This is a genomic window from Pseudomonas sp. NFACC14, assembly GCF_900106885.1.
Lineage (GTDB): Bacteria > Pseudomonadota > Gammaproteobacteria > Pseudomonadales > Pseudomonadaceae > Aquipseudomonas > Aquipseudomonas fluorescens_AA.
Genome location: NZ_FNOA01000010.1, coordinates 170,221 through 227,891 on the forward strand (window position 1 = coordinate 170,221; position 57,671 = coordinate 227,891).

Here is a 57,671-nt window from a genome sequence, read left to right on the forward strand (position 1 = left end):
CCACCGTCGGCGGCTTCGACGTCGACCTGTTCCAGGAATTCTTCCAGGGCTTCGTCAACCACGCCAACGTGACCCTGCACATCGACAACCTGCGCGGGCACAACACCCACCACCAGATCGAAACCGTGTTCAAGGCTTTCGGCCGCGCGCTGCGCATGGCCGTGGAGCTCGATGACCGCATGGCCGGCCAGATGCCTTCCACCAAGGGCGTCCTGTAATGCAGACGGTCGCGGTTATCGACTACGGCATGGGCAACCTGCACTCGGTGGCCAAGGCCCTCGAGCACGTGGGCGCCGGCAAGGTGCTGATCACCAGCGATGCCGACGTGATTCGCGAAGCCGACCGGGTGGTGTTCCCCGGCGTCGGCGCGATTCGTGATTGCATGGCCGAGATTCGTCGCCTGGGCTTCGACAAACTTGTGCACGAAGTCAGCCAGGATCGCCCGTTCCTCGGCATCTGCGTGGGCATGCAGGCCTTGCTCGACCGCAGCGAAGAGAACGACGGTGTCGATTGCATCTCGCTGTTCCCGGGCCAGGTGAAGTTCTTTGGCAAGGACCTGCACGAAGACGGCGAGCACTTGAAGGTCCCGCACATGGGCTGGAACGAAGTGAAGCAGACGGTGGATCACCCGCTGTGGCACAACATCCCGGACCTGGCGCGCTTCTATTTCGTGCACAGCTACTACATCGCCGCCGGCAATGCACGGCAGGTGGTGGGCAGCGGTCACTATGGCGTCGATTTCGCCGCAGTCCTGGCCGATGGTTCGCGCTTCGCCGTGCAGTTCCACCCGGAGAAGAGCCATACCCATGGCCTGCAATTGCTGCAGAACTTCGCGGCGTGGGACGGGCGCTGGTAATGGCCCGCAAGAAACCGCCGATCCTCACCCTCACGCCCGAGCAGGAGAGTGAGGCCAACCGCAAGATCCAGCGGTTCATGGAGGAGCGTTTCGAACTGGACCTGGGTTCGTTCGAAGCGGCGGAAATTCTTGACCTGTTTACCCGCGAAATTGCGCCGCACTATTACAACAGGGCGATTTTCGATGTGCAGACGCACCTTAAAGAAAGGTTCGACAGCATTGAAAGCGACTTGTGGGCGCTCGAGAAAAATTGATTTTCGAGCCAAGCTGAATATTCGTATTTGAAGGTTTGCCAGATGCTGATTATCCCCGCTATCGATCTCAAGGACGGCGCTTGCGTACGTCTGCGTCAGGGCCGCATGGAAGACTCCACGGTGTTTTCCGATGACCCGGTGAGCATGGCCGCCAAGTGGGTGGAGGGCGGCTGCCGCCGCCTGCATCTGGTCGACCTCAATGGCGCCTTCGAAGGGCAGCCGGTCAATGGCGAGGTGGTCACGGCCATTGCCAAGCGCTATCCGAACCTGCCGATCCAGATCGGCGGCGGCATTCGCTCGCTGGAAACCATCGAGCACTACGTCAAGGCCGGCGTGAGCTACGTGATCATCGGCACCAAGGCGGTGAAGGAGCCTGGGTTCGTTGCCGAAGCGTGCCGCGCGTTCCCGGGCAAGGTCATCGTTGGCCTCGACGCCAAGGACGGTTTTGTCGCCACCGACGGTTGGGCTGAAGTCAGCACCGTGCAGGTGATCGACCTGGCCAAGCGTTTCGAAGCCGACGGCGTGTCTGCCATCGTCTACACCGACATCGCCAAAGACGGCATGATGCAGGGCTGCAATGTCCCGTTCACCGCCGCCCTGGCTGCCGCCACCAAGATTCCGGTGATCGCCTCCGGTGGCATCCACAACCTGGGTGACATCAAGGCACTGCTCGACGCCAAGGCGCCGGGCATCATCGGTGCGATCACCGGTCGCGCGATCTACGAAGGCACCCTGGACGTCGCCGAGGCCCAGGCCTTCTGCGACTCCTACAAAGGCTGAGGACTCACCATGGCGCTGGCCAAACGCATCATCCCTTGCCTGGACGTGGACAACGGCCGGGTGGTCAAGGGTGTGAAGTTCGAGAACATCCGTGACGCCGGCGACCCGGTGGAAATCGCCCGTCGCTACGACGAACAGGGTGCGGACGAGATCACCTTCCTCGACATCACGGCCAGCGTCGACGGCCGCGATACCACCCTGCACACCGTCGAGCGCATGGCCAGCCAGGTGTTCATCCCGCTGACCGTGGGCGGTGGCGTGCGCACCGTGCAGGACATCCGCAACCTGCTCAATGCCGGAGCGGACAAAGTGTCGATCAACACTGCGGCGGTGTTCAACCCGGAGTTCGTCGGCGAAGCGGCCCAGCACTTCGGCTCGCAGTGCATTGTCGTGGCCATCGATGCCAAGAAGGTCTCCGGCCCGGGCGAAACCCCGCGTTGGGAAATCTTCACCCACGGCGGTCGCAAGCCCACGGGCCTGGACGCCGTCGAGTGGGCGAAGAAGATGGAAGGCCTTGGCGCCGGTGAAATCCTGCTGACCAGCATGGACCAGGACGGCATGAAAAACGGTTTCGACCTGGGCGTCACCCGCGCCATCAGCGATGCCCTGGGCATTCCGGTGATCGCGTCCGGCGGCGTTGGCAACCTGCAACACCTGGCCGACGGCATCCTGGAAGGCCATGCCAGTGCGGTGCTGGCGGCGAGCATTTTCCACTTTGGCGAATACACCGTGCCGGAAGCCAAGGCCTATATGGCTCATCGCGGGATCTGCATTCGCTGACCGCTGGACACCATGGCGGGCCCAAGGCACTCTTGGGCACACCATGGATTGCGGTAGCCCGACATGCTCAAACGCCTCGTTCTTGCCTTTGCCGGTGCCACGTTGCTGCTCGCAGGTACTGTCCGCGCCGCTGATACATCGCTGGTGTTGCTGACGGAAAACTTCCCCCCGTACAACATGGCCAAGAACGGCAAGAACTTCGCCCAGGACGAGAATATCCATGGCATCGCCGTGGACATCGTCCGCGAAATATTCAAGCGCGCCGATATCTCCTACAGCTTGACGCTACGTTTCCCTTGGGAGCGCATCTACAAACTCGCCCTGGAAAATCCGGGTTACGGTGTGTTTGTCATGGCGCGGTTGCCGGAGCGTGAGAAGCTTTTCAAATGGGTCGGCCCCATCGGTCCTGACGACTGGATCATGCTCGCCAAGGCCGACAGCAAGATCGCGCTCGACTCGCTGGAGCAGGCGCGCCAATACAAGATCGGTGCCTACAAGGGCGACGCAATCGCCGAGACGCTGGCCAAGCAGGGACTCAAGCCGATTGTCGTGTTGCGCGATCAGGACAACGCCAGGAAACTGGTCAACGGCCAGATCGACCTGTGGGCCACCGGGGACCCGGCCGGGCGTTACCTGGCGCGCCAGGAAGGGGTGACCGATCTCAAGACCGTGCTGCGCTTCAACAGTGCCGAGCTGTACCTGGCCTTGAACAAGGACGTGCCCGACGACGTGGTCGCCCGGCTCCAGGCTGCCTTGGATGAGCTGCGCAAGGAAGGGGCGGTGGACGCCATCATGGCGCGGTATCTCTGACCGCGAAAGCGGTGGGTCAGCTTGCGGAGATATTGAATGTGCGGCCCTCATCGCGAGCAAGCTCGCTCCCACAGGATATCTGCTGTGGACGCCAATCTTGTGCCCGATGCAAAACCGCTGTGGGAGCGAGCTTGCTCGCGATAGCGGTGGGTCAGCTTGCCGGGATATTGAATGTGCCGCCGTCATCGCGAGCAAGCTCGCTCCCACAGGGGATCTGCTGTGAGCGCCAATCTTGTGCCCGATGCAGAACCGATGTGGGAGCGAGCCTGCTCGCGATGGCGGCGACGCGGTCGTCGCCTACCGATAAACCCCATCCTTCCCATGCCCAGCCATCGCCCGATTGCTGCGCAGGCTGATCATCGACTTGATGTCGATCCATTCGATGCCCTGGGCCTTGAGCTTGGGTAGCTCGCGCTCGAGTACCGCCAGGGTCTGCGGATAGGGATGGCCGATCATCACGGCCGAGCCTTGTCGGCGGGCCAGGTCGATGGCGGTTTGCAGCTGTTGGGCGATGGCGGTTTCGGTGCGCTCGTCGTCCAGGAACACATCCCGCGACACACTGGCGAGGCCGATCTTTTGCGCTTCGGCTGCGGCGACGGTCTGGGCGCTGGTGCGGCTGTCGACGAAAAACTTGTGGCGTTGCTGCAAGCTCGCCATCAACCACGCCATGGCCTCGGGCTGGGCGGTCATGCGGCTGCCCATGTGGTTGTTGATCCCGCTGGTGTAGGGCACGGCGGCGAACGCGGCGTCGAGGCGCTTGCCCAGTTCCTCGATGGACAGGTCCGGATGCCAGGCGAACGGCCCGGTGGCCGGGTCCATGGGCATGTGCAGCATGACCAGCTTGCCGGCGCGATGGGCTTCGCGGGCGAATTCGGCGGCGTGGGGTGTGTCGGGCATGATCGCGGCGGTGACCGGCCCGGGGAGGGCCAGAACCCGACGGTCCCGAGGCAGGTTTTGCCCCAGGTCGTCGATGATCAGGCTCAGGTACGCCTTGTGCGGCGAAGAGGGCGTGGCGGGCGCCGCGTTAACGGCCCCCGCCAGCAGGCATAGCAGGACGAAGGTGAAACGCAGGCCCATCTCAGCGGCCGGACGTGATGTTCAACCCTTTGAGCAAGCTCAAGGCCTGGGCCAACTGATAGTCGTCATCCTGGGGCATTGGCTTGGCCTTGGCGCCGGAACCGGTCGGTTTGTCGGCGCCGCCGTTGCCGTTGCCCAAGTGCCCTTGCAGGTCGGCTTCCTTGAAGTACTCGCTGTCCTGCTCGTTGGTGATCTTGGCCTTGCGCACTTCGATGTCCGGGACAATGCCCTGGGCCTGGATGGAGCGGCCGTTGGGCGTGAAGTACAGCGCGGTGGTGATCTTCAGGGCACGATCGTTGTTCAATGGCAACACGGTCTGTACCGACCCCTTGCCGAAACTGGTGGTGCCCATGACCACACCGCGCTTCTGGTCCTGCAGGGCGCCGGCGACGATTTCCGAAGCCGAAGCGCTGCCGCCGTTGATCAGCACCACCAGTGGCACGGCTTCGCTCAAGTCGTTGCCAGTGGCCGAGAAGCGCAACTCGGAATTGGCGATGCGGCCCTTGGTGTAGACGATCAGGCCCTTGGTGATGAAGTGATCCACCACTTCCACGGCCGATTGCAGCACGCCGCCGGGGTTGTTGCGCAGGTCCAGGACCAGGCCGTTGAGTTTCTTGCCGTTGTCCTTGCGCATCTTGGCCAGGGCCTTGGCGACTTCTTCGCCGGTCTTGACCTGGAACTGGGTGATGCGGATGTAGCCGTAGCCCGACTCCAGCAACTGGCTTTTCACGCTCTTGACCTGGATGACCGCCCGCGTGAGGGTCACGTCGAACGGTGTGCCACCGTCGCGTACCAGGGTCAGGGTGATCTTCTGGCCGATCTTGCCGCGCATCTTGTCCACGGCTTCGGTCATGCTCTGGCCGCGGGTCGGCTGGCCGTTGATCTTGACGATGAAGTCACCGGCCTGGATGCCGGCCTTGGAAGCAGGTGTGTCGTCGATTGGCGAGACCACCTTGACGAAGCCGTCTTCGCTGCCGACCTCGATGCCCAGGCCGCCAAACTCGCCGCTGGTGCTTTCCTGCAGCTCGGCGAAATCTTCCGGGCCCAGGTATGCCGAGTGCGGGTCAAGGTTGCTGAGCATGCCCTTGATGGCGTTCTCCAGCAGCATCTTGTCATCCACCGGTTCCACGTAGGCGGCCTTGATCCGGTCCATGACCTCGGCAAAGGTGCGCAGTTCGTCCAGCGGCAGCGGCGCCTTGGTGGTTGCGGCCGTGGCGGCGGGGGCCGAAGGGGCCGGTTCGGCGGCAAAAGCCAGGGGTGCACCGATCACGAGGGCGATCGTCAGGGCCAGCGAGGTAAGGCGGGACAAATGCAGCATGTCGAACGAACTCCTTAATAGGATGGGCGCGCTTATCCTTGCGCACGACACCATTGGGCCGGGTCACTGGGGCGACCCTGCTGACGAATAGCGAAATACAGTGCTGGCGTATCCTGCCCGCCACTGTTACCGACCGTGGAGATGGACTCTCCGGCCTTGACCACGTCGCCCGCCGACTTGAGCAGCGTCTGGTTGTGGCCATACAGGCTCAAGTAACCGTTGCCGTGATCGAGGATCACCAGCAGGCCGGCGCCGCGCAACCAGTCGGCGAATACCACGCGCCCGCCATGCACGGCATGTACCTGGCTGCCGGCCGAGGCGCTGATCATCACCCCGTCCCACTTGGTGCGGGTGTCGTCGCCGCGGGTTTCACCGAAGCGCGCAAGCAATCGACCATTGACCGGCCAAGGAAGTTTGCCTCGGGCTGAAGCAAAAGCGCCGCCAAAGGTTTCGCCGTCACTGGAAACCAGTGCGCCGGGGGTGGATTTTGCCGGTTTGCGCGGTGCTTCGCCGGCGTCTGCGTCGGCCTGGGCTTCACGCAAACGCTTTTTTTCGGCTTCCTGCTGGGCGATCAGCGCTTTCTGGCGCGCTTCTTCCGCCTCTCGGGCCTGGCGGGCCAGGGTCTCTTCGATGGTTTTCAACACATTGGCCAGTTCGGCCTGGTCCTGCTCGCGGGCCTTGAGCTTGCTGTCGCGGGCCTTCACGTCGTCATTGAGCTTGGCCAGGGCCACCTGGCGTTCCTTGCGAACCTTCTCGAGTTCTTCGCGCTGGGTGTCGAGGCTGCTTTTCTGCACCAGCAACTGGGCCTGCTGCAGCTCGATGTCTTTTTCGACATTGGCCAGCTGGCGCAAGGTTTCATTGAAACTCTTGAGTTGTTCCAGGCGGGCCTGGCTCAGGTAATCGTAATACGTGAGGGTCCGGGCGAATTTCTCGGGGTTCTGCTGGTTGAGCAGCAGCTTGAGGTATTCCTGGCGGCCGTTCTGGTAGGCGGCCCGGGCCTGGATGGCGATCAGCTTTTGCTGTTCAGTGCGCGCGCTCTGGAGTTTTTTTTTCTCTCCATCGAGCCGCTGCAGCTCGGATTCGCTTTTCTTCAGTTCCTTTTGCAGGGCGTCGACCTGCTTCTCCAGCTTGCCCATCTCGGTTTCAGTGCCGCGCAGGTCTTTCTGCACGCTGGATTTTTCTTCCTGCAACTTGCCCAGCAGCTTTTTCAGCTCGGCAATGTCCTGGCGCGTGGCTTCCAACTGCTGTTGGGTTTGCGCGCGCTCGTCGGCAAAGGCCGGTTGGAGCAAGCAGGTCAGAACGAGGGCTATCAGGACGCGAAGCATAGAGGCGGGTGACACCAGGGAAAGGGACGGCCTAGTATGCCCGCCCCACGCTGCAAAAAAAACGCCCATTTGGGGCTGTGTGATAACTGGCCCGAAAAACACCAAGAACCCATGTGGGAGCGAGCTTGCTCGCGATGGCGGTGCATCAGTCAACATCAAGGTTGGCTGATCCGGCGCTATCGCGAGCAAGCTCGCTCCCACAGGGTTTGCGGAATCAGACCAGGATCGAAGTACCGGTCATTTCCGCCGGCTTTTCCATGCCCAGCAGCATCAGCATGGTCGGCGCCACGTCAGCCAGCACGCCACCCTCGCGGACCTTGAAGTCCCGCTTGCCGACATAGATGAACGGCACCGGCTCGGTGGTGTGGGCGGTGTGGGCCTGGCCGGTGGATTCGTCGGACATCTGCTCGACGTTGCCGTGGTCGGCCGTGATCAGTGCTTCGCCGCCGACCTTTTCCAGGGCCTCGACGATGCGGCCAACGCAGGTGTCCAGGCATTCCACGGCCTTGACCGCCGCCTCGAATATGCCGCTGTGGCCCACCATGTCGCCGTTGGCGTAGTTGACCACGATCACGTCGTAACGCTGGTTTTCAATGGCGTCGACGATACGGTCGGTCACTTCCGGTGCGCTCATCTCCGGTTGCAGGTCGTAGGTGGCGACTTTCGGCGAAGGGATCAGGATGCGTTCTTCGCCCGGGAAGGGCTCTTCACGGCCGCCGGAGAAAAAGAACGTCACGTGGGCGTACTTTTCGGTCTCGGCGATGCGCAGTTGGGTCTTGCCGTTTTTCGCCAGGTAGTCGCCCAGCACGTTTTCCAGGCTGCCGGCGGCGAAGGCCGAAGGCGCGGGAATGCTGGCGGCGTATTGGGTCAGCATCACGAAACCGGCCAGTTTTGGCTGGCGGGCACGCTCGAATTCCTTGAAATCGTCTTCGACGAACACGCGGGTCAGCTCGCGGGCGCGGTCGGCACGGAAGTTCATGAACACCACGGCATCGCCGTCTTCGACTTTCACCGGTTCGCCAATGGTGGTGGCCTTGACGAATTCATCGCTTTCGCCGCGCTCGTAGGCGGCTTGCAGGCCTTCCTGGGCGGTGGCGGCATTGAATTGGGCCTTGCCGTCGACGATCAGGTTGTAGGCCTGGGCCACGCGATCCCAACGGTTGTCACGGTCCATGGCGAAGTAGCGGCCGACGAGGCTGGCGATGCGCCCCTTGCCGAGGGCCTGGAACGTTGCGTCCAGCAGCTCGATCGACGAGGTGGCGCTTTTCGGCGGGGTGTCGCGGCCATCGAGGAACGCGTGCAGGTAGATCTTCTCGGCGCCGCGCTTGGCAGCCAGCTCGGCCATGGCGACCAGGTGGTCCTGGTGGCTGTGCACGCCACCGTCGGACAGCAGGCCCATGAAGTGCACGGCCTTGCCGGCGGCCACGGCCTTATCCACGGCGGCGCAGATGGTCGGGTTTTCGAAGAAGTCGCCGTCGCGGATCGATTTGGTCACGCGGGTGAAGTCCTGATACACCACGCGGCCTGCGCCGAGGTTCATGTGGCCGACTTCGGAGTTGCCCATCTGCCCGTCCGGCAGGCCGACGTCCATGCCGCTGCCGGAGATCAGGCCGTTGGGCACGGTGGCCCACAGGCGGTCCAGCACAGGCTTGTTGGCCGAATACACGGCGTTGGATTCGTGGCTGTCACTGTGACCGAAGCCGTCGAGAATCATCAGGACCAAAGGTTTAGGCGTGGTAGTCATGGAATCCACTCGTGGCGGGTTAAAAGAAGACGATGGAAAAGGGACGGGCAGTTTAAAGGTAAGTTCCGGCGGCGTCACCGCCGGGCGGGGTTTGGCCGGCCTTGCGTGCTGTGTATACTGGCCGACATTTTAACGCCCTGGAACCTCCTTCGATGGTTGCTCACCTGATTCAATTTGCCACTAACCACTACATTCTCGTCGGTATCTTCGTCGTGCTGCTGGCGTTGCTGGTTGCCCACACGATGCAGGGCGGCGGTCGCAGCCTGAGCACTGGCGAGCTGACCGCACTGGTCAACAAGGATGCCGGCGTGGTGGTGGACATCCGCCCGAGCAAGGATTACGCCGCCGGTCACATTGTCGGGGCGGTGAACATTCCCCAGGACAAACTGATGGCGCGGATCGGCGAGCTGGAAAAACACAAGGCCAAGACGCTGATCCTGGTGGACGCCCAAGGCCAGCACGCCGGCACCCACGCCCGCGAACTGATGAAGTCCGGTTTCACCGCCGCCAAGCTGTCCGGCGGCGTTGCCAGCTGGAAAGCCGACAATCTGCCCCTGGTGAAGTGAAATGCCCCACGTTGTTGTCTATTCCAGCGATTACTGCCCCTATTGCTCCAGAGCCAAGTTCCTGCTCCAGAACAAAGGCGTGGCCTTCGAAGAGATCAAGGTCGACGGCAAGCCGCAACTGCGCGCCGAAATGACCCAGAAGGCCGGGCGTTCGTCCGTGCCGCAGATCTGGATCGGCAGCACCCACGTGGGCGGTTGCGACGATCTGTATGCCCTGGAGCGCGCTGGCAAGCTCGACGCGCTGCTCGAGGCCTGAATTTCCCACTAAAGAACCTGAAAGTAAGAAGGATCTGCGATGACTGACCAACAGAACACAGCTGCCAGCGAAGAAGAAGCCGCACCGCAATTCTCCTTGCAGCGCATTTATGTACGTGACCTGTCCTTCGAGGCCCCGAAAAGCCCGGCGATCTTTCGCCAGCAGTGGGAGCCGAGCGTAGGCCTGGACCTGAACACCCGTCAGAAAGCCCTGGAAGATGACTTCCACGAAGTGGTGCTGACCCTGTCGGTCACCGTCAAGAACGGTGACGAAGTGGCGTTCATCGCTGAAGTGCAACAGGCCGGGATCTTCCTGATCAAGAACCTGGATGCCCCTTCGATGAGCCACACCTTGGGCGCGTTCTGCCCGAACATCCTGTTCCCTTACGCCCGGGAAACCCTGGACAGCCTGGTGACCCGCGGCTCGTTCCCGGCCCTGATGCTGGCGCCGGTGAACTTCGATGCCCTGTATGCGCAAGAACTGCAGCGCATGCAACAAGAAGGCGGCGCGACCGTTCAGTAAGCGTCGACCGTCGGGCATAGCGTCCGACAGCCAGGCACAAAACCTGTGGGAGCCGAGCCCTGTGGGAGCCGAGCTTGCTCGCGATGAACGATGACGCGGTTTGCAGTTGAACCGTGTCGACTTCATCGCGAGCAAGCTCGGCTCCCACAGGCTCGCTCCCACAGGTGTTTCTGGCTGACAGGAAGGGCTCAGGCGAAGCCGTTCTGCCGCCACGCCTCATAAACCGCCACCGCCACGGTATTGGACAGGTTCAGGCTGCGGCAGCCTTCGCGCATTGGCAGGCGCAGGCGCTGTTCGGCGGGCAGGGCGTCCAGTACGTCGGCCGGCAGGCCACGGCTTTCCGGGCCGAACAGGAACGCATCACCGGCGACGAAGCTGGCGTCATGGAACGGCCGCGAACCCTTGGTGGTAAAGGCGAACAGACGCGGATGCCCGAGGCTTTCCAGACAACTGGCGAGGTCGGCGTGACGCTGCAAGGTGGCATACTCGTGGTAGTCGAGGCCGGCGCGGCGCAGGCGCTTGTCGTCCATGTCGAAGCCCAGCGGTTCGATCAAATGCAGGTGGCAGCCGCTGTTGGCGCACAGCCTGATGACGTTGCCGGTATTCGGCGGAATTTCCGGTTGAAAAAGGATGACGTGAAACATGCACGGCTCCGCAGATAAAGATGAGCGGCATTCTACGCCGCAAACCGACCGACGTTCGAAGCTAATGCCTCGGGTGATGGGCTCTTTGGCGATTGTCGGCATGATGGTCGGGCTGATGATCGGGCGCTTGACCACGCCCGACCCGAGCGCCTTGCAACAGATCGAGGTGACAGACGGAACGCTGGTGGCCTGGTTCAACAACGAACCCAAGCTCCATGGAGAAATTGTCGACGGCTCAGTGGCGCTGCTGTTCCAGGCAGAAGGCCGGCCGCAGAAGGGCCAGCTCAAGCTCAACGGCAAGGATGTGAACTGGCGGGTGCGTTCGAGTGACGAGGGGTTGTTGCTGACGTTGGTGGCGGCGCGTCCATTGCGAGGGGAGTGGACCGGCAGCGAGGTGGATGATCGCTGGCGGCTGGAGGTCCGTCTCCAGGAGCAATAAAAGAGGGAATCCCCGGCCTGCCTGTACCAAGGTCCCCAAAACGGGAGGGCTCGCGGTTGGCGCACAGCCCTGGTGTAAAGAAGGGAAACCTTGACCTGCCTGTATCAAGGCCCCCAAAACAGTGGGCTCGTTGAGCCCGGTATAAAAGGGGGAATCCCCGGCCTGCCTGTACCAAGGTCCCCGAAACTGGGTAGTGATCTAGCTATTGCAGGGGGCGTGCCAGTTTTAAATTATTTGTCACAAAAATGCTTCCTTTGACGCAAAAGCCCCGTATTCCGGGGCTTTTGCTTTTGTTTGTGCGGTTTTTTTCGAGCTGGGCCGATTGGCTTTGGCGGGTGGTGCATGTGCAATTGCGGTTCGCAGTGCATTGATGCGGTGCATGAAGCTTTTAAAAGCATCGCGAGCAAGCCCGCTCCCACAGGATGGACTGCCCCCCAAAAAGTTGGACACCAATATGACTTTTGGGGGCCGTCCAGGAATTGCATTTCCCTTGTGGGAGCGAGCTTGCTCGCGATTGGGCCTTTAAATTCAGCGAAGGGCTAAAGACCGATCAGCCCTCATCCCCGTCATCATCATCCCCACCATCGACCTTCATCCCCAATTCCTTGATCTTGCGGGTCAAGGTATTGCGGCCCCAGCCCAGCAGCACGGCGGCGTCGCGGCGGCGGCCGGCGGTGTGTTTGAGGGCGGTTTCGATCATGATCCGCTCGAAGGCCGGTACCGCGCTGTCCAACAGGCTCGACTGACCGCGAGCCAGGGCCTGGTCGGCCCACTGGCGCAGGGCTTGCTCCCAGTTGGTCACGGGGGCCGAATCCTGCGGCAGGCTCAGCAGTTCCGGCGGCAGGTCGCTGATGTGCACTTCGCGACCTGAAGCCATCACCGTGATCCAGCGGCAGGTGTTCTCCAACTGGCGGACGTTGCCCGGCCACGGCAGGTTCTTGAGGTATTCCTCGGTTTCGCTCTTGAGCAGCTTGGGCTCGACCGCCAGTTCCTGGGCCGCGCGGCTGAGGAAGTGCCGGGCCAGGGTCGGGATGTCTTCGCGACGATCCGCCAGGCGCGGGATATGAATGCGGATGACGTTCAGGCGGTGGAACAAGTCCTCACGGAATTTGCCGGCGTGAACCAGGGTTTCCAGGTTCTGGTGGGTCGCGGCGATGATGCGCACGTCCACCTTGACCGGTGTATGGCCGCCGACCCGATAGAACTCGCCATCGGCCAGCACGCGCAGCAAGCGGGTCTGGGTGTCGGCCGGCATGTCGCCGATTTCATCGAGGAACAACGTGCCGCCGTCGGCTTGCTCGAAGCGCCCGCGCCGCAGGTTGGCCGCGCCGGTGAAGGCGCCTTTTTCGTGGCCGAACAGCTCGGACTCCATCAAGTCCTTGGGAATGGCCGCCATGTTCAGCGCGATGAACGGCGACGCCGCCCGTGGGCTGTGACGGTGCAGGGCGTGGGCCACCAGTTCCTTGCCGGTGCCCGACTCGCCGTTGATCAGCACAGTGATGTTGGAGTGGCTCAAGCGCCCGATGGCGCGAAACACTTCCTGCATCGCCGGCGCTTCGCCGATGATTTCCGGGGTGCGGGCCAGGGCCGGCACCTCTTCCATTCCCTGTTGTTCCTGGGCGTGCTGGTTGGCGCGCTTGACCAGCGATACGGCTTCGTCGACGTCAAATGGCTTGGGCAGGTATTCAAAAGCGCCGCCCTGGTAGGACGCCACGGCGCTGTCCAGGTCGGAATGGGCGGTCATGATGATCACCGGCAGCCGCGGATGCTGTTCGCGAATCCGCGCCAACAGGTCCAGGCCGCTGGCGCCGGGCATGCGGATGTCGGAGATGATGACGTCCGGTTGCTGACGCGCCAGGCGACTCATCACCCCATCGGCGCTGTCGAAGCTCTGGGTGGTCATGCCTTCCTGTTGCAAGGCTTTTTCCAGGACCCAACGGATAGAACGGTCGTCATCGACGATCCACACGGTTTCACTACGGCTCATGTCGATGTGGCTCCTTGTTCCAGTGGCAGGAAGATCGAGAAAGTGGTGTGGCCGGGGTGGCTTTCACATTCGATCAAGCCCTGATGCTGACTGATGATGTTCTGGGTAATGGCCAGGCCCAGCCCGGTACCGTCCGGACGGCCGCTGACCATGGGGAAAAAGATGGTTTCCTGCAGTTCGGCAGGGATGCCCGGACCGTTGTCGATGATTTCGATCTTGGTCACCAGGCGATGGCGCACGTGGCCGATGGTGAACTGGCGCATGGCGCGGGTGCGCAGGCTGATGCGACCCAGGCGCAGTTCGTTCTGGCTGCTGATGGCCTGCATCGCGTTGCGCACGATGTTCAGTACCGCCTGGATCATCTGCTCGCGGTCGATCAAGACGTCGGGAATGCTCGGGTCATAGTCGCGCACCAAAGTGATGCAGCCCTGGCTTTCCGCTTCAACCAGGCTGCTGACGCGCTCCAGTACCTCATGAACGTTGCACATCGCCAGGGATGGCAGCTTGTTCGAGCCGAGCATGCGGTCCACCAGGTTCCGCAGGCGGTCGGCTTCCTCGATGATGACGTTGGTGTAGTCCTTGAGGCTTTCTTCCGGCAGTTCGCGGGCGAGCAACTGTGCCGCGCCACGTATTCCGCCGAGAGGGTTCTTGATCTCGTGGGCCAGGCCGCGTACCAGCATCTTGCTGGTTTCCTGCTTGGACAACTGCGCCTCCTCCTTGGTGATGCGCAGCAAGCGATCACGCGGGTGGACTTCCAGCAGCAGCAAGGTGGCGCCGTTGTTCAGGATCGGTGTGACCGCATAATCCACGGTCAGGGTCTGGCCGGTCAGGGCGGTGAGCATCGCCTCGCGCTTGGTGAACGGGTGAGCCTGCTCCACCGCTTGGCGCAGGGAATTGAGCGCTTCGGCGGATTCGGTGAACAACTCGCTGATGAACTGCCCGTGGCTGCGCTGGCCGCTGACGGCCAGGAGCATCTCCGCCGCCGGGTTCATGTACTCCAGACGCAGTTCGGCGTCCAGCAGGATGGTCGCGGTGGTGAGGTTGTCGAGCAGCAAGCGGTGTAGTGCGTCGCTAATGGTCATCAGGACCTCTTTTGGAGCGTAGCAACTCGGGACCGGTCCCAAATTGCGCGCGCGATTAATGCGCTGTCACAAGGAAAATGCAAAAACCAAACCAAGGCTCCGAAAAGAAGCGTTTAGAGCCTCAAAAGGGTGTTTTACGCTCGCTTGCGTGGCGTTCTGCCAGCTTTTTCGGGTACTTTCGAACCAAAATGGGTTTTTGGGCTGGGTGGCGTGCAAGCTATTGCACCAATATAGTGCGATGGCCTGCGTGGTGTTAGAAGAACGGCAAGATGCTGCTTTTTTCTTCTTCGGGTTTTTCGGCGCGAGGGCACTCGGGGCGTTGACCGTAATCGGCCGCGGCACAGGGCTTGATGCGGCGCTTCTGCGCCAGGGATATGCGCTGCATGTGGAAGGGCTGGTTGGCGGTGCGTTCGACGATACGGTCCTGTTCGTCGAGGATTTCGACCGCCAGGTGATGGGTGCCTCGATCGATGTCGCTCAAGGCGAATACCGGGCTCGGCCCCGGCGCGCCCGTTGGCTTGCCGTCGAGCAGCAGGCGGTAGCGATGGCCTTTTTTCAGGCCCGGTTCGCTGGTGACACTGACGATCAATTCGCCTGCGGTGCTGCGTATCGTCGCGTCCGGCTCGGGAATCAACAGCCTGAGCATTTCGTAATGAAACAAGGGTTCGGGCCGGGCTTCGGTCGCGGGCGCCGGGGCTGTACCCGTGGGCGGCGCTGGCATCCGGTTGCCGGGTGGCAGTTGGACTTTCTTTGCGTTGCCGGGGCGCGGCTGATCGGTGAACACGCGATTGCCCTGGGCATCGATGTAGGTGTAGACCTGCGCCACGCCGGGCATCGCCGCCAGCGCCAGGCCCAGCGCGAGCAGCCAGCGGATCATGGCTGGTGTACCCGTTGGACGGTGAAGGTGACGGTTTCGCTTTGCTGCACGAGGTTGTCGCCGTCGATGACTTGAACCGCCAGGCTGTGCTCGCCCCGGTCGATATTCACCAATTGCAGGCGCGGCACGTTGCTCGGCTGGCCGTAGGGCTGGCCGTCCAGCAGCAGCCGGAACAGATGCGGGCTGCGTAGGCGCGGTTGAGCGTGTACGCCAACGGTGAAGGTGCCGTTGTTGGCGCGCAGGGCTTCTTCGGTGGGAATGTCGGTCAGTTCCAGGGTTTCGTAGGCATCGCGCGGCTTTTCGCTGTTGGCGGGAGGCGTCGGTGTGCCCGGGCTGGCCGGAGACTGGCGTTCGATGCTGTTGAGCGGCGGCAACTCCACCGTCTGGGCCGGGACGCCTTGGGGCGGCTGGTTGCTGTAGGCGGTATTGCCCTCGGCGTCGGTGTACTTGTAGATCTGCGCGGCAGCGGGCAGTGCCAGCAGCGACAACAGGATGATTGAAAAAACGCGCCCCATAAAATCGACCGAAAACTGAAAGTGTTGAGTTGCAGCATAGGTCAGGGGGGAGGGTTGGCCCAAGTTGTTGTGTGTTGGGCCATGACCTGTCCTGTGGGAGCGAGCTTGCTCGCGATGGCGGAGTGTCAGGCACTGAGGTGTTGAATGTGCCGGCCTCATCGCGAGCAAGCTCGCTCCCACAGGGGAAGGAGGGCTTAAGCTTTTGGGGAGATACACAGCTCCCCGGTCGCTCGGATCAGGGCGAGCCGGTGCACCGGATGCTGTTTGTCGTGGTGGGTGGCACGGGCCAGCCATTGCGGACACTGCGGATCGGTGCGGTAGGGGGCGAAGTCGGCCAGTTGTTGCAGCAGGCGTTTTTGCAGGCGGTCGAGCTGCGGGCGGATCTGCCCCACCAGGTCCGGGCGCGGGAGGTCCGGGGCCTTGCCGTCCAGGGCCCAGTCGGACAAGTTGATGTACTGCACCATTTTGTTGGCTTCTATCTGGGCGGCAAAAAACGCTTCCACGGTTTCGCCGCTCAGTTTGTAGGCCGGTGCCTGGGCGACGGCGGCGGCGATGACTTCACGCTCGCGCTGACGGTCCTCTACGGGTTTGCCACTGTCCCATTTACTCAGCGCCACTTGATCGGCGATGGCCAGGCGTTCGCCAATGGCGTTAAGCAGCGGGGTCAGGGCCTCGGGGGCGGGAGTCGAGGCGGCGTCGGCGGTGGAGGCCAGCAGCGCGGCAGACAGGGCAAGGCAGAGCTTGAAGCGCAAAGTCATGGGCAGTCTCGTCTTCTAGGGGGAGCGACGGGGCATCATGCACGTAACCGGCGCCCATAAAAAAGGCCTCCCGAAGGAGGCCTCTCTTTGTTTCACGCCGTACGTGACGGCGCTACCGGATCAGCAGCTGTAGTACAGCTCATATTCCAGTGGGTGTACGAAGGTGCGAACCTTGATTTCTTCTTCGCTTTTCAGCGCGATGTAAGCGTCGATGAAGTCATCGCTGAATACGCCGCCTTTGGTCAGGAACGCACGGCCCTTGTCCAGTTCTTCCAGGGCTTCTTTCAGGCTGCCACATACCTGTGGGATTTCCTTGGCCTCTTCAGGCGGCAGGTCATACAGGTTTTTGTCAGCGGCATCGCCAGGGTGGATCTTGTTCTGGATACCGTCCAGGCCGGCCATCATCAGTGCAGCGAAGGCCAGGTACGGGTTGGCAGCCGGATCCGGGAAGCGTGCTTCGATACGGCGGGCTTTAGGGCTGTTCACGTAAGGAATACGGATCGAGGCGGAACGGTTGCGAGCCGAGTAGGCCAGCATGACCGGGGCTTCGAAGCCTGGTACCAGACGCTTGTAGGAGTTGGTCGACGGGTTGGTGAAGCCGTTCAGGGCCTTACCGTGCTTGATGATACCGCCGATGAAGTACAGGGCAGTGTCCGACAGACCGGCATAGCCTTCGCCTGCGAAGGTGTTCTTGCCGTCCTTGGAGATCGACATGTGAACGTGCATGCCCGAACCGTTGTCGCCGTACAGAGGCTTCGGCATGAAGGTCGCGGTGCGGCCGTAGGCGTCAGCAACGTTGTGTACGCAGTACTTGAGGGTCTGTACTTCGTCAGCCTTCTTGACCAGCGTGTTGAATTTCACGCCGATTTCGTTCTGGCCGGCAGTCGCCACTTCGTGGTGGTGAACTTCGACGGTCTGGCCCATTTCTTCCAGTGCGTTGCACATGGAGGTACGGATTTCGTGGTCGAAGTCGAACGGTGGAACCGGGAAGTAACCGCCTTTGATGCCTGGACGGTGGCCTTTGTTGCCGCCTTCCACGTCCTGGTCGGACATCCACGAACCTTGTTCGGAGAAGATCTTGAACATGGAGCCGGAGATGTCGGACTTGAACTTGACCGAGTCGAAGATGAAGAACTCAGGCTCAGGACCGAAGAAAGCGGTGTCGCCGATACCGGTGGACTTCAGGTATTCCTCGGCGCGGTGGGCGATGGCGCGTGGGTCGCGGTCATAGCCTTGCATGGTCGAAGGTTCGATGATGTCGCAGACCAGGATCAGGGTCGGCTCTTCGGTGAACGGGTCCAGGACGGCGGTTTCGTCGTCCGGCATCAGGATCATGTCGGAGGCTTCGATGCCTTTCCAGCCAGAGATGGAGGAGCCGTCGAACATTTTCCCGATTTCAAAGAATTCGTCGTCCAGCGCATCACGGGCCGGCATGGTCACGTGATGTTGAGTACCTTTGGTGTCAGTGAAGCGCAGATCAATCCACTTGACGTCATGATCTTTGATGAGTTGAACCGACTTCGACATATGTCCTCCGGGTGGCTTCGGGCGGGTAGTGGAGTGCCCTTAGATATGGGTGATGCCGGCGCGAATACTCTGCCAAGGCAACCTGCCTCACAAGGGAGCAAATTGCATGCCAGTGCCCCAGCATGGGTTTTTTGCACCAAATCCACGCTTTTAAAGGCGTAAATCAAAGATTGTCAGACAATAACGCACTGCAATGTGGCGCCGCCAATCGATAATGACCTGTTTTGGTGCGTCCAAAACCATCTGCACATTAACTGGTTAAACCTTGAGCAATTTCCGCTATAATCCGCGCCCCCCTTTTTCGGCTGGCCGTTCGCGCGCTGTTTTCATGAAACTAATCGTAAAAGTCTTCCCCGAGATCACCATCAAGAGCCGCCCGGTACGGATGCGTTTCATCCGCCAGTTGGCCAAGAACATCCGTGCCGTGCTCCGAGACCTGGATCCGGCCGTGGTGGTGAATGGCGTGTGGGACAACCTCGAACTGGAAACCCGTGTCAGCGAACCCAAGCTTCTGAAGGAAATGACCGAGCGCCTGAGTTGCATGCCAGGCATCGCGCATTTTTTGCAAGTCGATGAATACCCGCTGGGGGATTTCGACGACATCCTTGCCAAATGCATGCTTCATTATGGTGACGCACTGGCCGGCAAGATCTTTTCGGTGCGTTGCAAGCGCGCCGGCAAGCACGCGTTCAGCTCGATGGATGTGGAGAAGTTCGTCGGCAGCCAGTTGCGCCGGCAATGCGGCGCGGCCGGTATTTCGTTGAAAGACCCGGAAATCGAAGTGCGCATCGAAATTCGCGACCAGCGGCTGTTCGTGATCCACAGCCAGCACAACAGCATCGGCGGTTATCCGCTGGGTTCGCTGGAGCAGACCCTGGTGCTGATGTCCGGTGGCTTCGACTCCACGGTGGCCGCCTACCAGATCATGCGTCGCGGGTTGATGAGCCATTTCTGCTTCTTCAACCTCGGCGGGCGAGCCCATGAACTGGGCGTGATGGAGGTGGCGCACTTCATCTGGAAGAAGTACGGCAGCTCCCAACGCGTGTTATTTGTGAGTGTGCCGTTCGAGGAAGTCCTGGGCGAGATTCTCGGCAAAGTCGATAACAGTCATATGGGCGTCATTTTGAAGCGTATGATGTTGCGCGCCGCTTCACGAATTGCCGACCGCCTGCAGATCGATGCGCTGGTGACCGGCGAGGCGATTTCCCAGGTGTCGAGCCAGACGTTGCCGAACCTGTCGGTGATCGACTGCGTGACCGAGAAGCTGGTCTTGCGTCCACTGATCGCCAGCCACAAGCAGGACATCATCGACCAGGCCAACGAAATCGGCACCGCCGAGTTTGCCCGGCACATGCCGGAATACTGCGGCGTCATCTCGGTCAATCCGAAGACGGCGGCCAAGCGCGGGCGGGTGGAGCACGAAGAGAAAGAATTCGACATGGCGGTGCTCGAGCGAGCGCTCGAAAACGCCAGGCTGGTGCCGATCGATCGCGTCATCGACGAATTGGGCCAGGACATCAAGGTTGAAGAAGTCGGCGAAGCGCTGGCCGGTCAGATCATCATCGACATCCGCCACCCGGATGACGCTGAAGACGACCCGCTGAGTGTCGCCGGCATCGAGGTAAAAACGATGCCGTTCTATGCCGTGAACGCGCGTTTCAAGGAACTGGACCCTACTCGCCAGTACCTGCTGTATTGCGACAAAGGCGTGATGAGTCGCCTGCATGCCCACCATTTGCTCAGTGAGGGGCATGCCAATGTGCGCGTTTATCGACCGAGCTAAGTGCCCGGGGCTGTTTGCCTGTGGCCTGCGTCACCGGCCCCCCGACGCCGCCGACAGGCTGTAACGGCTTTGTCGGACTCAACGTAAATCGCTGCCACGACCTGTCAGCACACCGAATCCTCTGATCGAGATACACAAGTGATCGAAAATCTACGCAACATCGCCATCATCGCCCACGTTGACCATGGTAAGACCACCCTGGTAGACAAACTCTTGCGTCAATCCGGCACCCTGGAGCGCAACGAGCTCAACGACGAGCGCGTGATGGACTCCAACGACCAGGAAAAAGAGCGCGGTATTACCATCCTGGCGAAAAACACCGCCATCAACTGGAACGGCTACCACATCAACATCGTGGACACCCCGGGCCACGCCGACTTCGGTGGTGAAGTAGAGCGCGTGATGTCGATGGTCGACTCCGTGCTGCTGCTGGTTGACGCCCAGGACGGCCCTATGCCGCAAACCCGTTTCGTGACCAAGAAGGCCTTCGAAGCCGGCCTGCGTCCGATCGTGGTCATCAACAAGGTCGACCGTCCAGGCGCGCGTCCGGACTGGGTTCTGGACCAGATCTTCGACCTGTTCGACAACCTGGGTGCCACCGAAGAACAGCTGGACTTCAAAGTCGTCTATGCCTCGGCCCTGAACGGCATTGCCGGTCTGGACCACACCGCCATGGCTGAAGACATGACCCCGCTGTACCAGTCGATCGTCGACGACGTACCGGCGCCGAAAGTCGACCGTGACGGTCCGTTCCAGATGCAGATCTCGGCACTGGACTACAACAGCTTCCTGGGTGTGATCGGCGTTGGCCGTATCGCCCGTGGTCGCATCAAGCCGAACACCCCGGTGGTCGCCATCGACGCCGACGGCAAGAAGCGCAACGGTCGTATCCTCAAGCTGATGGGTCACCACGGCTTGCACCGCATCGACGTTGAAGAAGCTGCGGCCGGCGACATCGTCTGCATCAGCGGCTTCGAGCAACTGTTCATCTCCGACACCCTGTGCGACCCACTGAACGTCGAAGCGATGAAACCGTTGACCGTCGACGAGCCAACCGTTTCCATGACCTTCCAGGTCAACGACTCGCCATTCTGCGGTAAAGAAGGCAAGTTCGTGACCAGCCGTAACATCAAGGAGCGCCTGGACAAAGAGCTGCTCTACAACGTTGCCCTGCGCGTTGAAGAAGGCGACTCGGCCGACAAGTTCAAAGTGTCCGGCCGTGGTGAGCTGCACCTCTCGGTACTGATCGAAACCATGCGTCGCGAAGGCTTCGAAATGGGCGTGGGTCGTCCTGAAGTGATCATCCGCATGGTTGATGGCGTCAAGCACGAACCGTACGAAAACGTGACCATCGACCTGCCGGAAGAATCCCAGGGCGCGATCATGGAGCAAATGGGCCTGCGTAAAGGCGACCTGACCAACATGGTTCCGGATGGCAAGGGCCGTGTGCGCCTTGAGTACAACATCCCGGCCCGTGGCCTGATCGGTTTCCGTAACGAGTTCCTGACCCTGACCTCCGGTGGCGGCATCCTGACCTCGATCTTCGATCGTTACGACGTGATGAAGTCCGGCGACATGTCCGGCCGTCAGAACGGCGTGCTGGTATCGGTTGCGACCGGCAAGGCCTTGACCTACTCGCTGGAAACCTTGCAAGCGCGCGGCAAGCTGTTCGTCGAGCACGGCCAGGATATCTACGAAGGTCAAATCGTCGGCCTGAACAGCCGCGACAACGACCTGGGCGTGAACCCGACCAAAGGCAAGAAGCTCGACAACATGCGTGCTTCGGGCAAGGACGAAACCATCGCCCTGGTTCCGCCGGTCAAGTTCACCCTGGAGCAAGCGCTGGAGTTCGTGCAGGAAGACGAACTGTGCGAAGTGACGCCGAAGTCGATTCGCCTGCGTAAGAAAATCCTTGGCGAAAGCGAGCGTACCCGCGCTGCCAAGAAAAGCGGTAACTGAGTTTCGACTTAGTTAGCGGCTGAAAAAAACGCCCCTGATTGTGAGATCAGGGGCGTTTTTTTATGCCTGGGATTTGTGTGGTGCTTGTCAGGGCCCCTTCGCGAGCAAGCTCGCTCCCACAGTGGATTTGCAGTGGGTACAGATGTTGTGTCCGACATCAATTTCCCTGTGGGAGCGAGCTTGCTCGCGATGGCGTCGGCTCAGGCACCGCTGAACCAGCTACCGATCAGAATTTGTCCAACGTCCGCGAATTCCGCTCGCGCTCCACTTCCTTGGGCTTGTAGGCACAATACCCTGGTCGCGGCCCAATTCGCGGATGGTTGCGGCAGGTGTCCGGGCGCTTCTCGTAAATGGTGCACAACCGGCTCTTGCGGTCCAGATAAAGGCAATCGTTGTTGCTCATGCGCTGGAGTGTGAAAATTTCCGACTTCTGGTTGTAGCGCTCGACGATCCCTTCCTTTTGCAGGCGCTTGGCGATGTTCTTCGGCGGATCGCCCAGTTCGAACTCATCGACGATGCCGATACGGATCAGGTCCTTGATCTTGGCTTCCACCGGCAGTGTGCAGCAGCTCGACACGCAGGAACCGCACATCGGGGCGGAGTACTTGGCCCAGGTATCGAGTCGGTCGATCTCCGCGGCGGCGATCAGGTTGGGCTTCATCATCACGGTTTACCAGCATGCATCAGGGCGCGCGATCATACCGGGACTGGTGAAATTTTGAACGACCATCCGCCAGTTTTTTTTCATTCGGGACAAACCGCTCCCGGACCGGCACGGCCCCTGCATTCATTCGCTTATCCGGCAATTCTCTGACGACGATTCTCCGTCACAGGGAAAAACCACCGAACCAGAGCCTGTGCCGTCTGTCAGACCGACTAGGCTCAGACAATTCCATGCTCGTTCGAGGTCTCATCAATGACTCAAGAACCACTTGTTCGCGAAGCTGAAGTCGCTGCATTTCGCGACGCCGTGTTGACCAAACTCACTTACGCCGTCGGCAAGGACCCGGATCATGCGTTTGATCACGATTGGTTCGAAGCCATTGCCCTGGCCGCCCGCGACCACATGGTCGAACACTGGATGGATCACACGCGGCAGATCTACCGCAAGGGCCAGAAGCGCGTCTATTACCTCTCCCTGGAATTCCTCATCGGTCGCTTGCTCTACGACAGCCTGAGCAATCTCGGCCTGCTGGACACCGCGCGCGAGGCCCTGACCGAGCTGGGCGTGGACCTGGAGCGCATCCGCCTGCTCGAACCCGATGCGGCGCTGGGCAACGGTGGCCTTGGTCGCTTGGCGGCGTGTTTCATGGAAAGCATGTCCACACTGGGCATCGCCGGCCATGGCTACGGCATTCGTTATGAGCACGGCCTGTTCCGCCAGGCGATTGTCGATGGCTGGCAGCAGGAGCAGACCGAGCATTGGCTGGATTTCGGCAACCCGTGGGAGTTCGAGCGGCCGGAGGTGGTCTACCCGATCGGCTTTGGCGGCAGCGTCGAGACCGTCACCGACGACACCGGCAAGACCCGGCAAGTCTGGTCCCCGGCCGAAACCGTGCGGGCCATTGCCTATGACACCCCGGTGGTGGGTTGGCGTGGTGCCAGCGTCAACACCCTGCGCCTGTGGCGCGCCCGGGCCGTGGAAGACCTGCACCTGGAACGCTTCAACGCCGGCGACCACTTGGGCGCGGTGGCGGAAGTGGCCCGGGCCGAAAGTATTTCCCGCGTGCTCTACCCGGCCGACAGCACCGAAGCCGGCCAGGAACTGCGCCTGCGCCAGGAATATTTCTTTGTCGCCGCCTCGTTGCAGGACTTGCTGCGCCGCCATCGCAACATGCACACCTCGGTGCTGACCCTGGGCGATCACGCGGCGATCCAGCTCAACGACACGCACCCGTCCATCGCCGTGGCCGAGCTGATGCGGCAACTGGTGGATGTCTATGACGTGGCCTGGGATGCGGCCTGGCAGATCACCCAGGACACGCTGTCCTACACCAACCACACGCTGCTGCCCGAAGCCCTGGAGACCTGGCCGGTGGGGCTGATGGAACGCATGTTGCCCCGGCACATGCAGATCATCTACCTGATCAACGCCCAGCACATCGATTCGCTGCGGGCCAAAGGCGTGCACGATTTCGATGTGCTGCGCTCGGTTTCGCTGATCGAAGAGGACAACGGCCGCCGGGTGCGCATGGGTAACCTGGCGTTCCTCGGTTCCCACAGTGTCAACGGCGTGTCCGGGTTGCACACCCAACTGATGCGCAGCACGGTGTTCTCCGAGCTGCACAAGCTCTATCCGGATCGGATCAACAACAAGACCAACGGCATCACCTTCCGCCGCTGGTTGTTCCAGGCCAACGCCGAATTGACCTCGATGATGGTGGACGCCCTCGGCCCGAGCGTGCTCGACAACCCCGAGGAGCGCCTGATCGAGCTGGAACCGTTTGCCGACAAGGCGGCGTTTCGCAAGCAGTTCGCCGAGCAGCGCCTGCACAGCAAGAAAGCCCTGGCTTACCTGATCCACGAACGACTGGGCATTGCCGTGAACCCGGCGGCGATGTTCGACGTGCAGGTCAAGCGGATCCACGAATACAAGCGCCAGTTGCTCAACCTGATGCACACCGTGGCGTTGTACCAGGCGATTCGCGCCGAGCCGGAAGTGGACTGGGTGCCACGGGTGAAGATTTTCGCCGGCAAGGCCGCCGCCAGTTACCACCAGGCCAAGCTGATCATCAAGCTGACCAACGACATCGCCCGAGTGGTGAACAACGACCCGACCGTGCGTGGCTTGCTCAAAGTGGTGTTCCTGCCCAATTACAACGTCAGCCTGGCCGAAAGCATCATCCCCGCGGCGGACCTGTCGGAGCAGATTTCCACCGCCGGCTTCGAAGCGTCGGGCACCAGCAACATGAAGTTCGGCCTCAACGGCGCGCTGACCATCGGTACCATGGACGGCGCCAATGTCGAGATGCATGAGCGCGTCGGTGGCGAGCACATGTTCATTTTTGGCCTGACGGCTGAACAAGTGGAAGCGCGCAAGCAAAACGGTGAGTTCAGCGCTGCGCCGGACATCGCCGCCTCCCATCGCCTGAACGATGTATTGCAGGCGATTCGCGGCGGGGTGTTCTCGCCGGATGATCCGATGCGCTACGCCGGGCTTGTCGACTCGCTGGTGGACTACGACCGCTTCCTGGTCTGTGCTGATTTCGACTCGTACTGGAACGCCCAGGCCCGGGTCGAAGAGCGTTGGCACGACGATAAGCAATGGTGGCGTTCGGCGGTGCTCAACACCGCGCGCATGGGCTGGTTCTCCTCGGACCGGACCATCCGTGAATACGCCACCGACATCTGGAAAGCCCTGGAGTAGCATTTGCTGCAAGAAATGTGAGCGAAGCCCAACGGCGGTTGGGCTTCGTCGATATACTAGGCGCCAGTTTCGCCGGGCGGTGTGGCCGGACTCAGCAATTGGCAGCGCCAACATTCCAATGTGGGAGCGAGCTTGCTCGCGACAGCGGTTTATCAGTCAGCCTTAAGGTGTCTGTCATGCCGCTATCGCGAGCAAGCTCGCTCCCACAGGGTTTGGGGGGCACTAGACTGATCCAGGCATCGCATCGCCCCGGTCATGCCCGCAACGGGCCGCTTAGGGATATCAACCATGCAATGGATCTTGACGTTGTTGGGCCTGGCACTCGGCTGGGTGGTGGACGAGTCGTTCGCCGATGCGCTGATAGGCGCACTGGTGGGGCTTGGCATCGCCCAGGCGTTTCGATTGGGGCGCCTGGGTGTCCAGGCGGCCAAGCAACAGATCTTGTTGCAAGAGGCCCAGCAGAGCTTGCTCACGTTGGAGGGCCGCCTGGCGGTACTCGAACGCGGCAAGGTGGCCGAACCGAGTGATCCGGCCCCCGCGCCCGAGGTTGTCGTGCCCCAGGCCGCGAAGCCCGCAACGCGCACCGAACCGGAGCTCGTCTGGGAGTTGCCGTCAGATCTCGAACCCGCGCCCGCGATGGCCACCCAGGCCAGCCAGCCGTTGCCCGATGACATTTGGAAACCCGCGCCAGAGACGTCCAGTCGGCGTGCCGAGCGCGATTTTGCCCCTCTGCCCCTGGAGCCGATGGTGGCGGAGCCGGCGGCCCCACGTGGTCCGAATCTGTTCGACCGCGCCATTATCGGTGCGCGCAACTGGCTGTTCGGCGGCAATACCGTGCTGCGGGTCGGTGTGGTGCTGTTGTTCCTCGGCCTGGCGTTCCTGCTGCGCTATGCCACCGAAGGCATGGTGGTGCCGATCGAGTTGCGTTACGCCGGCGTCGCGGCCAGTGCGCTGGGCCTGTTGGGCCTGGGCTGGTGGTTGCGCCAGCGCAACAACAGTTATGCGCTGATGCTCCAGGGCACCGGGATCGCCGTGTTGTACCTGACGGTGTTCGCCGCCATGCGCCTGCATCCGTTGCTCGATTCCAAGGCGGCCCTGGGCTTGCTGGTGGCGGTGACGGTGTTCTCGGCGATCCTGGCGGTGACCCAGAATGCCCTGGGCCTGGCCGCGGCGGCGGCCCTGGGCGGGTTTGCCGCACCGATCCTGACCTCTACCGGCAGCGGCAACCATGTCGCGCTGTTCAGCTATTTCATCCTGCTCAATGCCGGCATCCTCGCGATAGCCTGGTTCAAGGCCTGGCGCCTGCTCAACCTGATCGGTTTTGTCGGCACCTTCGGCATCGGTTTCGCCTGGGGCCTGCGTTCCTACACGCCAGAGCTGCTCTGGAGCACCGAACCGTTCCTGATTCTGTTCTTCCTCATCTACCTGGCGATCGGCTTGCTGTTCACCCGCCGCAAGCTGCTGGAAATGAGCGATGTGCCCGAAGATGGTAGCCGCGACGCGTTGTTGCGCTGGTCGGCGCGCAAGGGCGATTACGTCGACGGCAGCATGCTGTTCGGCCCGCCGTTGGTGGGCTTCGGCCTGCAGTTTGCGTTGGTGCAGCACCTGGAGTTCGCCGCTGCCTTCAGCGCCCTGGCCCTGGGCATGATCTACATGGGCCTGGCGCGGCTATTGATGGGCGGCCGCGCCCTGCTGTTGGCGGAAACCTGCCTGGCCCTGGGGGTGATTTTTGCCAGCCTGGCAATCCCCTTGGGGCTCGACGCCCGTTGGACTGCGGCGGCCTGGGCCGTGGAAGGCGCGGGGATCTTCTGGCTGGGCCTGCGCCAGCAACGACCTTTCGCACGCGTCTTTGCTTTGTTGCTGCAATTGGGTTCGGCGCTGGCCTTCCTCAGCGAATTGCGATCTGGCGAAGGCAGCCTGCTCGACGGCTCACCGTTGGGGGCGTTGATGCTCGGCGGCGCTTTGCTGTTCACGTTCTACCAACTGCGCAAGGCAGCCCCCGAACACACTGCGGCTTGGGAGCGCCAAGGCCTGCCGGTGCTGGCGGTGCTGGGCTTGAGCTTCCTCTATCTGCTGGCACCGTTGTTCTTCTTCACCCACGGCACGGCCATCGCCTGGGCCCTGGCCGGATTGGCGACGTTGTTTGTCGGCCTGCGCCTGCAATCGCGCAGCTTCCTGTTCACGGCGTTCGCGGTGCAATTGCTCGGCGGCGCACTGTTCCTGTTGCGCCTGCAAGGCGCCGAGGGCGATTCGGCGGCAGTGTTCAGTGCGGGCTGGAGCGGTTTGCTCAGTGCTTCTCTGATCGGTCTGGCGTTGATCGGTGGCATGTTGCTGGCGGCGCGCGACGACATGGTGCGCAACGATGTCCGGTTGCTGCGCGGCTTGTCGGTGGTGCTGCTGGCGGGGCTGGTGCTGATCAACCTCGCGGTGCTGTTCGTCCTGCCCTGGCAAACGGCGAGCGGGGTGTGGGCGGCCAGTGGCCTGTTGATCATCTGGCTGAGCCTGTACCTGAAACAACGCGTGAGCTTTGTCTTCGGCCTGCTGTTGCAACTGCTGGGCGGTGCGGCATTCCTGACGGCGGGGCCGGCGCTGTTGGGGCCGCTCAATGCCGAGGTTCTGCGGCCCCTGGCCCATAGCGGCTTCTGGACGCCGCTGGTCCTGGGGCTGGCGGCGCTGGTGGGCGCATGGCGCCTGCAGCGGGCGCACGCGGCGCAGGAGCTGGACGCCTTGAGCTTGCAGCGCCTGTCCGAGCTGTTGCTGATCTGGGGCGCGGGTTGGTGGGCGCTGGCGTGGGTCAGCGAAGTGCTGCGCTTTGCCCCGGCGAACCTGCAAGGCAGCTTGCTGTTGTTGGTTGCGGCCATCAGCGTGGCGGTGTGGAGCGTTTTGTCGCTGCGGTTGAAATGGCCGGCGCTGGGGCTGCTCTGCACCCTGTTGATCCCGGCGGCGGGCTGCGTATTGGTGGCGACGGGGCACAGCCACTATCACCCGGTCGCGAATTTCGGCTGGCTGGCCTGGCTGGCGGTATTTGCCGTGCATTTCCTCTCGCTCAAGCGCCTGGCGCCGATGCTGCCGGCCCGGGCATGCAGCACGGCCCACGTACTCGGTTGCTGGTTGCTGATGGCGGTGTTGATGCTGGAGTTGCGTTACGGCCTGCTGTTGCTGTCCGAGCAGTACAACGCCTGGCGCTGGTTGGCCTGGGCGATCCTGCCAGGGCTTTATCTGGTGCTGATGGCCACGCCGCGTACCTTGCCATGGCCGGTTTCGGCACAACCGCGGGAATATCGTGTTTATGCGGCGGCACCCATGGCGCTGTTGATGCTCGGTTGGTTCTGGCTGACCAACACCTTCAGTGATGGCAACTCAGAGCCACTGCCTTATGTGCCGGTGCTCAATCCCTTGGAGCTGGGCCTGCTGTTCGCCTTGTTCGGTATCTATGTGTGGGCTCGCAACGCCGTGGAGCAATCGACGAGCCGCTGGAATCGCGTCGGGCACATCGCCCAGTCGATCGCCGAAGTGTCGCTGTTCGCGTTCTTTACCGCCCTGGTGATGCGCACGGCCCATCAGTGGATGGGGGTGCCCTACGAGCTGGACGCGCTGCTCGAGTCGATGTTCGTGCAGGCCGGGTTGTCCATTGTCTGGACCTTGATCGCCCTGGGCCTGATGATCGGAGGGCATCTGCGTCATCGCCGTGAAGTGTGGCTGATCGGTGCGGCGTTGATCGCCGTGGTCGTGGCCAAGCTGTTCTTTGTCGAATTGAGTAACCGTGGCGGTCTGGCGCGGATCGTGTCGTTTATCGGCGTGGGTGTATTGCTATTGGTGGTGGGCTACTTCGCGCCGCTGCCGCCCAAGCGCCCGGAGACGGTCGCCCAGGATGAGCCGCCTATGCCTGTCAGTGAGGGAGTGTCATCTTGAGTCGCAAGTTGAATCGGATCGGGCTGGGCGTGGTCGGATTGTGGGTGGCGTTGTCGGCTACGGCCCAGGAGCAACCGGCGGATTTCGCCCATCAAGTGCCGTTGGCCCTGAGCGGCGAAGGGCCGTGGTATCGCCTGCCGTTGCCACTGGACGTGCAGTTGCAGGCGCGGCAGACCGACCTGAGCGACCTGCGTGTCTTCAACGCCGCCGGCCAGCCCCAGGCCTACGCCTTGGTGCGCGAGTCGGCCCAGAGCCGGGAAAACCGCACCCTCACCGACGTGAAGTGGTTCCCGCTGTACAACGCCGCCGATGATCACGAGCGCGCGCCCAGCGTACGTGTGCAGTCGAACGCCAATGGCACATTGGTGGAAGTCCAGCCATCGAGTCGGCTCGAAGCGGGGGAGGAGGAGCTGCGCGGTTGGTTGCTGGATGCCAGCGCGATCAAGGCACCGTTGCAGCAGTTGATCCTCGACTGGACCAGCGAGCGCGACGGCTTCCAACGGTTCACCATCGAAGCCAGTGACGACTTGCAGCACTGGCAATCCTGGGGTGAAGGCCAGGTGGCGCGCTTGACCTTTGCCGATGAGCGGGTCGAGCAGCATGAAGTGAACCTGCCGGGGCAACCGGCGCGCTATCTGCGGTTGCTGTGGGATTCGCCGTCCTCCGCGCCGGTGCTGACCTCGGCCCAGCTGCACAGCGCCAGCCGCGAAAGCCTGCCGTTGCCGCTGGTCTGGTCGCAACCGTTGGCCGGCAGCACGACGAAGGCCGGTGAGTACACCTGGCAGTTGCCCATGGGGCTGAACATCGAGCAAGTGCAGGTCGAACTGAGCCAGGCCAACAGCCTGGCGCCGGTGACCCTGGCCGGTCGCCGTGAAAGCAGCCATCCGTGGCAGCCAATGGGCAGTGGCTTGCTCTATCGCCTGACCCAGAACGGCCAGGATGTGCTGCAAAACCAATTGCAACTGTCCGGCCAGACCGTGCAGCAATTGAAACTGACCGTGGACGAGCGTGGCGGCGGCCTGGGAGCCGAAGCCCCGGCCCTGCGCTTTGCCGTGCGCCCGACCCAGGTGGTGTTCCTGGCGCGGGGCGAAGGGCCCTACAGCCTGGCGTTGGGCAGCGCGACAGTCAAAGCGGCCAACTTGCCATTGAGCACGCTGGTGCCCGATTACAAACCGTCGCGCCTGGCGACGCTGGGGACGGCGACCGTGAACGGCGCGGCCACGTCGACGCCGACGGCGCTCCCTGCCACCGCAAGCGTGCCTGCGACGGTCGATACCAACTGGAAGAAAATCGGCTTGTGGGCGGTGTTGCTGCTGAGCGTGCTGTTCCTGGCGGCGATGGCGTTCAGCCTGCTTCGCAAGCCGCCGGTCAAGAGCTGAGGTGCGTTCATCGCGAGCAAGCTCGCTCCCACAATAGACCGCGTTCGTCGAAACAACTCGGTCAACTGTGGGAGCGAGCTTGCTCGCGATGGCGTCCTCTCAATCGACAGAAATATCCAAGCGAGCCGCCACCCCGTGAACTCAATCCTCCATTCCCCGTCTCATAGGAGGAATTAAGTCCCGACTCGCGCTAAACTGCGCTGGTTTTTCCGCCCCCTATTCTTCGGAGCCGTCCATGTCCCGCGTTACCTTGAGTCGCTATTTGATTGAGCAGACCCGCAGCAACAATACCCCTGCCGATCTGCGCTTTTTGATCGAAGTGGTGGCGCGTGCGTGCAAAGAAATCAGCCACGCCGTCTCCAAAGGCGCGTTGGGTGGTGTCCTGGGCAGCATGGGCACCGAAAACGTGCAGGGTGAAGTGCAGAAGAAGCTCGACGTGCTGTCCAACGAAATCCTGCTCGAAGCCAACGAATGGGGCGGTCACCTGGCCGGCATGGCGTCCGAGGAAATGGACAATGCCTACCAGATCCCGGGCAAATACCCCAAGGGTGCCTACCTGCTGGTGTTCGACCCACTGGACGGTTCGTCGAACATCGACATCAACGCGCCGGTCGGCACCATCTTCTCGGTACTGCGCTGCCCGAACGAATACCTGAGCCAGAACGAAGCCCTGAATGAAAAGGCCTTCCTGCAGCCGGGCACCGAGCAGGTCGCCGCCGGTTATGCCATCTACGGCCCCCAGACCATGCTGGTGCTGACCCTGGGCGACGGCGTCAAGGGCTTCACCCTGGACCGCGAGATGGGCAGCTTCGTCCTGACCCATGAAGACATCACCATTCCTGAATCCACCCAGGAATTCGCCATCAACATGTCCAACCAGCGTCACTGGGAAGCCCCGGTAAAACGCTACGTCGAAGAGCTGCTGGCAGGCGAAGAAGGTCCGCTGAAGAAGAACTACAACATGCGCTGGGTCGCCGCGATGGTTGCCGACGTGCACCGGATCCTGACCCGTGGCGGCTTGTTCATGTACCCGCGCGACAGCCGCGAGCCGTCCAAGCCGGGCAAGCTGCGCCTGATGTACGAAGCCAACCCGATGTCGTTCCTGGTGGAGCAGGCGGGCGGCGCTTCCACCGACGGTCACCAGCGCATCCTCGATATCAAGCCTGAAGGTCTGCACCAGCGCGTAGCCGTGTTCCTTGGTTCGAAGGAAGAAGTCGCCCGCGCCACGGCCTACCACAAGGAATAAATCATGGCCGAGCCCTGGCAGCCGTTGCTCGATTGGTGGTTTGGTTCAGGCGAAACACCGGACGAAATAGCGGCCGACAAGGGCAAGCTGTGGTTTGGCAAAGGCCATGATCGCCAGGCGCGAGAGCGTTTCGGTGATCGGGTCGAGCAGGCACTGGCCGGCGGATTGACCGACTGGGCGCAACGCCCGGAAGGGTGGCTGGCCCTGGTGTTACTGCTCGATCAACTCCCGCGGATGATCTTTCGCGACACCCCCAAGGCTTTTTCCGGCGACCTGCGTGCCCAAGCGCTGGTGGCCCAGGGCATGGCCGCGGGGTTCGACCGGCAACTCAAACCGATCCAGCGGGTATTTATCTATCTGGTACTCGAACACTGCGAGAACCTGGCGGTGCAGAACGAAGCCGTGTCGCGGTTCATCGACCTGGTCCGAGAGCAACCGGAGGCGGAACGGGCGGTGTTTGAAGACAACCTGGATTATGCCGAACGGCATCAGAAGATCATTGCGCGGTTTGGACGGTTTCCGCATCGCAATGCGGTGTTGGGGCGCGAGTCCACGGCTGAGGAAATCGAGTTTTTGAACAGGCCTGGGTCCAGGTTCTGATTTTTCCTGCGCGGCTGATGCCGCTATCGCGAGCAAGCTCGCTCCCACATTGATGACTGCGAACGCGGTCAACTGTGGAAGCGAGCTTGCTCGCGATGGGGCCTTGAAAGCGCTAGATCCGGAAACTACCCACCAACTGCTTCAACCGCGCCGCCTGCTGCTCGAGGTCGGCACAGGCCCGCAAGGTGGCTTGCAGGTTTTCCACGCCTTCCTGGTTCAGGGTATTGATCTCGGTGATGTCGACGTTGATCGACTCCACCACGGCGGTCTGTTCTTCAGTGGCGGTCGCCACGGATTGGTTCATGCCGTCGATTTCACCGATACGCTGGGTCACGCTGCCCAGTCGCTCGCCGGCCTGGTTGGCGATGCCGACGCTGCTTTCGCTCTGGCGCTGGCTGTCGGTCATGGTCAGCACCGCTTCCCGTGCGCCGACTTGCAGCTCTTCGATCATTTTCTGCACTTGCTGCGCCGAGTCCTGGGTGCGGTGCGCCAGGTTGCGCACTTCATCGGCCACTACCGCGAAACCGCGCCCGGCGTCACCGGCCCGGGCCGCTTCGATGGCGGCGTTGAGGGCGAGCAGGTTGGTCTGCTGGGAAATGCTGGTGATCACCTCGAGGATCTGGCCGATGTTCACTGTGTTGCTGTTCAGGGTTTCGATGTTGCCGCACGAATCGCTGATCTTGGCCGACAACTGCTGCATGGCCGCAATGGTTTTATCCACCACGTGCTGGCCGTCTTCGGCCAGGTTGCGGGCCTCGCTGGAATGTTGCGAGGCGAGGGCGGCGTTCTGGGCGATTTCCTGGGCAGCGGCGCCAAGCTGGTTGATGGCCGCGGCCACGCTGCTGGTGCGTGATGCCTGCTGGTCGGAATTGAACATCGACGAGTTGGACGCACTGACCACGCGCAAGGCGACTTCGTTGACCTGGCCGGTGGCCGAGGCCACTTCGCGGATCGAGGTGTGGATGCGTTCGACAAAGCGGTTGAACGATGTGCCCAGTGCGCCGAATTCGTCATGGCCGTGAATGACCAGGCGGCGAGTCAGGTCGCCTTCGCCTTCGGCGATGTCATGCATGGCGCGGCCCATGGTCAGCAGCGGTTGCATCAGCACGCGGATCAACATGCCCAGCAGGGCGATGATGAACACCACCGCGATGACCATGGCGATCAGCGCCGACGTACGGAACTCACTGAGCATCGCCAGGGCGGTGTCCTTGTCGAGCACCAGCGCCACGTACCAGTCGGTGCCCGGCACGCCGTTGACGCGGGTGAAGGAGATGAATTGGGTCTGGCCGTCGAGGTCGACTTCCTTCACGCCCGGGCTGATTTGCGGCGCGCCGTTGGGGTAGGCCTCGGCCAGGGTCTTGAGCACGCGCTTGCTGTCGGGATGGATCAGGATCTTGCCGTCGGCGCTGACGATGAACGCGTGGCCGTGGCCGCCGAAGTTCAGCGAGTTGATGATGGCGCTGACGCTGGACAGGTCGATGTCCGCACCGGCCACGCCGATCATCTGCCCCTGGCGCTGTACCGGCGTGGCGACGGTGATCACCAGCTTGCCCGACGAGGCGGCGATGTACGGTTCGGTGACGATGGTTTGCTGTGCGCTGTTGGCGGCCTTGTACCAGCCACGGGCGCGCGGGTCGTAGTCGGCGGCGCGATTGCCGGCCGGTACCGAGAACATCACGCCGTCAGTGCCGCCGAAATAGCTGAGCTGAAAGTTGCCGGTGTACGCCGGCAGGCCCACGGCACGCTTGAGGCTGTCGGCACTGTTGCCGTCCACGGCGATCTGCTGGGCCAGCGACTGCAGCAATTGGATACGGCCGTCGACCCACGTCTGGATGTTACGGCTGGTCAGGTTGCCGAGCTCCTGCATGGAGGTCTCGGTGCTGGCGTGCAGGCTCTGGCGTTGACGATAGTCGTTGAACAGGATGAAACAGGCGAATGCAACGGCCACCACGAGGGCGGCAGCCAGCAGGATTTTGTGGCTGAATTTCATGTTTCTGGTCATTAAGAACACTACCGCGGAGGGACGGGTCAGGAAGGGCTGTCAATTTGCCATAGCGCAGGATTTTGCGCTGTGACTTTTATCGGCGTAAAAGCCCGGTCCATCAGGCTCCAGGGCCTCAGTCCCGACGAAAGGTACGACGGCGTCACAAACCGGGTGATTCATCGATGAAACACCTCTGCACAGCCAATAAATACTGGGGGCGTCAGGGAACCAGATAGGGGTTTTCTCTTCTAAGGATCAGGTTGGCACCCTGCCACCTCCCTTCCGCTCCAGGAGTTACACCATGTCGCTGCGATCTATCGCTCTGCTGTTTATGTGCGTCGTGTTGACCGCATGCAGCAAGGTCAACCAGGAAAACTATTCGAAACTGTCGGCTGGCATGCCCAAGGCCGAAGTCGAAACGTTGCTGGGGAAACCGACCGATTGTTCAGGCGCACTCGGCATGTCCAGCTGTACCTGGGGCGACCAGAAAAGCTTTATCAGCGTGCAGTACGCCGGTGACAAAGTGTTGATGTTTTCCGGCCAAGGCCTGAAGTAAACCGAGGCCAGAGGCCTGCGGGAGAAAAATAATGATGCGGTTAGTGTTTGTGCTTTTGGCTGGCCTGGTATTGGCCGGCTGCGCCACTTCTGGCGTGGATCCGTTGGCGCCCAAGACGGTTAACAGCGTCAACCTCAAGCGTTACCAAGGGACCTGGTATGAGTTGGCCCGTCTGCCCATGTATTTCCAGCGCAATTGCGCGCAATCGGAAGCTCACTACCTCCTCAAGCCAGACGGCAATGTGGGTGTGCTCAATCGCTGCCTGACCTCGGACTGGCAGTGGGAGGAGGCCAGGGGCACGGCCACGCCGCAGGTGCCGGGCAAGACCGACAAGCTCTGGGTCGAGTTCGACAACTGGTTTTCACGGATCGTGCCGGGGGTGGCGAAAGGGCAATACTGGGTGCTGTACGTCAGCGATGACTACAAGACCGCCATCGTCGGCGACCCGAGCCGCCGCTACATGTGGCTGCTGTCCCGCACACCGACCGTCAATAGCGTCGTGCGCGAGGAGCTGCTGAGCAAGGCGCGCCAGCAGGGCTATGACACGACACGACTGATCTGGCGCGCGTCGGATCGGCAGATGGCCAAGACTTCGAATTGATCGGCCCCTGAGAACCCATGTGGGAGCGAGCTTGCTCGCGATGACGGACTTACAGCCAACTTCAGTGTTGAATGTGAAGGCCTCATCGCGAGCAAGCTCGCTCCCACAGATTTGATAGGGTCAGTCTAGAAGTTCGCGCAATACCTGGGTAAATGCCCGGGCGCTTTCCTCTTCGCCGGCATGACGCCCATCACGCACAACCCACTGTCCACCGACCATCACATCCCGCACCTGACGATCGCCGCCGGCAAACAACCAGCGATTGAGAATCCCGTCGCCCTTGGCCGTGGCCAGGTACGGATCGTTGCCATCGAGCACCAGCCAGTCGGCGCGCTTGCCGATGTCGAGGGCGCCGACCGGTTGCCCCAGGGCCTGGGCGCCGCCTTCCAATGCCGCGTCGAACAAGGTGCGACCGACCATCGGCTGATCCGCCCGATACAAGCGGTTGCGCCGTTGGTCACGCAGGCGCTGGCCATATTCCAGCCAGCGCAGTTCTTCGACCACGCTCAAGGATACATGGCTGTCGGAACCGATACCCAGGCGCCCGCCCTGGGCGAGGAAATCCACGGCCGGGAAAATCCCGTCCCCCAGGTTGGCTTCGGTGGTCAGGCACAGGCCGGCAATCGCCCGGCTCTTGGCCATGAGGCTGACTTCCTGGGCGTTGGCATGGGTGGCATGCACCAGGCACCAGCGCTGGTCGACTTCGGTGTTTTCGTACAGCCATTGCAGCGGGCGGGCGCCGCTCCAGCTCAGGCAGTCATCGACCTCCTTCTGCTGCTCGGCGATGTGGATGTGCACCGGGCAATCGCGGTCGCTGGCGGCCAGCACCTCCTGGATCTGGCCTGGTGTCACGGCGCGCAGCGAGTGGAAACACAAGCCCAGGGCCTGGGACGGTTGCCCGGCCAGGATCGGTTGCAAGCGTGACTGAAGCTTCAAGTAGTTTTCGGTGCTGTTGATGAACCGGCGCTGCCCGTCGTTGGGCGCCTGGCCGCCAAAACCGGAATGGCTGTAGAGCACCGGCAGCAGCGTCAGGCCGATGCCGGCGGCGCTGGCGGCGTGGCTGATGCGCAGGGCCAGCTCCGCCGGGTCGGCGTAGGGCGCGCCGTCGGGGTCATGGTGCACGTAATGGAATTCGGCGACCGAGGTGTAGCCGGCCTTGAGCATTTCGATGTACAGCTGGCGGGCGATGATGCCGAGTTGGTCCGGGCTGATTTTTCCGACGAGGCGGTACATCAAGTCGCGCCAGGTCCAGAAACTGTCGTTGGGATTGCCCGCCACTTCCGCCAGCCCGGCCATCGCCCGTTGAAAGGCATGGGAGTGCAGGTTCGGCATGCCCGGCAGCAGCGGACCGCCCAGCCGTTCGGCGCCGTCTGCGTGGGAACCGGCCTGGATATGGGTCAGGACGCCCTGGGCATCGACCTCAAGACGTACATCATGGGCCCATCCACTAGGCAGCAGCGCGCGTTCGGCAAAGAAGGCGGACATGGTTCAACCTCATCGTGCTTGATTTGTATATACATATACAGACGTTTGCCTGGCCGGTAAACTCCGGCAAGCTAGCAACCTTATTCGCAGAACAGGGAACCGCCGTGCCGACTCCGCCTGCCAAACCGCCGCTGGCCGCACACATGGGTGACAGTCCGGCGCCCTTGTACGCCCGCGTCAAACAGATGATCACCCAGCAGATCGACAGTGGAAACTGGCCGCCGCATTACCGCGTGCCGTCGGAAAGCGAGCTGGTCAGCCAGTTGGGCTTCAGTCGCATGACCATTAACCGTGCCCTGCGGGAAATGACCGCCGACGGCCTGTTGGTGCGCATGCAGGGGGTCGGCACGTTCGTGGCCGAGCCCAAGAGTCAATCCGCGTTGTTCGAAGTGCATAACATCGCCGACGAAATCGCCTCCCGTGGTCATCGCCATACCTGCAAGGTGATCACCCTGGAAGAGGAGGCGGCCGGTTCCGAGCGAGCCCTGGCCCTGGACATGCGTGAAGGCCAGAAGGTGTTCCATTCGCTGATCGTGCATTTCGAGAACGACATCCCTGTGCAAATCGAGGACCGTTTCGTCAATGCACTGGTGGCGCCGGACTACCTCAAGCAGGACTTCACCTTGCAGACGCCCTACGCCTATCTGAACCAGGTCGCGCCGCTGACCGAGGGTGAGCATGTGGTCGAGGCGATTCTGGCCGAGCCGAGCGAGTGCAAATTGCTGCAGATCGAGCGAGGCGAGCCGTGCCTGTTGATCCGCCGCCGCACCTGGTCCGGGCGCCAGCCGGTGACCGCCGCGCGCCTGATCCATCCGGGTTCCCGTCACAGTCTGGAAGGACGCTTTCATAAATGAGCCAGTTGAAGGTTTTACGCGCTGCCGATTACCCACGCATGCCGTGGAAAAACGGTGGCGGCAGCACCGAGGAAATCACTCGCGATGCCGGCACTGGCCTGGACGGCTTCGGCTGGCGCCTGTCGATTGCCGATATTGCCGAATCGGGTGGTTTTTCCACGTTCGCCGGTTACGAGCGGATCATCAGCGTCTTGCAGGGGGACGGCATGACGCTGAACGTCGATGGCCAGGCCACGCGACCTTTGCATCCGCTGGATCCCTTTGCCTTCAGCGGCGAGAGCCATGTGCATTGCACCTTGCTGGGCGGCCCCATTCGGGATTTCAACCTGATCTATGCACCGCAGCGTTACCGCGCGCGATTGCAGTGGGTGGGGGGACAGCAACGATTCTTCAGCGAAGCGGAGACATTGCTGGTGTTCAGCGCGGCCCCGGGATTGACCATCAGGATTGGCGAGTCCGCCTTTATCCTGGGCCTCTACGACTGCTTGCAATTGAGCGGTAACACCGGGTTGGTGGATGTCTCCACTCACGGTCAATGCTGCGTGATTGAGCTGACGGCTCACTGAAATCGGCTTCACTCACTGTGTGGCGAGGGGATAAATCCCCTCGCCACAAAAGCTCTTACGCATTGTTTCCTCTTTGCGCACCAATTTGTTACCGAATGCCCCAGCGTGGCGCAATACCATGCATCTGTGCCCCTCCGAGTTCCCTCTCGAAAACCCTCTTGAAAAATTTCATGCCGCTTAGCAGCCCTGAAATCACAAGGCTTTCAGCCAATTCAACAGCCGTTTCTGAACACCACCTCCAACAAGTTGGCCGCTTGATTGCATATGCTTGTACATACAAGTAAAGACGTATGCGTATGAGTCACCGATCTTCTACGCAACGTTCGCTAAATCGCTGCCCACTGCCCGGGCTGGTCTGGATTGATCGCTGAGGAGTTTTTGCTGTGACCGACGCTACCCGCAAACCCGAAAAATACCGTGACGTTGAAATCCGCGCCCCTCGCGGTAACACGCTGACCGCCAAGAGCTGGCTGACTGAAGCGCCGCTGCGCATGCTGATGAACAATCTCGACCCGGAAGTGGCCGAGAACCCCAAGGAACTGGTGGTCTACGGTGGCATCGGCCGCGCGGCGCGCAATTGGGAGTGCTACGACAAGATCGTCGAAAGCCTGACCAACCTGAACGACGACGAAACCCTGCTGGTGCAATCCGGCAAGCCGGTGGGGGTGTTCAAGACTCACAGCAACGCCCCTCGCGTCCTGATCGCCAACTCCAACCTGGTGCCGCACTGGGCCAGTTGGGAGCACTTCAACGAACTCGATGCCAAGGGCCTGGCCATGTACGGCCAGATGACTGCTGGTAGCTGGATCTACATCGGCAGCCAGGGCATCGTCCAGGGCACTTATGAAACCTTCGTCGAGGCCGGTCGCCAGCACTACGACTCCAACCTCAAGGGCCGTTGGGTCCTGACCGCCGGCCTGGGTGGCATGGGCGGCGCACAACCCCTGGCCGCGACCCTGGCCGGTGCGTGCTCGCTGAACATCGAGTGCCAGCAGGTCAGTATCGATTTCCGCCTGAAAACCCGCTACGTCGACGAGCAGGCCAAAGACCTCGACGACGCCCTGGCGCGCATCGAGAAATACACTGCCGAAGGCAAGGCGATTTCCATCGCGCTGTGTGGGAACGCTGCCGAAATCCTGCCGGAAATGGTCCGCCGTGGCGTGCGCCCGGACATGGTCACCGACCAGACCAGCGCCCACGATCCCCTCAACGGTTACCTGCCGGCCGGCTGGACCTGGGACGAATACCGTGCCCGCGCCAAGACCGAGCCCGCTGCCGTGGTGAAGGCCGCCAAGCAATCGATGGCTGTCCACGTCAAAGCCATGCTGGCCTTCCAGAAAATGGGCGTGCCGACCTTCGACTACGGCAACAACATCCGCCAGATGGCCCAGGAAGAGGGCGTCGAAAATGCCTTCGACTTCCCTGGTTTCGTCCCGGCGTATATCCGTCCGCTGTTCTGCCGTGGCATCGGCCCGTTCCGTTGGGCTGCGCTATCCGGCGACCCCCAGGACATCTACAAGACCGACGCCAAGGTCAAGGAACTGATCCCCGACGACGCTCACCTGCACAACTGGCTGGACATGGCCCGCGAGCGCATCAGCTTCCAGGGCTTGCCGGCACGTATCTGCTGGGTCGGCCTGGGCCAGCGCGCCAAGTTGGGCCTGGCCTTCAACGAGATGGTGCGCAGCGGTGAATTGTCGGCGCCGATCGTCATCGGTCGCGACCACCTGGACTCCGGTTCCGTGGCCAGCCCGAACCGTGAAACCGAATCCATGCAGGACGGCTCCGACGCCGTTTCCGACTGGCCGCTGCTCAACGCCTTGCTCAATACCGCCAGTGGTGCGACCTGGGTTTCGCTGCACCACGGTGGCGGTGTCGGCATGGGCTTCTCCCAGCATTCGGGCATGGTGATCGTCTGCGACGGTACCGACGAAGCGGCCGAACGTATTGCTCGCGTACTGCACAACGACCCGGGCACCGGGGTGATGCGCCATGCCGATGCCGGTTACCAGATCGCCATCGATTGCGCCAAGGAACAGGGGCTGAACCTGCCGATGATCACCGGCAAGTAACGCAAAACCTCTGTGGGAGCGAGCCTGCTCGCGATGGCGTCGGCACATCCGACACATGCATCGGCTGACAGACCGCTATCGCGAGCAAGCTCGCTCCCACAGAAAAGCAGTACCAGCGTCACCCCCAGAACAATCCACAGAGGTTGAACCATGGCTGTCACCAGCACACGCGCAAGCAGCAAGCCGTTGATCGAGAAGCGCTCGATCGACTACATCCCGGAAGCGGAGAGACACGGTCGGCTGTTGAGCCAGTTCACCCTCTGGATGGGGGCCAACCTGCAAATCACTGCCATTGTCACCGGTGCATTGGCGGTGGTGCTGGGCGGTGATGTGTTCTGGTCGTTGATCGGTTTGCTGATCGGCCAAGTGCTCGGCGGTGGGGTCATGGCCTTGCATGCCGCGCAAGGGCCCAAGCTTGGCTTGCCGCAGATGATCTCCAGCCGGGTGCAGTTCGGTGTGTATGGCGCGGCCATCCCGATCGTGCTGGTGTGCCTGATGTACCTGGGTTTCACCGCGACGGGAACCGTGCTTTCCGGCCAGGCGCTGGGGCAGTTGTTCAGCGTCAGCGACAGTGCCGGTATCCTCATTTTCGCCAGCGTCATCGTGCTGGTCACGGTGCTCGGTTATCGGGTGATTCACTTCATCGGCCGGGTCGCCAGCGTCATTGGCGTCATTGCCTTTGTCTACCTGTTCGCTCGTCTGATCAGCCAGACGGACGTTGGCGCACTCCTGCAAATCCGCCATTTCAGCTGGAGCAGTTTCCTGCTGGCGGTGTCGCTCGCGGCCTCCTGGCAGATCGCCTTCGGCCCCTACGTGGCTGACTATTCGCGTTACCTGCCGAGCAAGACGTCCTCGGTGAAAACCTTTTTCGCCGCAGGCGCCGGTTCGGTCATCGGCGCGCAGGTGGCGATGATCCTCGGCGTGTTTGCCGCCGCCTCGGCCAACGGGCAGTTCGCCGGTCACGAAGTGGCTTACATCGTGGGCCTGGGGGGCACCGGCGCCACCGCTGCGCTGCTGTACTTCAGCATCGCGTTCGGCAAGGTCACCATCTCCACGCTGAACTCCTACGGCAGCTTCATGTGCATGGCCACCATCATCAGCGGTTTCCGTGGCCACCTGAACGTCACGCGCTTGCAGCGCCTGGTCTTCGTGCTGGTCATCGTCGGCGCCGCGACCCTGATCGCGCTATTGGGCCAGCACTCGTTCCTCGGTGCGTTCAAGTCTTTCATCCTGTTCTTGCTGGCGTTCTTTACGCCTTGGAGCGCGATCAACCTGGTGGACTACTACTGCATCACGCGCGAGCGCTATGACGTGCCGGCACTGGCCGATCCGAACGGCCGCTACGGTCGTTGGAACGCCTTGGGTATCAGCGTCTATGTCTTCGGCGTACTGGTTCAATTGCCGTTCATCGCCACCAAGTTCTATACCGGTCCGCTGGTGGGAGCCATGGGCGGTGTGGATATCTCCTGGATCATCGGCCTGGTGGTCCCGGCGGCGCTGTACTACGTCCTCGCCAGGAAGTGGCACAGCGCAGTACCCGATCAATTGATCCTGCCGCTCGAGCAGGACGCGGTTGACGCACAACCGAGCAGGGCGGGCCGCATTCAAGCGGCCTGATGGGACGTTGACAGGGCTGGATGCCTCTTGACTGCCGTAAGCCAATCCAACTGATTAGGAGCGTCACATAATGAAGTCGAACAAGACCCTGCTGACCACATTGCTTTCCATGGGCCTGTTGGCCAGCGCCGGCGCCTCGCAAGCGGCGGGTTGGTGCGAGTCGGGCAAACCGGTGAAGTTCGCCGGTCTGAACTGGGAAAGCGCCATGCTGTTGACCGACGTCCTGCAAGTGGTGCTGGAAAAAGGCTACGGCTGCAAGACCGACAGCCTGCCGGGCAACTCCATCACCATGGAGAACGCCCTGAGCAGCAACGACATCCAGGTGTTCGCCGAAGAGTGGGTCGGCCGCAGCGAGGTGTGGAACAAGGCCGAGAAGGCCGGCAAGGTGGTCGGCGTCGGCGCGCCGGTGGTGGGCGCCATCGAAGGCTGGTACGTGCCACGCTACGTGGTTGAAGGCGACGCCAAGCGCAAGCTTGAAGCCAAGGCGCCGGGCCTGAAGAACATCGCTGACCTGGGCCAGTACGCCGCCGTGTTCAAGGATCCGGAAGAGCCGTCCAAGGGCCGTTTCTACAACTGCCCGGCCGGTTGGACCTGTGAACTGGACAACAGCGAAATGCTGAAAAGCTACGGCTTGGAAAAAACCTACACTAACTTCCGTCCAGGCACCGGCCCGGCGCTGGATGCGGCGGTGCTGTCGAGCTACAAGCGTGGCGAGCCGATCCTGTTCTACTACTGGTCGCCAACGCCGCTGATGGGCCAGGTGGACCTGGTGAAACTGGAAGAAAAACCCGGCGTGGATAAAAGCGTGAGCATCAAGGTCGGCCTGTCCAAGACCTTCCACGACGAAGCCCCGGAACTGGTGGCGGTGCTGGAAAAGGTCAACCTGCCGATCGATATCCTGAACCAGAACCTCGGGCGCATGGCCAAAGATCGGATCGAGTCGCCGAAACTGGCGAAGATCTTCCTGAAGGAACATCCTGAAGTCTGGCATGCCTGGGTCAGTGCAGACGCTGCCAAGAAAATCGACGCGGCTCTGTAGGTCGAATCTTTCCCGGCCAACCGTGGGGCTGGCCGGGACGTTCACCGCATCCACTTGATCGAGAGTCTCTTATGTTTCCCGAAAGCTTTACCTTCTCCATCGCCGATTGGGTCAACGGTTGGGTCGACTCCCTGGTGACCAACTATGGCGATGTGTTCCGGCACATCTCCGACACCCTGCTGTGGGCCATCGTCAACCTCGAAGGCCTGTTGCGCATGGCGCCCTGGTGGCTGATGCTGGCCATCGTCGGCGGCATTGCCTGGCACGCCACCCGCAAGGTCGTGGCCACGGCAGTCATCGTCGGCCTGTTGTTCCTGGTGGGTGCGGTAGGCCTGTGGGACAAGCTGATGCAGACCCTCGCCCTGATGCTGGTGGCGACGCTGATCTCGGTGTTGATCGGCATTCCCCTGGGCATTCTTTCGGCGCGCAGCAACCGCCTGCGTTCGGTGCTGATGCCGTTGCTGGACATCATGCAGACCATGCCGAGCTTCGTGTACCTGATTCCGGTGTTGATGCTGTTCGGCCTGGGCAAGGTCCCGGCGATTTTCGCCACGGTGATCTATGCCGCGCCGCCATTGATCCGCCTGACCGACCTGGGCATCCGCCAGGTGGACGGCGAAGTGATGGAAGCCATCAACGCCTTCGGCGCCAACCGCTGGCAGCAGCTGTTCGGCGTACAACTGCCCCTGGCCCTGCCGAGCATCATGGCCGGGATCAACCAGACCACCATGATGGCCCTGTCGATGGTGGTCATCGCCTCGATGATCGGTGCCCGTGGCCTGGGTGAAGACGTGCTGGTGGGCATCCAGACCCTCAACGTCGGCCGTGGCCTGGAAGCCGGGTTGGCCATCGTGATTCTCGCCGTGGTCATCGACCGCATTACCCAGGCCTATGGTCGTCCTCGGCATGAGGTGAGCAAATGAGCAACGCAGCCATCAGCAAGATCGAAGTCAAGAACGTCTTCAAGATTTTCGGCAATCGCTCCAAGGAAGCCCTGGCGCTGATCCACCAGAACAAGACCAAGGACCAGGTGCTGGCCGAGACCGGTTGCGTAGTCGGCGTGAACGACTTGTCGCTGAGCATCGGCACCGGCGAGATCTTCGTGATCATGGGCCTGTCGGGTTCTGGCAAGTCCACCCTGGTGCGCCACTTCAATCGGCTGATCGACCCCACCAGCGGCGCGATCCTGGTGGACGGCGAAGACATCCTGCAGCTGGACATGGACGCCCTGCGCGAATTTCGCCGGCACAAGATCAGCATGGTGTTCCAGAGCTTCGGCCTGCTGCCCCACAAGAGCGTGCTGGACAACGTCGCCTATGGCTTGAAAGTGCGTGGCGAGAGCAAGCAGGTGTGCACCGAGCGGGCGCAGCACTGGATCGACACCGTGGGCCTGAAGGGCTACGAGAACAAATACCCGCACCAGCTCTCCGGTGGCATGCGCCAGCGCGTCGGCCTGGCCCGGGCCTTGGCGGCGGACACCGATATCATCCTGATGGACGAAGCCTTCAGCGCCCTCGACCCGCTGATCCGTGCGGAAATGCAGGACCAGTTGCTGGAGCTGCAAAAGACCCTGCACAAGACCATCGTCTTCATCACCCACGACCTCGACGAGGCCGTGCGCATCGGCAACCGCATTGCGATCCTCAAGGATGGCAAGCTGATCCAGGTCGGCACGCCGCGGGAGATCCTGCACTCGCCGGCGGATGAATATGTCGATCGGTTCGTGCAGCGCAGGGCTGCGGTGGTTTGAAGGGTTTGTGGTGGCAGGGCTGGCCTCATCGCGAGCAAGCTCGCTCCCACAATGGGATCTCTTTTGCCCGCACATTTTGTGTCCAAAGGAAATCCCTTTGGGAGCGAGCTTGCTCGCGATAGGACCGGCCCAGCTGCATCAATATTCAAGTTGTACAGACGAGGTTGAGGATGTCCCAGGCTGAAAAAATCGTAATCACCGGTGCTCCGTTACGCTGGCAGGACGTCGTCGCCGTCGCCCGCTTCGGTGCCGAGCTCGAGTTGTCGGCCCAGACCTGGGCGCGGATCGACAATGCCCAGGCCATCGTCCAGCGCATCGTCGAAAGTGGCGAGCGCGCCTACGGTGTCAACACCGGCCTGGGGGCCTTGTGCAATGTCTCGCTCAAGGACGAACAGCTCAGCCAACTGTCACGCAATACCCTGCTCAGCCATGCCTGTGGCGTCGGCGCGCCGCTGACGGATGAACAGACCCGGGCGATCCTCTGCGCCGCCATCCTCAACTACAGCCAGGGCAAATCCGGCATCCATCGTCGGGTGGTCGAGGCGTTGCTCGCACTGCTCAATCGCGGCATCACGCCGCAAGTGCCATCCCAGGGTTCGGTGGGTTACCTGACCCACATGGCCCACATCGGCATCGCGCTGCTGGGGGTTGGTCAGGTCAGCTATCGCGGACAAATAGTCCCGGCGCAACAGGCCTTGGCCGCCGAGGGGTTGCAACCGGTGCAACTGGGGGCCAAGGACGGTCTGTGCCTGGTCAACGGCACGCCGTGCATGACCGGCCTCAGTTGCCTGGCCCTGGCCGATGCGACGCGGCTGGTGCAATGGGCCGATGTGATCGGCGCCATGAGCTTCGAGGCCCAGCGTGGCCAGATTGCCGCGTTCGATGCCGAGATCATCGCCCTCAAGCCGCACCCGGGCATGCAGCAGGTCGGGAGCAATTTGCGGGCCTTGCTCGACGGCAGCGAGGTCATCGCCGCGAGCCTGGGCATTCGCACCCAGGATGCCTTGAGCATCCGCTCGATTCCCCAAGTGCACGGCGCGGCTCGCGATCAGTTGGCCCACGCCCGGCAACAGATCGAAACCGAACTCAACGCAGTCACCGATAACCCGCTGTTGCTGGGTACGCCGGAAAACTTCCGGGTCATGTCCCAGGCCAATCCCCACGGCCAATCGGTGGCCTTGGCGGCGGATCTGCTGGCGATTGCCATGGCCGAAATCGGCTCCATCGCCGAGCGTCGCCTCGACCGCCTGATCAACCCCCACGTCAGCGGCCTGCCAGCCTTCCTGGTGGCCAATCCCGGCGTGAACTCGGGGATGATGATCGTGCAATACGTCGCCGCGTCGCTGTGCGCGGAGAACAAGCAACTGGCGCAACCGGCGGTGCTGGACAATTTCGTCACCTCCGGTTTGCAGGAAGACCACCTGAGCATGGGCACCAACGCCGCCCTGAAGCTGCACCGGGCCCTGGAAAACTGCACGCAGATCCTCGCCATCGAATACCTGCTGGCGGCCCAGGCCTTTGAGTTTCTCAAGGCCCAGCGTTTCGGCGTCGGTACCGACATCGCCTGGAAACTGCTGCGCGAGCGCGTGCCGGCCTACGATCAGGACCGCTGGCTGGCGCCGGACATCGCCAGTGCCGCCGGGTTGCTCAAGGATCCCTTTGTGCTGCACAACGCTTTACCTGATTTGAATTGATCGAAAAGCGCCAGCGTGCCAAGACACCCATTGCCCACAAGGCATCGCCCAAAGCGAAGGTGACGGATAACGGAACATTCCGGAGCGACTGGCGGGTGAAAAAACAAAACTCTCAAAAGGAGCAATACATGACTGCCTTAAACCTGATTCCCGGCCAATTGAGCCTGGCTCAATTGCGTGACATCTATCAGCAACCGGTGACCTTGAGCCTCGACGCCAGTGCCTCGGCGCAGATCGAGGCCAGCGTCGCCTGCGTGGAACAGATCCTCGCCGAGAACCGCACCGCCTACGGCATCAACACCGGTTTTGGCTTGCTGGCCTCGACCCGCATCGCCAGCGAGGACCTGGAAAACCTGCAGCGCTCCCTGGTGCTGTCCCATGCCGCCGGCGTGGGCGAGCCGATCAGCGATGCGCTGGTACGCTTGGTCATGGTGCTCAAGGTCAACAGCCTGAGCCGGGGTTTTTCCGGCATCCGTCGGCAGGTGATCGATGCGCTGATTGCGCTGATCAATGCCGAGGTCTACCCGCACATTCCGCTCAAGGGGTCGGTCGGTGCGTCCGGTGACCTGGCGCCGCTGGCCCACATGTCCCTGGTGCTGCTGGGTGAAGGCAAGGCCCGCTACAAGGGCGAATGGCTGCCGGCCGTCGAGGCGCTGAAAATCGCCGGTCTCGCGCCGTTGACCCTGGCCGCCAAGGAAGGCCTGGCGCTGCTCAACGGCACCCAGGTCTCCACTGCGTTTGCCCTGCGTGGCCTGTTCGAAGGCGAAGACCTGTTTGCCGGTGCCCTGGCCCTGGGCAGCCTGACGGTGGAAGCGGTACTCGGTTCGCGCTCGCCGTTCGACGCGCGCATCCATGCCGCTCGCGGCCAGAAAGGCCAGATCGATGCTGCCGCCGCTTACCGCGATCTGCTGGGCGAGCGCAGCGAAGTCTCCGACTCGCACCAGAACTGCGACAAGGTCCAGGACCCGTATTCCCTGCGTTGCCAACCGCAAGTGATGGGCGCCTGCCTGACCCAGTTCCGCCAGGCCGCCGAAGTGCTGGTGATCGAAGCCAACGCCGTGTCGGATAACCCGCTGGTGTTCGCCGCCGAGGGTGACGTGATTTCCGGGGGCAACTTCCACGCCGAACCGGTGGCGATGGCCGCCGACAACATGGCCTTGGCGATTGCCGAAATCGGCTCCCTGAGCGAACGGCGGATTTCGTTGATGATGGACAAGCACATGTCGCAGTTGCCGCCGTTCCTGGTGGCCAATGGCGGGGTGAACTCCGGCTTCATGATCGCCCAGGTCACCGCGGCGGCCCTGGCCAGTGAAAACAAGGCGCTGTCCCACCCCCATTCGGTGGACAGCCTGCCGACCTCGGCCAACCAGGAAGACCACGTCTCCATGGCCCCGGCCGCCGGCAAGCGCCTCTGGGAAATGGCCGAGAACACCCGTGGGATTCTGGCCGTGGAATGGCTCGCGGCATGCCAGGGGCTGGACCTGCGCGGCGGTTTGAAGACCTCTTCCAAACTGGAGCGGGCCCGTGGTCTGTTGCGTGCAGAAGTGCCGTTTTATGAGAAGGATCGGTTCTTTGCGCCGGACATCAATGCCGCCACTGAGTTGCTGGCGAGTCGGTGCCTGAACGAATTGGTCACGGCGCAGTTGTTGCCGAGCCTGTAAGGGCCTCATCGCGAGCGAGCTCGCTTCCACACGGTTTCTGATGCACTCAAAACCCCTGTGGGAGTGAGCTTGCTCGCGATTCGATTTTGAACGCGACGAGGAAACCGGGATGAAAACCCTCTGGCAAAACTGCCACGCCGCCACCATGGCCCAGGGCGTCTACTCGATCATCGAAGACGCCGCCATCGTCACTCAGGGCGAGCACATTCAATGGATCGGCCCGCGTGCCGAATTGCCGATGGGGGACTACCCGGCGGTCAACGACCTCAAGGGCGCCTGGGTCACGCCGGGGTTGATCGACTGCCACACCCACACGGTATTTGGCGGCAACCGCAGCGGTGAGTTCGAACAGCGCCTGCAAGGCGTCAGCTACGCCGAAATCGCGGCGGCCGGCGGTGGCATCGCCAGTACCGTGCGCGCCACCCGCGCCGCCAGTGAAGACGAACTGTTCGCCAGCGCCGCAAAACGCCTGAAAAGCCTGATGCGCGACGGCGTGACCACGGTAGAGATCAAGTCCGGCTACGGCCTGGACCTGGCCAGCGAACGCAAGATCCTGCGGGTCATCCGTCGCCTCGGTGACGCATTGCCGGTCAGTGTGCGCAGTACGTGCCTGGCGGCCCACGCCTTGCCGCCGGAGTACAAGGATCGCGCCGATGACTACATCGAACACATCTGCACCGAGATGCTGCCTGCCCTGGCGGCCGAGGGGTTGGTGGACGCGGTGGATGCCTTTTGCGAATACCTGGCGTTTTCCCCGGCGCAGGTCGAGCGGGTGTTCATCACCGCGCGACAACTGGGCCTGCCGGTGAAGCTGCATGCCGAACAGTTGTCGTCTCTGCACGGTTCCAGCCTGGCGGCGCGTTACCAGGCGCTGTCGGCCGATCACCTGGAGTTCATGACCGAGGACGACGCCAAGGCCATGGCCGCTTCCGGCACCGTGGCGGTATTGCTACCGGGGGCGTTTTATTTCCTGCGGGAAACCCAACTGCCGCCCATGGACGCCTTGCGCAAGCACGGTGTGAAGATCGCCGTGGCCAGCGACCTCAACCCCGGCACCTCGCCGGCGCTGTCGCTGCGCTTGATGTTGAACATGGCGTGCACCTGTTTCCGCATGACCCCGGAAGAAGCCCTGGCAGGGGCGACGATTCATGCGGCCCAGGCCTTGGGCATGGCCGCCACCCACGGTTCCCTGGAAGTCGGCAAGGTCGCGGATTTTGTCGCCTGGCACATCGACCGCCCGGCCGACCTGGCGTACTGGCTCGGTGGCGATCTGGAAAAACGCGTCGTGCGTCACGGCGCGGAAATCGATTGAGGAGAATGGTTGTGGAGAAGGTCCTGAATTTCAAGCAAGGGCGCGTGCCGCTGTTGGTCAGCATGCCCCACGCCGGCCTGCGCCTGACCCCGGCGGTGAAGGCCGGGTTGATTCCCGAAGCCCAGAGCCTGCCGGACACCGACTGGCACATTCCCAAGCTCTATGAGTTCGCCAATGAGTTGGGCGCCAGCACCCTGGCCGCCGAGTATTCACGGTTCGTCGTCGACCTGAATCGCCCTTCCGATGACACACCGATGTATGTCGGCGCCACCACCGGTTTGTACCCGACGACGCTGTTCGATGGCGTGCCGTTGTTTCGCGAAGGGCTGGAACCGTCGGCCGAGGAGCGGGCGACGTATCTGCAGCAAGTCTGGATGCCTTACCACCAAGCGCTGCGGCAGGAACTGGCGCGGCTCAAGGACGAGTTCGGCTACGCCTTGCTGTTCGACGCCCACTCGATCCGTTCGGTGATCCCGCACCTGTTCGACGGCAAGCTGCCGGACTTCAACCTTGGTACGTTCAACGGTGCCAGTTGCGACCCGACCCTGGCCAGCCAGCTCGAAGCCATCTGCGCCCGCCACGGCCAGTTCACTCATGTGCTCAACGGGCGTTTCAAGGGCGGACACATCACGCGGCACTACGGCAACCCGGCCGAAGACATCCACGCGGTGCAACTGGAACTGTGCCAGAGCACCTACATGGAAGAATTCGAACCGTTCAACTACCGCCCGGATCTGGCGGCGCCGACCCAGGTGGTGCTCAAGGAATTGCTGGAAGGTTTCCTGGCGTGGGGACAGCAGGCTTACAAGAAATAAACACCACGCGGCTCCCCGCTGGACTGTAGGAGCTGACGAGTGCAACGAGGCTGCGATCTTTTCATCAGCGCTTGAGTCTCAAGTGAATCAAAAGATCGCAGCCTTCGGCAGCTCCTACAGGTCTAGTCGCCACCGTGCAAAACCGAGTCGCCACAGTTCATCTTGACCCCCTCGACGCTGCGTAATGTTCCGGTCACGGTGCGCGAAGACACCGCCCTATAATAATCCGCTGCCGCACGAGACCCTCGCGATGAAAAGACTGTTCAAACGCTGTCTGTCGTTCCTCTGCGGTACCGTTCTACTCTGCACCGGGGCGATGGCCGCCGAGCCTGCGTCCTGCCAGACCGTCCGCATGGGAGTGGTCAACTGGACCGATGTGATCGCCACCAGCGGCATGGCCGACGTACTGCTCACTGGCCTGGGCTACGACAGCAAGCAGACCAGCGCCGTGCAACAGATCATCTTCGCCGGCATCCGCGACAAGCGGCTCGACATCTTCCTGGGGTATTGGAAGCCGGCGATGGACAAGAACATCGCCCCGTTCCTGGCGGCCAACCAGGTGAAGGTACTGGACAAACCAAGCCTGGCTGACGCCCAGGCCACATTGGCCGTACCGGATTACGTGGCGGCGGCGGGGCTCAAGACCTTTGCCGACATCGCCCGGTTCAAGGATCAGCTTGGCGGCAAGATCTACGGCATCGAGCCGGGCAGCGGTGCCAACACCACCATCAAGACCATGATCGAGACCAACCACTTCGGCCTCAAGGACTTCAAGCTGATCGAATCCGGTGAAGCAGGCATGTTGGCGGCGGTACAGCGGGCGGTGAACCGCAAGGAGTTCGTGGTCTTCGTCGGCTGGACCCCGCACCCGATGAACATCAACATGAACATCACCTACCTGACCGGCAGCGAGGACGTCTATGGTCCGAACGAAGGCGCCGCGACCGTGTCCACCGTGACCGCGCCGGACTACGCCCAGCGTTGCCCGAATGTGAGCCGGCTGTTGGAAAACCTCACCTTCACCGCTGCCCAGGAGAGTCAGTTGATGGTGCCGATCATGGAGCGCAAGACACCTCAGGACGTCGCCCGCCAATGGCTGCGCGAGCATCCCGAGGATCTTCAGCGCTGGCTGGCGGGTGTCACGAGCTTCGATGGCAAGGAGGGCGTGGCGGCGGTGCAGGCCAGTCTCAAGAACTGAGGCAGTTTTCCGGGCACTGATAACCCCTGTGGCGAGGGAGCTTGCTCCCGCTTGAGTGCGCAGCGCTCACAAGATTCTTGGGGCGGCTGCGCCACCCAGCGGGAGCTAGCTCCCTCGCCACAAAAGCCTTCGAGCCACACCACGATGACTTACCCACTCTCCCAGGCAATGTCAGCCTTCATCGACAAAACCCTGAGCTTCACCAGCCCGGACGACAGCCTCGCCGGTTCGCGCCAGGCCTACAGCCAGATGTGCCGGGCGTTCACTGCGCCTTGCCCGCCGACGCTGGCCATCGAGGATTTCGAACTGGCCGGCGTGGCGGTGCGGGCCTATTACCCGCAACGTGCGGCGCCGCTCGCCGGCTGGCCATGCATGCTTTACCTGCACGGTGGCGGTTGGGTCGTGGGGGACCTGGATTCCCATGACTTCATCTGCATGGAACTGGCCGCTGAGTTGGGCGCGTTGGTGGTGGCGGTGGATTACCGGCTGGCCCCGGAGCATCCGTTTCCGGCCGGTTTTGAAGATTGCCTCGCGGTGTGGCGCCACTTGGCGGACATTCCGTTTGCCATCGACCCCCGTCGCCGGCTGGTGGTCGGTGACAGCGCCGGCGGCAATCTCGCCGCCGCGTTATGCCTGGCCTTGCGCGATGCCGGGCAACCGTTGCCCCGGGCCCAGGTCTTGATTTATCCGGCGCTCGGTGGCCCCGCGGATCTGCCGTCGCGTCACGAGTGCTTCGATGCCCCGCTCCTGAGCAGTCGCGACCTGGAGCGCTATGAGGCGCTGTACCTGGGTGTCGCTCGTCCCTCGCCTTATGCCATGCCGTTACTCGCCGACAACCTGGACGGCTTGCCGCCAGCGCTGATTGTCGTCGCGCAATGGGATCCGCTGCGCGACGACGGCGTCCTTTATCGCGAGCGGCTGAACGCCGCAGGGGGGGACGCCGTGCTGTATGTCGGCGACGGGCTGGTCCACGGTTGCCTGCGTGGCCGGGGCCAGGTGCCGGAGGTCGATCGGATGTATCGGGCGCTGCTGGCGTATCTGGCTGACATGCTTTGACTGCGCAGGGGACATGCTCATTAAGGTCATTCGGGTTTATGATGCCGGACGGCAGACTAAATAGAAGTCCCTACAGGGATGACTCGACCCCTTACGGAGCGCGCAATGCAGACTTTGTACCCGCAGATCAAACCCCATGCCCGGCACGATCTGGCTGTCGATGACACCCACACGCTCTATGTCGATGAAAGCGGTTCCCCAGAAGGCCTGCCAGTGGTGTTCATTCACGGCGGCCCGGGTGCCGGCTGCGATGCGCAGAGCCGTCGCTACTTCGATCCGAACCTGTACCGCATCGTCACCTTCGACCAGCGCGGTTGCGGTCGGTCCACCCCCCACGCCAGCCTGGAAAACAACACCACCTGGGATCTGGTCGAAGACCTGGAGCGTATCCGCAAGCATTTGGGTATCGAGAAATGGGTGCTGTTCGGCGGTTCCTGGGGCTCGACCCTGGCCCTGGCATACGCCCAGACTCATCCCGAGCGGGTGCATGGCCTGATCCTGCGTGGGATCTTTCTCTGCCGTCCACAGGAAATCGAGTGGTTCTATCAGGCTGGCGCCAGTCGCCTGTTTCCCGACTACTGGCAGGACTACATCGCACCGATCCCGCTGGACGAGCGCGACGACCTGCTCAGCGCTTTCCACAAGCGCCTGACCGGCAACGACCAGATCGCCCAGATGCACGCGGCCAAGGCCTGGTCCACCTGGGAAGGTCGTACCGCCACCCTGCGTCCGAACCCGCTGGTGGTCGATCGCTTCTCCGAGCCGCAGCGGGCGCTGTCGATCGCCCGGATCGAATGCCACTACTTCACCAACAACGCTTTCCTCGAACCCAACCAGTTGATTCGCGACATGGGCAAGATCGCCCATCTGCCAGGCGTCATCGTGCACGGCCGCTACGACGTCATCTGCCCATTGGACAATGCCTGGGAGCTGCATCAGAACTGGCCCAACAGCGAACTGCAGGTGATCCGCGACGCCGGCCACGCCGCCTCGGAGCCGGGGATTACCGACGCGTTGGTGCGCGCTGCCGCGCAAATGGCCCGACGCCTGCTCGACTTGCCGCCCGAAGAAGCATGAAGGGGCTGTTGCAACGGGTGCGCGGCGCCCGGGTCGAGGTGGCAGGCGAGATCGTCGGGGCCGTGGACCAGGGCTTGCTGGTGCTGGTGGCCGTCGAACCCGGAGATACCCGGGCCAGCGCCGACAAACTTCTGCACAAGCTGCTTAACTATCGAGTGTTCAGCGACGCTGAGGGCAAGATGAACCTGTCCTTGGCGGATGTCGGTGGTGGATTGCTGCTGGTGTCGCAATTCACCCTGGCGGCGGACACCAAGAGCGGTCTGCGCCCGAGTTTTTCCACGGCTGCGCCTCCGGCCCTGGGCGAAGAATTGTTCAACTATTTGTTGAGTCAGGCGAAACAGGTGCATGGCACTGTGGCATCAGGTAGATTCGGCGCCGACATGCAGGTTCATCTGGTCAATGATGGCCCGGTAACCTTCCTGTTACAGTCCTGAAAGCGTTAGAAACATCTTTTCGGTTCTGTTTCGAGGTAAAACGGTGAGTTTTCTCGATAAATACTTTGCTACCCCTGATGCGTTGTCACGCGGGCTACTAGATAATCGCGCGCTACGGGGGATCAGCGTTCGCTGGTCCATTTGACTTAGGTAGAGAGTTGTCCTGGACCGTTTGGGGAATCATTTTGCCCCGTCGGAGTCGGAACAATGCTCGCCAACTTGGCAAGAGTGGTCAGCAGGAGCGGTTTTTCAGCGCCGTTACCGTGCAGATACTTTATCTGGCCGTTGGTTTTTTGATCAGTTTTCGGCGAGGGTTGCTCGTGATTGTTAGTCCCTGTAATGCACCAAAAATGACGGCCAAACGGTTGAGAAGCGCCCTGGTAACGGGCTCGGCCCTGTTGTGCCTGCTCGGCGCGGGCCAACTGTGGGCATTCAGCCTGGATGATGTATCGGCGAAGGCACAAGAATTGGCCGGGCAGAAGTTCGAAGCCCCGCGCAGCAATTTGCCGAACGAATTCCGCGAAATGAAATTCGCCGATTATCAGAAAATTCGTTTCCGCACCGAAAAAGCTGAATGGGCTGACCAGAAGACCCCGTTCCGGCTGTCCTTCTATCACCAGGGCATGCATTTCGACACGCCGGTGAAAATCAACGAAATCACCGCGACCACCGTCGACGAGATCAAGTACGACCCGACGCGTTTCGATTTCGGCGACGTGAAGTTCGATCCCAAGGCCACCGAACAGCTGGGCTACGCCGGTTTCCGCGTGCTGTACCCGATCAACAAGGCCGACAAGCAAGACGAAATCATGACCATGCTGGGCGCGAGTTATTTCCGCGTCATCGGCAAGGGCCAGGTCTACGGCTTGTCCGCTCGTGGCATGGCCATCGACACCGCGCTGCCGTCCGGTGAGGAATTCCCACGCTTTCGCGAGTTCTGGATCCAGCGTCCGAAACCGACCGACAAGCACCTGGTGATCTTCGCCCTGCTGGATTCGCCACGGGCCACTGGCGCCTATCGCCTGACCTTGCGTCCGGGCACCGACACCGTTGTCGACGTGAAATCACGGGTGTTCCTGCGTGATCGGGTCAACAAGCTGGGCATCGCCCCGTTGACCAGCATGTTCCTGTTCGGCGCCAACCAGCCGTCCAAGGTGCTGAACTACCGTCGTGAACTCCATGATTCCAGCGGCCTTTCCATCCATGCCGGCAACGGCGAGTGGATCTGGCGTCCGCTGAACAACCCCAAACACCTGGCCGTGAGCAACTTCTCGGTAGAAAACCCGCGTGGTTTCGGCCTGCTGCAACGTGGTCGTGACTTCAGCCACTACGAAGACCTGGATGACCGTTACGAAAAACGTCCAAGCGCCTGGATCGAACCGAAAGGCGACTGGGGTAAAGGGACTGTCGATCTGGTTGAAATCCCGACCGCCGACGAAACCAACGACAACATCGTTGCGTTCTGGAGCCCGGAAAAACTGCCTGAACCAGGCCAGCCACTGGACTTCGCCTACCGTCTGCACTGGACCCTCGACGAAGCCAACCTGCACTCGCCGGACAGCGCCTGGGTCAAGCAGACCCTGCGTTCGACCGGTGACGTGAAGCAGTCCAACCTGATCCGTCAACCGGACGGCAGCGTGGCCTACCTGGTGGATTTCGAAGGGCCGTCCCTGCAAGCGCTGCCTGAAGAGGCCGAGGTGCGTAGCCAGGTGAGCGTTGGCGACAACGCCGAGATCGTCGAGAACAGCGTGCGCTACAACCCTGAAACCAAGGGCTGGCGCCTGACGCTGCGCCTGAAGATCAAGGACCCGAGCAAAGCGACCGAGATGCGTGCCGCATTGGTCAGGCCGCTTGTCCCTGTCGAGCTGCCAGCCACCACGCATTCCGTGACCACGCTGGCCAAGGCCGACAAGGTCGCCAAGCAGCAGAGCGAAAAAGAGCAAGCCAACGAGCAGGCCGGCGAGCCGAAAGAGGCCAAGGCCGTCAAGTCGTCCGCCGCTGCCGCCGAGCCGACCCCAACCCCACAGGAACCGGAGCAGACTGAACAAGTCCTGACCGAGACCTGGAGCTACCAGTTGCCTGCCGATGAGTAATACGTCCGTACAACCAGAATCTCTGAGTGAGTATCTGGCCCATTTGCCGATGACCGACGAGCAGCGCGCCGAGCTGGCGGGCTGCACGTCATTCAGCGAATTGCACCAGCGCCTGGCTTCTTCGACATTCGACGCACCCAACGAGGCGGCGCAAGCCTCGGTGGGCCGTCGCCTGACGCTGAGCACCGCCGAGGAACTCGAGGACGCCGAAATGCTGGCCCTCGATGCCAACGGCCGGGTGTGCTTGAAGGCGACGCCGCCGATTCGCCGGACCAAGGTCGTGCCGGAACCGTGGCGCACCAATATCCTGGTGCGCGGTTGGCGGCGCCTGACCGGACGTACCAACCCGCCGAAGCCGCCCAAGGATGAGCGCGTGCTGCCTCATGCTCGCTGGCGTACCGTGGGTTCGATCCGCCGCTACATCCTGCTGATCCTGATGCTCGGCCAGACCATCGTTGCCGGTTGGTACATGAAAGGCATCATGCCGTACCAGGGCTGGTCGCTGGTGGATCTGGACGAAGTCTTGCACCAACCGCTGCTGCAGACGGCCACGCAAGTGCTGCCGTATGCGTTGCAGACCAGCATCCTGATTCTGTTCGGGATCCTGTTCTGCTGGGTGTCGGCGGGTTTCTGGACGGCGCTGATGGGCTTTCTCGAATTGCTCACCGGCCATGACAAATACCGCATCTCCGGCGCCAGCGCTGGCAACGAGCCCATTCCCAAGGACGCCCGCACTGCGCTGGTGATGCCGATCTGCAACGAAGACGTGCCGCGGGTATTCGCCGGTTTGCGCGCGACCTTCGAGTCGGTGGCCGCCACCGGCGACCTGGATCGCTTCGACTTCTTCGTGCTCAGCGACAGTAACGAAACCGATATCTGCGTGGCCGAACAGCAGGCCTGGCTGGATGTCTGCCGTGAAACCGGGGGCTTCGGCAAGATCTTCTACCGCCGTCGTCGCCGTCGCGTGAAGCGCAAGAGCGGCAACCTCGACGACTTCTGCCGGCGTTGGGGCAGCGACTACAAGTACATGGTCGTGCTCGACGCGGACTCGGTGATGAGCGGCGAATGCCTGACCAGCCTGGTCCGGCTGATGGAAGCCACGCCGGACGCCGGCATCATCCAGACCGCGCCGCGAGCCTCGGGCATGGACACGCTGTATGCGCGCATGCAGCAGTTCGCCACCCGGGTGTATGGTCCGTTGTTCACTGCCGGTCTGCACTTCTGGCAGTTGGGCGAATCCCATTATTGGGGGCACAACGCGATCATCCGCATGAAGCCGTTCATCGATCACTGCGCCTTGGCGCCGTTGCCGGGTAAAGGCGCGTTCTCCGGCGCGATCCTGTCCCACGACTTCGTCGAAGCCGCGTTGATGCGTCGTGCCGGCTGGGGCGTGTGGATTGCCTATGACCTGCCGGGCAGCTACGAAGAGCTGCCACCGAAC

At 62.1% G+C, this 57,671-nt stretch carries 50 protein-coding genes (2 of these 50 only partly in view); 36 read left to right on the forward strand and 14 right to left on the reverse strand.

Features of this window, described 5'->3' with window-relative positions; translation table 11 throughout:
• The 6 genes from hisB to BLU85_RS16955 form a co-directional block, all read left to right on the forward strand.
• Positions 1-218: the final stretch of an imidazoleglycerol-phosphate dehydratase HisB gene (hisB, locus tag BLU85_RS16930; RefSeq protein ID WP_003186751.1), read on the forward strand. 376 nt of this gene lie to the left of the window's left edge; 218 of the gene's 594 nt are visible here — the last part of the coding sequence; the start codon falls outside the window, past its left edge; the stop codon is at positions 216-218.
• Positions 218-856: an imidazole glycerol phosphate synthase subunit HisH gene (hisH, locus tag BLU85_RS16935; RefSeq protein WP_092201174.1), complete on the forward strand. Its 639-nt coding sequence runs from the start codon at positions 218-220 to the stop codon at positions 854-856. The genes hisB and hisH overlap by 1 nt, the downstream gene beginning before the upstream one ends.
• Complete coding sequence (locus BLU85_RS16940; protein WP_092201172.1) at positions 856-1,110, forward strand: DUF2164 domain-containing protein; 255 nt, start codon at positions 856-858, stop codon at positions 1,108-1,110. Before hisH ends, BLU85_RS16940 begins: the two co-directional genes overlap by 1 nt.
• A gap of 42 nt (positions 1,111-1,152) precedes the next feature.
• Positions 1,153-1,890, forward strand: a complete 738-nt coding sequence (hisA, locus tag BLU85_RS16945; RefSeq protein WP_092201171.1) for a 1-(5-phosphoribosyl)-5-[(5-phosphoribosylamino)methylideneamino]imidazole-4-carboxamide isomerase — start codon at positions 1,153-1,155, stop codon at positions 1,888-1,890.
• A 9-nt stretch (positions 1,891-1,899) separates the two neighbouring features.
• Positions 1,900-2,670: an imidazole glycerol phosphate synthase subunit HisF gene (hisF, locus tag BLU85_RS16950; protein ID WP_003196830.1), complete on the forward strand. Its 771-nt coding sequence runs from the start codon at positions 1,900-1,902 to the stop codon at positions 2,668-2,670.
• 63 nt (positions 2,671-2,733) lie between these two features.
• Positions 2,734-3,480 carry a substrate-binding periplasmic protein gene (locus BLU85_RS16955; RefSeq protein WP_092201169.1) on the forward strand — a complete coding sequence of 249 codons (747 nt, stop codon included), beginning with the start codon at positions 2,734-2,736 and terminating at the stop codon, positions 3,478-3,480.
• A 297-nt stretch (positions 3,481-3,777) separates the two neighbouring features.
• On the opposite strand, the gene BLU85_RS16960 is transcribed toward BLU85_RS16955, so the two are convergent.
• From BLU85_RS16960 to gpmI, 4 genes are all read right to left on the reverse strand, one after another.
• Positions 3,778-4,557, reverse strand: a complete 780-nt coding sequence (locus BLU85_RS16960; protein WP_092201167.1) for a divergent polysaccharide deacetylase family protein — start codon at positions 4,555-4,557, stop codon at positions 3,778-3,780.
• Position 4,558: 1 nt separating this feature from the next.
• The gene (locus tag BLU85_RS16965; protein ID WP_060739610.1) at positions 4,559-5,875 is read right to left on the reverse strand and encodes a S41 family peptidase; all 1,317 of its coding nucleotides are present in this window, start codon (positions 5,873-5,875) and stop codon (positions 4,559-4,561) included.
• 32 nt (positions 5,876-5,907) lie between these two features.
• Positions 5,908-7,200 carry a murein hydrolase activator EnvC family protein gene (locus BLU85_RS16970; RefSeq protein ID WP_092201165.1) on the reverse strand — a complete coding sequence of 431 codons (1,293 nt, stop codon included), beginning with the start codon at positions 7,198-7,200 and terminating at the stop codon, positions 5,908-5,910.
• Positions 7,201-7,414: 214 nt separating this feature from the next.
• Complete coding sequence (gene gpmI / locus BLU85_RS16975; RefSeq protein WP_092201163.1) at positions 7,415-8,944, reverse strand: 2,3-bisphosphoglycerate-independent phosphoglycerate mutase; 1,530 nt, start codon at positions 8,942-8,944, stop codon at positions 7,415-7,417.
• 152 nt (positions 8,945-9,096) lie between these two features.
• Between gpmI and BLU85_RS16980 the strand changes: the two genes are divergently transcribed.
• The 3 genes from BLU85_RS16980 to secB are packed head-to-tail and all read left to right on the forward strand — an operon-like array spanning position 9,097 to position 10,288.
• Positions 9,097-9,510 carry a rhodanese-like domain-containing protein gene (locus BLU85_RS16980; protein WP_092201161.1) on the forward strand — a complete coding sequence of 138 codons (414 nt, stop codon included), beginning with the start codon at positions 9,097-9,099 and terminating at the stop codon, positions 9,508-9,510.
• Between the two features lies 1 nt (position 9,511).
• Positions 9,512-9,766: a glutaredoxin 3 gene (gene grxC / locus BLU85_RS16985; protein ID WP_092201159.1), complete on the forward strand. Its 255-nt coding sequence runs from the start codon at positions 9,512-9,514 to the stop codon at positions 9,764-9,766.
• A gap of 39 nt (positions 9,767-9,805) precedes the next feature.
• Complete coding sequence (secB, locus tag BLU85_RS16990; protein ID WP_060739605.1) at positions 9,806-10,288, forward strand: protein-export chaperone SecB; 483 nt, start codon at positions 9,806-9,808, stop codon at positions 10,286-10,288.
• 188 nt (positions 10,289-10,476) lie between these two features.
• Here secB and trmL read toward each other — a convergent pair whose 3' ends face one another.
• Positions 10,477-10,932: a tRNA (uridine(34)/cytosine(34)/5-carboxymethylaminomethyluridine(34)-2'-O)-methyltransferase TrmL gene (gene trmL / locus BLU85_RS16995; protein WP_053117534.1), complete on the reverse strand. Its 456-nt coding sequence runs from the start codon at positions 10,930-10,932 to the stop codon at positions 10,477-10,479.
• On the opposite strand from trmL, the gene BLU85_RS17000 reads away from it, so the two are divergent.
• Entirely contained in the window at positions 10,931-11,371 is a 441-nt protein-coding gene (locus tag BLU85_RS17000) for a hypothetical protein (protein ID WP_092201157.1), read from the forward strand. The two genes, trmL and BLU85_RS17000, sit on opposite strands and share 2 nt — an antisense overlap.
• Positions 11,372-11,921: 550 nt before the next feature.
• Here BLU85_RS17000 and ntrC read toward each other — a convergent pair.
• The 6 genes from ntrC to glnA all read right to left on the reverse strand — a co-directional run bounded on the left by ntrC (position 11,922) and on the right by glnA (position 18,117).
• The gene (gene ntrC / locus BLU85_RS17005) at positions 11,922-13,358 is read right to left on the reverse strand and encodes a nitrogen regulation protein NR(I) (protein WP_060739603.1); all 1,437 of its coding nucleotides are present in this window, start codon (positions 13,356-13,358) and stop codon (positions 11,922-11,924) included.
• Positions 13,355-14,440 carry a nitrogen regulation protein NR(II) gene (gene glnL / locus BLU85_RS17010; protein WP_053117539.1) on the reverse strand — a complete coding sequence of 362 codons (1,086 nt, stop codon included), beginning with the start codon at positions 14,438-14,440 and terminating at the stop codon, positions 13,355-13,357. Before glnL ends, ntrC begins: the two co-directional genes overlap by 4 nt.
• Before the next feature lie 253 nt (positions 14,441-14,693).
• Positions 14,694-15,317, reverse strand: coding sequence for a DUF4124 domain-containing protein (locus BLU85_RS17015; RefSeq protein ID WP_092201155.1), 624 nt, complete (start codon positions 15,315-15,317; stop codon positions 14,694-14,696).
• Positions 15,314-15,832 (reverse strand): DUF4124 domain-containing protein, encoded by a 519-nt coding sequence (locus BLU85_RS17020; protein WP_092201153.1) that lies wholly within the window; start codon positions 15,830-15,832, stop codon positions 15,314-15,316. The genes BLU85_RS17015 and BLU85_RS17020 overlap by 4 nt, the downstream gene beginning before the upstream one ends.
• Before the next feature lie 194 nt (positions 15,833-16,026).
• A complete protein-coding gene (locus BLU85_RS17025; protein ID WP_092201151.1) occupies positions 16,027-16,590 on the reverse strand; it encodes a chorismate mutase in 564 nt (187 codons plus the stop codon).
• Positions 16,591-16,710: 120 nt separating this feature from the next.
• Entirely contained in the window at positions 16,711-18,117 is a 1,407-nt protein-coding gene (glnA, locus tag BLU85_RS17030) for a type I glutamate--ammonia ligase (protein ID WP_014336114.1), read from the reverse strand.
• A 328-nt stretch (positions 18,118-18,445) separates the two neighbouring features.
• Here glnA and thiI point away from each other — a divergent pair, with 328 nt between their 5' ends.
• Together thiI and typA are read left to right on the forward strand one after the other, a co-directional pair.
• Entirely contained in the window at positions 18,446-19,900 is a 1,455-nt protein-coding gene (gene thiI / locus BLU85_RS17040; protein ID WP_092201150.1) for a tRNA uracil 4-sulfurtransferase ThiI, read from the forward strand.
• Between the two features lie 138 nt (positions 19,901-20,038).
• Entirely contained in the window at positions 20,039-21,859 is a 1,821-nt protein-coding gene (gene typA / locus BLU85_RS17045) for a translational GTPase TypA (protein WP_003186725.1), read from the forward strand.
• A 226-nt stretch (positions 21,860-22,085) separates the two neighbouring features.
• On the opposite strand, the gene BLU85_RS17050 is transcribed toward typA, so the two are convergent.
• A complete protein-coding gene (locus tag BLU85_RS17050; RefSeq protein WP_092201148.1) occupies positions 22,086-22,523 on the reverse strand; it encodes a YkgJ family cysteine cluster protein in 438 nt (145 codons plus the stop codon).
• A gap of 252 nt (positions 22,524-22,775) precedes the next feature.
• On the opposite strand from BLU85_RS17050, the gene BLU85_RS17055 reads away from it, so the two are divergent.
• The 5 genes from BLU85_RS17055 to BLU85_RS17075 all read left to right on the forward strand — a co-directional run bounded on the left by BLU85_RS17055 (position 22,776) and on the right by BLU85_RS17075 (position 32,363).
• Complete coding sequence (locus BLU85_RS17055; protein WP_092201146.1) at positions 22,776-25,226, forward strand: glycogen/starch/alpha-glucan phosphorylase; 2,451 nt, start codon at positions 22,776-22,778, stop codon at positions 25,224-25,226.
• Positions 25,227-25,514: 288 nt separating this feature from the next.
• Complete coding sequence (locus tag BLU85_RS17060) at positions 25,515-29,138, forward strand: DUF2339 domain-containing protein (protein ID WP_092201144.1); 3,624 nt, start codon at positions 25,515-25,517, stop codon at positions 29,136-29,138.
• Positions 29,135-30,517: a DUF3999 domain-containing protein gene (locus BLU85_RS17065; protein ID WP_092201142.1), complete on the forward strand. Its 1,383-nt coding sequence runs from the start codon at positions 29,135-29,137 to the stop codon at positions 30,515-30,517. The genes BLU85_RS17060 and BLU85_RS17065 overlap by 4 nt, the downstream gene beginning before the upstream one ends.
• Positions 30,518-30,752: 235 nt before the next feature.
• Positions 30,753-31,763: a class 1 fructose-bisphosphatase gene (locus BLU85_RS17070; protein WP_092173410.1), complete on the forward strand. Its 1,011-nt coding sequence runs from the start codon at positions 30,753-30,755 to the stop codon at positions 31,761-31,763.
• A gap of 3 nt (positions 31,764-31,766) precedes the next feature.
• Positions 31,767-32,363 (forward strand): DUF924 family protein, encoded by a 597-nt coding sequence (locus BLU85_RS17075; protein WP_092201140.1) that lies wholly within the window; start codon positions 31,767-31,769, stop codon positions 32,361-32,363.
• Positions 32,364-32,475: 112 nt separating this feature from the next.
• On the opposite strand, the gene BLU85_RS17080 is transcribed toward BLU85_RS17075, so the two are convergent.
• Entirely contained in the window at positions 32,476-34,368 is a 1,893-nt protein-coding gene (locus BLU85_RS17080; protein ID WP_218190017.1) for a methyl-accepting chemotaxis protein, read from the reverse strand.
• A gap of 283 nt (positions 34,369-34,651) precedes the next feature.
• Here BLU85_RS17080 and BLU85_RS17085 point away from each other — a divergent pair, with 283 nt between their 5' ends.
• Positions 34,652-34,906 (forward strand): hypothetical protein, encoded by a 255-nt coding sequence (locus BLU85_RS17085; RefSeq protein ID WP_003186715.1) that lies wholly within the window; start codon positions 34,652-34,654, stop codon positions 34,904-34,906.
• Positions 34,907-34,937: 31 nt separating this feature from the next.
• Positions 34,938-35,507: a lipocalin family protein gene (locus BLU85_RS17090; protein ID WP_092201136.1), complete on the forward strand. Its 570-nt coding sequence runs from the start codon at positions 34,938-34,940 to the stop codon at positions 35,505-35,507.
• A 120-nt stretch (positions 35,508-35,627) separates the two neighbouring features.
• On the opposite strand, the gene BLU85_RS17095 is transcribed toward BLU85_RS17090, so the two are convergent.
• Positions 35,628-36,992 carry a formimidoylglutamate deiminase gene (locus BLU85_RS17095; protein WP_092201134.1) on the reverse strand — a complete coding sequence of 455 codons (1,365 nt, stop codon included), beginning with the start codon at positions 36,990-36,992 and terminating at the stop codon, positions 35,628-35,630.
• Positions 36,993-37,135: 143 nt separating this feature from the next.
• Between BLU85_RS17095 and hutC the strand changes: the two genes are divergently transcribed.
• The 17 genes from hutC to mdoH all read left to right on the forward strand — a co-directional run.
• Complete coding sequence (hutC, locus tag BLU85_RS17100) at positions 37,136-37,846, forward strand: histidine utilization repressor (RefSeq protein WP_170842365.1); 711 nt, start codon at positions 37,136-37,138, stop codon at positions 37,844-37,846.
• Positions 37,843-38,412 (forward strand): HutD/Ves family protein, encoded by a 570-nt coding sequence (locus BLU85_RS17105; protein ID WP_092201132.1) that lies wholly within the window; start codon positions 37,843-37,845, stop codon positions 38,410-38,412. The genes hutC and BLU85_RS17105 overlap by 4 nt, the downstream gene beginning before the upstream one ends.
• A gap of 383 nt (positions 38,413-38,795) precedes the next feature.
• Complete coding sequence (gene hutU, locus BLU85_RS17110; RefSeq protein WP_039592729.1) at positions 38,796-40,484, forward strand: urocanate hydratase; 1,689 nt, start codon at positions 38,796-38,798, stop codon at positions 40,482-40,484.
• Positions 40,485-40,634: 150 nt separating this feature from the next.
• A complete protein-coding gene (locus BLU85_RS17115) occupies positions 40,635-42,101 on the forward strand; it encodes a purine-cytosine permease family protein (protein WP_092201130.1) in 1,467 nt (488 codons plus the stop codon).
• Between the two features lie 70 nt (positions 42,102-42,171).
• A complete protein-coding gene (locus BLU85_RS17120) occupies positions 42,172-43,140 on the forward strand; it encodes an ABC transporter substrate-binding protein (protein WP_092201128.1) in 969 nt (322 codons plus the stop codon).
• A 71-nt stretch (positions 43,141-43,211) separates the two neighbouring features.
• Positions 43,212-44,063 carry an ABC transporter permease gene (locus tag BLU85_RS17125; protein ID WP_003196893.1) on the forward strand — a complete coding sequence of 284 codons (852 nt, stop codon included), beginning with the start codon at positions 43,212-43,214 and terminating at the stop codon, positions 44,061-44,063.
• Positions 44,060-44,890: a quaternary amine ABC transporter ATP-binding protein gene (locus BLU85_RS17130; RefSeq protein WP_092201126.1), complete on the forward strand. Its 831-nt coding sequence runs from the start codon at positions 44,060-44,062 to the stop codon at positions 44,888-44,890. Before BLU85_RS17125 ends, BLU85_RS17130 begins: the two co-directional genes overlap by 4 nt.
• Before the next feature lie 170 nt (positions 44,891-45,060).
• Entirely contained in the window at positions 45,061-46,584 is a 1,524-nt protein-coding gene (hutH, locus tag BLU85_RS17135) for a histidine ammonia-lyase (RefSeq protein WP_092201124.1), read from the forward strand.
• Between the two features lie 128 nt (positions 46,585-46,712).
• The gene (gene hutH, locus BLU85_RS17140) at positions 46,713-48,245 is read left to right on the forward strand and encodes a histidine ammonia-lyase (protein WP_092201122.1); all 1,533 of its coding nucleotides are present in this window, start codon (positions 46,713-46,715) and stop codon (positions 48,243-48,245) included.
• A gap of 109 nt (positions 48,246-48,354) precedes the next feature.
• Positions 48,355-49,557 carry an imidazolonepropionase gene (hutI, locus tag BLU85_RS17145; RefSeq protein WP_092201120.1) on the forward strand — a complete coding sequence of 401 codons (1,203 nt, stop codon included), beginning with the start codon at positions 48,355-48,357 and terminating at the stop codon, positions 49,555-49,557.
• Between the two features lie 11 nt (positions 49,558-49,568).
• A complete protein-coding gene (gene hutG, locus BLU85_RS17150; protein ID WP_092201396.1) occupies positions 49,569-50,372 on the forward strand; it encodes an N-formylglutamate deformylase in 804 nt (267 codons plus the stop codon).
• Positions 50,373-50,622: 250 nt separating this feature from the next.
• The gene (locus BLU85_RS17155) at positions 50,623-51,570 is read left to right on the forward strand and encodes a choline ABC transporter substrate-binding protein (protein WP_092201118.1); all 948 of its coding nucleotides are present in this window, start codon (positions 50,623-50,625) and stop codon (positions 51,568-51,570) included.
• A 144-nt stretch (positions 51,571-51,714) separates the two neighbouring features.
• Positions 51,715-52,626, forward strand: a complete 912-nt coding sequence (locus BLU85_RS17160) for an alpha/beta hydrolase (protein WP_256572860.1) — start codon at positions 51,715-51,717, stop codon at positions 52,624-52,626.
• 105 nt (positions 52,627-52,731) lie between these two features.
• Complete coding sequence (gene pip, locus BLU85_RS17165) at positions 52,732-53,703, forward strand: prolyl aminopeptidase (protein WP_003196909.1); 972 nt, start codon at positions 52,732-52,734, stop codon at positions 53,701-53,703.
• Positions 53,700-54,137, forward strand: a complete 438-nt coding sequence (gene dtd, locus BLU85_RS17170) for a D-aminoacyl-tRNA deacylase (RefSeq protein WP_092201114.1) — start codon at positions 53,700-53,702, stop codon at positions 54,135-54,137. The genes pip and dtd overlap by 4 nt, the downstream gene beginning before the upstream one ends.
• 320 nt (positions 54,138-54,457) lie before the next feature.
• Positions 54,458-56,230, forward strand: a complete 1,773-nt coding sequence (locus BLU85_RS17175; RefSeq protein WP_092201394.1) for a glucan biosynthesis protein G — start codon at positions 54,458-54,460, stop codon at positions 56,228-56,230.
• Positions 56,223-57,671: the 5' portion of a glucans biosynthesis glucosyltransferase MdoH gene (gene mdoH, locus BLU85_RS17180; protein WP_092201112.1), read on the forward strand. Its footprint extends 1,122 nt past the window's final position; only the first 1,449 of its 2,571 coding nucleotides appear in the window; the start codon lies at positions 56,223-56,225; its stop codon lies beyond the right edge, outside the window. The genes BLU85_RS17175 and mdoH overlap by 8 nt, the downstream gene beginning before the upstream one ends.

What these genes read in the sequence shown, in the direction of transcription:
- grxC (WP_092201159.1), top strand. Translation starts at nt 9,512, where the DNA reads ATGCCCCACGTTGTTGTCTATTCCAGCGATTACTGCCCCTATTGCTCC.
- BLU85_RS17075 (WP_092201140.1), top strand. Translation starts at nt 31,767, where the DNA reads ATGGCCGAGCCCTGGCAGCCGTTGCTCGATTGGTGGTTTGGTTCAGGC.
- BLU85_RS17055 (WP_092201146.1), top strand. Translation starts at nt 22,776, where the DNA reads ATGACTCAAGAACCACTTGTTCGCGAAGCTGAAGTCGCTGCATTTCGC.
- BLU85_RS16965 (WP_060739610.1), bottom strand. Translation starts at nt 5,875, where the DNA reads ATGCTGCATTTGTCCCGCCTTACCTCGCTGGCCCTGACGATCGCCCTC.
- BLU85_RS17160 (WP_256572860.1), top strand. Translation starts at nt 51,715, where the DNA reads ATGACTTACCCACTCTCCCAGGCAATGTCAGCCTTCATCGACAAAACC.
- BLU85_RS17060 (WP_092201144.1), top strand. Translation starts at nt 25,515, where the DNA reads ATGCAATGGATCTTGACGTTGTTGGGCCTGGCACTCGGCTGGGTGGTG.
- BLU85_RS16955 (WP_092201169.1), top strand. Translation starts at nt 2,734, where the DNA reads ATGCTCAAACGCCTCGTTCTTGCCTTTGCCGGTGCCACGTTGCTGCTC.
- BLU85_RS16960 (WP_092201167.1), bottom strand. Translation starts at nt 4,557, where the DNA reads ATGGGCCTGCGTTTCACCTTCGTCCTGCTATGCCTGCTGGCGGGGGCC.
- BLU85_RS17155 (WP_092201118.1), top strand. Translation starts at nt 50,623, where the DNA reads ATGAAAAGACTGTTCAAACGCTGTCTGTCGTTCCTCTGCGGTACCGTT.
- BLU85_RS17095 (WP_092201134.1), bottom strand. Translation starts at nt 36,992, where the DNA reads ATGTCCGCCTTCTTTGCCGAACGCGCGCTGCTGCCTAGTGGATGGGCC.
- hisF (WP_003196830.1), top strand. Translation starts at nt 1,900, where the DNA reads ATGGCGCTGGCCAAACGCATCATCCCTTGCCTGGACGTGGACAACGGC.
- BLU85_RS17015 (WP_092201155.1), bottom strand. Translation starts at nt 15,317, where the DNA reads ATGATCCGCTGGCTGCTCGCGCTGGGCCTGGCGCTGGCGGCGATGCCC.
- pip (WP_003196909.1), top strand. Translation starts at nt 52,732, where the DNA reads ATGCAGACTTTGTACCCGCAGATCAAACCCCATGCCCGGCACGATCTG.
- gpmI (WP_092201163.1), bottom strand. Translation starts at nt 8,944, where the DNA reads ATGACTACCACGCCTAAACCTTTGGTCCTGATGATTCTCGACGGCTTC.
- BLU85_RS17115 (WP_092201130.1), top strand. Translation starts at nt 40,635, where the DNA reads ATGGCTGTCACCAGCACACGCGCAAGCAGCAAGCCGTTGATCGAGAAG.
- dtd (WP_092201114.1), top strand. Translation starts at nt 53,700, where the DNA reads ATGAAGGGGCTGTTGCAACGGGTGCGCGGCGCCCGGGTCGAGGTGGCA.
- BLU85_RS17120 (WP_092201128.1), top strand. Translation starts at nt 42,172, where the DNA reads ATGAAGTCGAACAAGACCCTGCTGACCACATTGCTTTCCATGGGCCTG.
- glnL (WP_053117539.1), bottom strand. Translation starts at nt 14,440, where the DNA reads ATGACCATTAGCGACGCACTACACCGCTTGCTGCTCGACAACCTCACC.
- BLU85_RS17070 (WP_092173410.1), top strand. Translation starts at nt 30,753, where the DNA reads ATGTCCCGCGTTACCTTGAGTCGCTATTTGATTGAGCAGACCCGCAGC.
- hisA (WP_092201171.1), top strand. Translation starts at nt 1,153, where the DNA reads ATGCTGATTATCCCCGCTATCGATCTCAAGGACGGCGCTTGCGTACGT.
- BLU85_RS17025 (WP_092201151.1), bottom strand. Translation starts at nt 16,590, where the DNA reads ATGACTTTGCGCTTCAAGCTCTGCCTTGCCCTGTCTGCCGCGCTGCTG.
- hutI (WP_092201120.1), top strand. Translation starts at nt 48,355, where the DNA reads ATGAAAACCCTCTGGCAAAACTGCCACGCCGCCACCATGGCCCAGGGC.
- BLU85_RS17130 (WP_092201126.1), top strand. Translation starts at nt 44,060, where the DNA reads ATGAGCAACGCAGCCATCAGCAAGATCGAAGTCAAGAACGTCTTCAAG.
- glnA (WP_014336114.1), bottom strand. Translation starts at nt 18,117, where the DNA reads ATGTCGAAGTCGGTTCAACTCATCAAAGATCATGACGTCAAGTGGATT.
- BLU85_RS16970 (WP_092201165.1), bottom strand. Translation starts at nt 7,200, where the DNA reads ATGCTTCGCGTCCTGATAGCCCTCGTTCTGACCTGCTTGCTCCAACCG.
- trmL (WP_053117534.1), bottom strand. Translation starts at nt 10,932, where the DNA reads ATGTTTCACGTCATCCTTTTTCAACCGGAAATTCCGCCGAATACCGGC.
- BLU85_RS17125 (WP_003196893.1), top strand. Translation starts at nt 43,212, where the DNA reads ATGTTTCCCGAAAGCTTTACCTTCTCCATCGCCGATTGGGTCAACGGT.
- BLU85_RS17000 (WP_092201157.1), top strand. Translation starts at nt 10,931, where the DNA reads ATGCACGGCTCCGCAGATAAAGATGAGCGGCATTCTACGCCGCAAACC.
- thiI (WP_092201150.1), top strand. Translation starts at nt 18,446, where the DNA reads ATGAAACTAATCGTAAAAGTCTTCCCCGAGATCACCATCAAGAGCCGC.
- hutH (WP_092201124.1), top strand. Translation starts at nt 45,061, where the DNA reads ATGTCCCAGGCTGAAAAAATCGTAATCACCGGTGCTCCGTTACGCTGG.
- BLU85_RS17085 (WP_003186715.1), top strand. Translation starts at nt 34,652, where the DNA reads ATGTCGCTGCGATCTATCGCTCTGCTGTTTATGTGCGTCGTGTTGACC.
- BLU85_RS17020 (WP_092201153.1), bottom strand. Translation starts at nt 15,832, where the DNA reads ATGGGGCGCGTTTTTTCAATCATCCTGTTGTCGCTGCTGGCACTGCCC.
- ntrC (WP_060739603.1), bottom strand. Translation starts at nt 13,358, where the DNA reads ATGAGCCGTAGTGAAACCGTGTGGATCGTCGATGACGACCGTTCTATC.
- BLU85_RS17080 (WP_218190017.1), bottom strand. Translation starts at nt 34,368, where the DNA reads ATGACCAGAAACATGAAATTCAGCCACAAAATCCTGCTGGCTGCCGCC.
- BLU85_RS17105 (WP_092201132.1), top strand. Translation starts at nt 37,843, where the DNA reads ATGAGCCAGTTGAAGGTTTTACGCGCTGCCGATTACCCACGCATGCCG.
- hutC (WP_170842365.1), top strand. Translation starts at nt 37,136, where the DNA reads ATGGGTGACAGTCCGGCGCCCTTGTACGCCCGCGTCAAACAGATGATC.
- hisH (WP_092201174.1), top strand. Translation starts at nt 218, where the DNA reads ATGCAGACGGTCGCGGTTATCGACTACGGCATGGGCAACCTGCACTCG.
- BLU85_RS16980 (WP_092201161.1), top strand. Translation starts at nt 9,097, where the DNA reads ATGGTTGCTCACCTGATTCAATTTGCCACTAACCACTACATTCTCGTC.
- secB (WP_060739605.1), top strand. Translation starts at nt 9,806, where the DNA reads ATGACTGACCAACAGAACACAGCTGCCAGCGAAGAAGAAGCCGCACCG.
- BLU85_RS16940 (WP_092201172.1), top strand. Translation starts at nt 856, where the DNA reads ATGGCCCGCAAGAAACCGCCGATCCTCACCCTCACGCCCGAGCAGGAG.
- hutH (WP_092201122.1), top strand. Translation starts at nt 46,713, where the DNA reads ATGACTGCCTTAAACCTGATTCCCGGCCAATTGAGCCTGGCTCAATTG.
- BLU85_RS17050 (WP_092201148.1), bottom strand. Translation starts at nt 22,523, where the DNA reads ATGATGAAGCCCAACCTGATCGCCGCCGCGGAGATCGACCGACTCGAT.
- BLU85_RS17090 (WP_092201136.1), top strand. Translation starts at nt 34,938, where the DNA reads ATGATGCGGTTAGTGTTTGTGCTTTTGGCTGGCCTGGTATTGGCCGGC.